At 60.3% G+C, this 40,454-nt stretch carries 34 protein-coding genes and 1 pseudogene (1 of these 35 only partly in view); 22 read left to right on the forward strand and 13 right to left on the reverse strand.

Translation table 11 applies throughout. From position 1 onward, the window contains the following. From U5798_RS31335 to U5798_RS31350, 4 genes are all read left to right on the forward strand, one after another. Positions 1–122, forward strand: the end of a protein-coding gene (locus U5798_RS31335) for an acyl-CoA dehydrogenase family protein (protein ID WP_322084247.1). It extends 1,126 nt beyond the left edge of the window; 122 of the gene's 1,248 nt are visible here — the last part of the coding sequence; its start codon lies off the left edge, out of view; its stop codon occupies positions 120–122. A gap of 222 nt (positions 123–344) precedes the next feature. Beyond that, on the forward strand, positions 345–1,331 hold the full coding sequence (locus U5798_RS31340; RefSeq protein ID WP_321819856.1) for a nitronate monooxygenase family protein: 987 nt from the start codon (positions 345–347) through the stop codon (positions 1,329–1,331). After that, a complete protein-coding gene (locus U5798_RS31345; protein ID WP_322084248.1) occupies positions 1,325–2,326 on the forward strand; it encodes an NADPH:quinone oxidoreductase family protein in 1,002 nt (333 codons plus the stop codon). The genes U5798_RS31340 and U5798_RS31345 overlap by 7 nt, the downstream gene beginning before the upstream one ends. Positions 2,327–2,388: 62 nt before the next feature. Then, positions 2,389–3,537 carry an acyl-CoA dehydrogenase family protein gene (locus U5798_RS31350; RefSeq protein ID WP_321958271.1) on the forward strand — a complete coding sequence of 383 codons (1,149 nt, stop codon included), beginning with the start codon at positions 2,389–2,391 and terminating at the stop codon, positions 3,535–3,537. 143 nt (positions 3,538–3,680) lie between these two features. On the opposite strand, the gene U5798_RS31355 is transcribed toward U5798_RS31350, so the two are convergent. From U5798_RS31355 to U5798_RS31365, 3 genes are all read right to left on the reverse strand, one after another. Beyond that, entirely contained in the window at positions 3,681–4,394 is a 714-nt protein-coding gene (locus U5798_RS31355) for a helix-turn-helix domain-containing protein (RefSeq protein WP_193093140.1), read from the reverse strand. Positions 4,395–4,578: 184 nt separating this feature from the next. Beyond that, complete coding sequence (locus tag U5798_RS31360) at positions 4,579–5,715, reverse strand: acyl-CoA dehydrogenase family protein (protein ID WP_322084249.1); 1,137 nt, start codon at positions 5,713–5,715, stop codon at positions 4,579–4,581. Between the two features lie 491 nt (positions 5,716–6,206). Continuing rightward, positions 6,207–7,748 (reverse strand): acyl-CoA synthetase, encoded by a 1,542-nt coding sequence (locus U5798_RS31365; RefSeq protein WP_415859521.1) that lies wholly within the window; start codon positions 7,746–7,748, stop codon positions 6,207–6,209. Between the two features lie 678 nt (positions 7,749–8,426). Between U5798_RS31365 and U5798_RS31370 the strand changes: the two genes are divergently transcribed. The 4 genes from U5798_RS31370 (at position 8,427) to U5798_RS31385 (ending at position 13,499) form a co-directional block, all read left to right on the forward strand. Further along, positions 8,427–10,103, forward strand: coding sequence for a tannase/feruloyl esterase family alpha/beta hydrolase (locus tag U5798_RS31370; RefSeq protein ID WP_322084251.1), 1,677 nt, complete (start codon positions 8,427–8,429; stop codon positions 10,101–10,103). A 269-nt stretch (positions 10,104–10,372) separates the two neighbouring features. Further along, entirely contained in the window at positions 10,373–11,551 is a 1,179-nt protein-coding gene (locus U5798_RS31375; RefSeq protein ID WP_193093143.1) for a porin, read from the forward strand. A gap of 261 nt (positions 11,552–11,812) precedes the next feature. Beyond that, positions 11,813–12,574 carry an SDR family NAD(P)-dependent oxidoreductase gene (locus U5798_RS31380; RefSeq protein WP_322084252.1) on the forward strand — a complete coding sequence of 254 codons (762 nt, stop codon included), beginning with the start codon at positions 11,813–11,815 and terminating at the stop codon, positions 12,572–12,574. A 148-nt stretch (positions 12,575–12,722) separates the two neighbouring features. After that, positions 12,723–13,499 (forward strand): enoyl-CoA hydratase/isomerase family protein, encoded by a 777-nt coding sequence (locus tag U5798_RS31385; protein ID WP_226816410.1) that lies wholly within the window; start codon positions 12,723–12,725, stop codon positions 13,497–13,499. 614 nt (positions 13,500–14,113) lie between these two features. Here U5798_RS31385 and U5798_RS31390 read toward each other — a convergent pair. The 6 genes from U5798_RS31390 to U5798_RS31415 form a co-directional block, all read right to left on the reverse strand. After that, complete coding sequence (locus tag U5798_RS31390; protein WP_322084253.1) at positions 14,114–14,539, reverse strand: ATP-binding protein; 426 nt, start codon at positions 14,537–14,539, stop codon at positions 14,114–14,116. A 445-nt stretch (positions 14,540–14,984) separates the two neighbouring features. Continuing rightward, positions 14,985–15,602 carry a TetR/AcrR family transcriptional regulator gene (locus tag U5798_RS31395; RefSeq protein WP_059731761.1) on the reverse strand — a complete coding sequence of 206 codons (618 nt, stop codon included), beginning with the start codon at positions 15,600–15,602 and terminating at the stop codon, positions 14,985–14,987. A 260-nt stretch (positions 15,603–15,862) separates the two neighbouring features. Continuing rightward, positions 15,863–16,546 carry a nitroreductase gene (locus U5798_RS31400; RefSeq protein WP_322084254.1) on the reverse strand — a complete coding sequence of 228 codons (684 nt, stop codon included), beginning with the start codon at positions 16,544–16,546 and terminating at the stop codon, positions 15,863–15,865. A gap of 43 nt (positions 16,547–16,589) precedes the next feature. Continuing rightward, positions 16,590–17,363: an enoyl-CoA hydratase-related protein gene (locus U5798_RS31405; RefSeq protein ID WP_322084255.1), complete on the reverse strand. Its 774-nt coding sequence runs from the start codon at positions 17,361–17,363 to the stop codon at positions 16,590–16,592. 56 nt (positions 17,364–17,419) lie between these two features. After that, positions 17,420–18,643: an ABC transporter substrate-binding protein gene (locus U5798_RS31410; RefSeq protein WP_322084256.1), complete on the reverse strand. Its 1,224-nt coding sequence runs from the start codon at positions 18,641–18,643 to the stop codon at positions 17,420–17,422. A gap of 131 nt (positions 18,644–18,774) precedes the next feature. Next, the gene (locus U5798_RS31415; RefSeq protein WP_322084257.1) at positions 18,775–21,402 is read right to left on the reverse strand and encodes a LuxR C-terminal-related transcriptional regulator; all 2,628 of its coding nucleotides are present in this window, start codon (positions 21,400–21,402) and stop codon (positions 18,775–18,777) included. Positions 21,403–21,595: 193 nt separating this feature from the next. On the opposite strand from U5798_RS31415, the gene U5798_RS31420 reads away from it, so the two are divergent. The 9 genes from U5798_RS31420 (at position 21,596) to U5798_RS31460 (ending at position 30,380) form a co-directional block, all read left to right on the forward strand. Next, positions 21,596–22,378, forward strand: a complete 783-nt coding sequence (locus U5798_RS31420; RefSeq protein WP_321819869.1) for an SDR family NAD(P)-dependent oxidoreductase — start codon at positions 21,596–21,598, stop codon at positions 22,376–22,378. 32 nt (positions 22,379–22,410) lie between these two features. Next, positions 22,411–23,589: an acetyl-CoA C-acetyltransferase gene (locus tag U5798_RS31425; protein WP_175980679.1), complete on the forward strand. Its 1,179-nt coding sequence runs from the start codon at positions 22,411–22,413 to the stop codon at positions 23,587–23,589. 42 nt (positions 23,590–23,631) lie between these two features. Beyond that, positions 23,632–24,435, forward strand: a complete 804-nt coding sequence (locus tag U5798_RS31430) for an ABC transporter ATP-binding protein (protein WP_321819871.1) — start codon at positions 23,632–23,634, stop codon at positions 24,433–24,435. Further along, entirely contained in the window at positions 24,432–25,148 is a 717-nt protein-coding gene (locus U5798_RS31435; protein ID WP_322084258.1) for an ABC transporter ATP-binding protein, read from the forward strand. The genes U5798_RS31430 and U5798_RS31435 overlap by 4 nt, the downstream gene beginning before the upstream one ends. Before the next feature lie 2 nt (positions 25,149–25,150). Further along, on the forward strand, positions 25,151–26,023 hold the full coding sequence (locus U5798_RS31440; protein WP_321819873.1) for a branched-chain amino acid ABC transporter permease: 873 nt from the start codon (positions 25,151–25,153) through the stop codon (positions 26,021–26,023). A gap of 3 nt (positions 26,024–26,026) precedes the next feature. After that, the gene (locus U5798_RS31445) at positions 26,027–27,043 is read left to right on the forward strand and encodes a branched-chain amino acid ABC transporter permease (protein WP_322084259.1); all 1,017 of its coding nucleotides are present in this window, start codon (positions 26,027–26,029) and stop codon (positions 27,041–27,043) included. After that, positions 27,040–28,071 (forward strand): phosphotransferase family protein, encoded by a 1,032-nt coding sequence (locus U5798_RS31450; protein ID WP_322084260.1) that lies wholly within the window; start codon positions 27,040–27,042, stop codon positions 28,069–28,071. The genes U5798_RS31445 and U5798_RS31450 overlap by 4 nt, the downstream gene beginning before the upstream one ends. Continuing rightward, complete coding sequence (locus tag U5798_RS31455; RefSeq protein ID WP_322084261.1) at positions 28,071–29,168, forward strand: CaiB/BaiF CoA-transferase family protein; 1,098 nt, start codon at positions 28,071–28,073, stop codon at positions 29,166–29,168. Before U5798_RS31450 ends, U5798_RS31455 begins: the two co-directional genes overlap by 1 nt. Before the next feature lie 264 nt (positions 29,169–29,432). Further along, positions 29,433–30,380 carry a proline dehydrogenase family protein gene (locus tag U5798_RS31460; RefSeq protein WP_322084262.1) on the forward strand — a complete coding sequence of 316 codons (948 nt, stop codon included), beginning with the start codon at positions 29,433–29,435 and terminating at the stop codon, positions 30,378–30,380. Positions 30,381–31,132: 752 nt separating this feature from the next. On the opposite strand, the gene U5798_RS31465 is transcribed toward U5798_RS31460, so the two are convergent. Both U5798_RS31465 and U5798_RS31470 read right to left on the reverse strand, forming a co-directional pair. Continuing rightward, a complete protein-coding gene (locus U5798_RS31465; RefSeq protein ID WP_322084263.1) occupies positions 31,133–32,356 on the reverse strand; it encodes a pyridoxal phosphate-dependent aminotransferase in 1,224 nt (407 codons plus the stop codon). Then, positions 32,349–33,143, reverse strand: coding sequence for an HpcH/HpaI aldolase family protein (locus U5798_RS31470; RefSeq protein ID WP_193093160.1), 795 nt, complete (start codon positions 33,141–33,143; stop codon positions 32,349–32,351). Before U5798_RS31470 ends, U5798_RS31465 begins: the two co-directional genes overlap by 8 nt. A 174-nt stretch (positions 33,144–33,317) precedes the next feature. On the opposite strand from U5798_RS31470, the gene U5798_RS31475 reads away from it, so the two are divergent. Further along, entirely contained in the window at positions 33,318–33,764 is a 447-nt protein-coding gene (locus U5798_RS31475; protein ID WP_319017703.1) for an Lrp/AsnC family transcriptional regulator, read from the forward strand. Positions 33,765–33,903: 139 nt separating this feature from the next. Here the strand turns inward: U5798_RS31475 and U5798_RS31480 are convergent, their stop codons facing one another. Beyond that, on the reverse strand, positions 33,904–35,346 hold the full coding sequence (locus U5798_RS31480) for an aldehyde dehydrogenase family protein (protein ID WP_322084264.1): 1,443 nt from the start codon (positions 35,344–35,346) through the stop codon (positions 33,904–33,906). Positions 35,347–35,381: 35 nt separating this feature from the next. Beyond that, entirely contained in the window at positions 35,382–36,566 is a 1,185-nt protein-coding gene (locus U5798_RS31485) for a fumarylacetoacetate hydrolase family protein (RefSeq protein WP_322084265.1), read from the reverse strand. 128 nt (positions 36,567–36,694) lie between these two features. On the opposite strand from U5798_RS31485, the gene U5798_RS31490 reads away from it, so the two are divergent. From U5798_RS31490 to U5798_RS31505, 4 genes and pseudogenes are all read left to right on the forward strand, one after another. Further along, on the forward strand, positions 36,695–37,444 hold the full coding sequence (locus U5798_RS31490; RefSeq protein ID WP_321819889.1) for an IclR family transcriptional regulator: 750 nt from the start codon (positions 36,695–36,697) through the stop codon (positions 37,442–37,444). Between the two features lie 460 nt (positions 37,445–37,904). After that, positions 37,905–39,050 (forward strand): branched-chain amino acid ABC transporter substrate-binding protein, encoded by a 1,146-nt coding sequence (locus U5798_RS31495; RefSeq protein WP_322084266.1) that lies wholly within the window; start codon positions 37,905–37,907, stop codon positions 39,048–39,050. 319 nt (positions 39,051–39,369) lie between these two features. Next, on the forward strand, positions 39,370–40,320 hold the full coding sequence (locus U5798_RS31500) for a branched-chain amino acid ABC transporter permease (protein WP_193093164.1): 951 nt from the start codon (positions 39,370–39,372) through the stop codon (positions 40,318–40,320). 10 nt (positions 40,321–40,330) lie between these two features. Then, positions 40,331–40,454 (forward strand): annotated as a pseudogene (locus U5798_RS31505) (ABC transporter ATP-binding protein); the annotation flags it as partial.

Below are 40,454 nucleotides of genomic sequence, written 5' to 3' on the forward strand. Positions count from 1 at the left end.
GGCGGGCAATGCGCTTCTTCGATGGTCCCGACGAAGTTCACCTGCGCGCCATCGCTCGCGCCGAGTTGGCAAAGGCCAAGGAACAGCTCGGGTCGACGGCGCCGTACTACCGTCACCATTGAAGGCTCGCTGTATGTCACGTCCATGCCATCGCGGGCAACGGTCTGGCAGTGACGGGGCGAGGGAGCATCGTTCCTCGGGACTAGCCCGGGCCGACCGTACTCGATGTGTCCGTCGGTATGGCCAACACTGTCGCTTAGGTACGCGGTATTGCCGCTGATTCTGAGGGTGGCCCGAATGCCTTCCTCATCAAACGTAACACCAGCTTTCAAGGAAGTTGAACGATGAAGACTCGTATCACTGAGATGTTCGACATCCGCTACCCGATCATTCAGGGCGGAATGCAATGGGTTGGCACCGCCGAAATGGCTTCCGCGGTGTCGAACGCAGGCGGGTTGGGCATCCTCACGGCACTCACCCAGCCGACGCCGGACGCGTTGGGCGCCGAGATCGACCGATGCAGGAAGATGACCGATCGCCCGTTCGGCGTCAACCTGACCATTCTGCCTACAGTCAAGCCGCCTCCGTATGACGAGTATCTCGAAGTTGTGATTGCGAAAGGTATTCCGGTGGTCGAAACCGCTGGCAGCAGCCCCAAGGAGTTTACCGCGCGCTTGAAGGCAGCTGGCGTTCGGGTGATCCACAAGTGCACGAGTATTCGCCACGCACTCTCGGCTGAACGCAATGGTGTCGACGTTGTCAGCATCGACGGCTTTGAATGTGCCGGTCACCCGGGAGAAGATGATGTCGGGGGATTGGTGCTCATTCCGCTTGCGGCACGTGCACTGAGCATCCCGGTGATTGCGTCCGGCGGCATCGCTGATGGCCGGGGGCTGGCTGCAGCATTGGCCTTGGGGGCAGAGGGCGTAAACATGGGGACGCGCTTCTGCGCGACCGTCGAAGCACCGATCCACAAAGAGATCAAAGAGGCACTAGTCTACGCCAGTGAGCGGGAGACGAACCTGATCTTCCGGACCTTGCACAACACTGGTCGGGTTCTGCGAAATCAAGTGTCGGACGAAGTCGTCTCGATCGAACGCCGGCCGGGCGGGTGTGAGTTCAAAGACATCCAGCCGCTGGTGTCTGGTCAGCGGGGGCGTGCCGCGTTGCAAAGTGGCCAGGTGAACGCCGGCCTCGTATGGGCAGGACAAACTGTCGGCTTGGTTAAGGATATTCCGACCTGTGGTGAACTGCTGGAGCGGATGGTGGCCGATTGCCGGGCCGCACTCGCGAGCGCGTCTAGACGGGCGACTGGAGCTGAATCATGCTAGCGCTGCGCGTACACGGATTTGACGGTCTTCATCAATGGATGCTGGAGCAGGCACCGGAAGTCTCGCCCGGTTTCGGTGAGGTCCAGGTCAGCGTTCTGGCAAATGCGATTTCGTATGTGGATTTACTCTTTGCGCGAGGAGGTTATCAGGTAAAGCCGCCGCTACCCCTCGTGCCCGGCACTGAGTTCACCGGTATCGTTGCGGCCCTTGGTCCCGGCGTCGAGGGGGGCTTGCAAGTGGGACAGCATGTTGTGGGCATGACTGTGGGTGGAGCATGGGCCGAGCGCACCAATGTCCCTGCCAGTGCGCTGGAGGTCTTGCCCCCGCATGTGGACATGCACGCGGCATCGGCACTGCCCGTTACGTACGCGACGGCACTGTATGCGTTGAAGCGCCGTGGAGCCCTTCAGCTAGGGGAGACCGTTTTAGTGCTGGGGGCGGCAGGAGGTGTCGGCCTTGCTTGCGTACAAGTCGCGAAGGCACTTGGTGCAACCGTCGTTGCCGGTGTGACCGGGGACGAAAAGATGAAAGTCGCTCAGCAAGAAGGGGCAGATCACGTCGTTGACGTTGGAAGCGCTGAGTGGCGTACCGCTGTGCAGGCAGCCGTGCCCGAAGGAATCGATGTCGTGATAGACATGCTTGGCGATTCGTTCACGGAGACGGCATTCCGCACCCTTCGATGGGGCGGCCGTCATTTGGTTATCGGTTTTGCCGGCGGCAATATTCCCGCAATCCGCTCCAACTTGCCGCTACTCAAGGGTGCCTCGCTCGTCGGCGTGGACATTCGCCAGTTCCGAGAGCGCGAGCCTGACCGTGCACGAGCCAATCTGGCCGAAGCGGTTGCAATGCTGGCGGCCGGTCAGCTTCGACCGCGCGTGGCCCAGGTTTATGCCGCTCCCGATTGGGCAAAGGCGATCAGGCAAGCTCAGGACGTTTCGACAGTGGGCCGAGTCGTTCTGGACTGGGGAACGAATTCACCGAAGGCGCTGGGTTGACCGCGTCGAGGACCACGGCGAATTAGCAGGGCAGCCGGCGTTCTACTAGGAAAATCACATCTATGACGATCCAATTCAACCGCTCGTGGAGTGATCCCGATCTCGAGCAGTATCGCGACACCGTCGTACGGTTCATCGAAGAGGAAATGCTTCCGCACGACGAGGCTGCTCGCCATCGCGGCCACGTTGGGCATGATTTGTGGCGGAAAGCTGGAGAACTTGGGATCCTGTGTGCCGATCTCCCGGAGGAATGGGGCGGTGCGGGGGGCGACTTCCGTCACGAAGCCGTATTCCATGAAGAGATGGCTCGACGAGCGCTCTCGGGCATGAATGCATCTGTGCACGCGATCGTGGCTCACTATCTCCTGAACCACGGTACGGAGGCGCAGAAACGTCGCTACCTGCCGCGCCTGATAGCGGGCGAACTGGTCGGCGCGATTGCGATGACTGAACCAGGCACCGGATCGGATCTGAAGGGCATTCGTACCCGGGCCCAGCGCACGCAGGACGGATGGTGTATCAATGGCGCCAAGACGTTCATTTCGAACGGGTTTTTGGCCGGCCTTGTCCTAGTGGTGGCGAAGACGGAGTCGGGTGAGGGTGCGCGCGGCATGTCGATCTTCCTGCTGGAGACGGCCGATTGCGCCGGATTCCGGGTTGGACGGTTGCTGGACAAGATCGGCATGAAGGCGCAGGACACCGCCGAGCTGTTTTTCGACGACGTGCTCGTCGGTGAGGATCAGATCCTGGGCGGACTGCCAGGACAGGGGTTCTACCAGCTGATGGCGGATCTTCCCTACGAACGGTTGCTCATCGGCGTGATGGCCCTGGCTGCAATGGAGGGCGCCTATGCGGAAACACTGGCGTATGTGCGTGATCGACAGGCATTCGGACAGGCAATTTCCGCGTTCCAGAACACCCGCTTCAAGCTTGCGGAGGTCGCCACGGAAATACAGGTCGGGCGGGCCTTCATCGATCGCTGCGTGCAGGACTTGCTGGTCGGTCGTCTGGATACCGCAACCGCTTCGATGGCGAAACTCTGGGGTTCGGAGGCCCAGGGCAGAGTGGTCGATGCCTGCCTGCAGTTGTTCGGCGGCTACGGCTACATGAACGAGTACACGATAGCGAGGATGTACACGGATGCCCGGGTTCAGCGCATCTACGGCGGCACGAGCGAAATCATGAAGGAAGTGATCGCACGCGCATTGTGACCGTGCGGGTTGTGCCGAGCATCATGCATGGCAGTACGAACTGCACGTAAGGCCCTGCGAACCGGGAAGTTCGCAGGGCCTTTTGTGTTTCCGACTCGAGCTCGTGACGACGGTTCGAATGCGTACGGCCCTCCGCGTACGCGTCAGCCCAGCGAGTCGCGCGAACACGGACGGCCCGCAAACGACCATGTCAGTGCCGGATACCATGCGAGCGTGGCGATGCGCGTCGCGGTGCTGCCGAAATGCTCGTCGAATGTGTCGTTCAGGCGTGCCGCCGACGCGAAGCCGAGCTGGACCGCAAGGGCGCGCAAGTCGTCGCGTGTCTGCGGGTACGCGAGCAATGCTAGCAGTGCTCGCATCAAGCGCTGTTCGCGGACGATCGCGGTGAGTGCGTTATTTTCGCGGAACAGCTGTCCGGTGAGCGTTCGCGGGCTCATCTGCAGCCGTTCCGCCGTGAACGGAACCGACCACGCCGAGGCCGGATCGCTGAATACCGCGCGGGCGACCCGGACTGCAAGGACGGGCGTCGCGGTCGTATCCCACGCGTCTGTCGCAACGTGCTCGACGTGCCGGTCGATGGTGAGATGCAACTCGTAACCGGTTCGCGGATCAATGGCGACCGCGCCTTCGTAATGCACGGTGCGATACGGCGCGAGGACGGCCGACCGCCCCTGCGTCAGCACACCACGGCGTCGCTCTCCGGCGAGCAGATGATGTCCGCGCCGAGCGCTCAAATGGATCGGAAACGGCAGGCGCAGGTTGTAGAGCCGCAGCAGGCGGCCGCCGCGCGTGGTGGGCTCCCTGGCGGAGACGGTGTTCGCATCGACCACGGTCGGCGAATGAACGGTATGAATCATGTTGGACGATCGTCGCGCGTTGCGTCGTGGGTGGCTTTCCTAGCCCCCGGCGCAGTCCGTTGCCGACCTCTCGCACGAATACCGCGTGTCTGACTGGCAGTATGATCGAGATCGCATCGTACAGATAACCATTCTCTGCTGGCCCGGCGTGGCTAGCAGAATTTTCCGGGGGAACCGACCGACGTTACTCTTCCGCGAGTGCCCGGCCGATCACCAGGCGCTGGATGTCGTTGGCTCCTTCGTAAATCTGGCAAACCCTGACGTCGCGATAGATGCGTTCGACCGGGAAATCCGCCACGTAGCCGTAGCCGCCATGGATCTGAATCGCGTCCGAGCAAATGTGCTCGGCCACCTCGGAGGCGAACATCTTTGCCATCGATGCTTCTTTCAGGCACGGCAAACCGCGATCCTTCAGCTGCGCCGCGCGCCACACCATCAAGCGGGCCGCGTCGAGTGACGTTGCCATGTCGGCAAGCCGGAAGGAAACGGCCTGTTGTTCGACGATGCGCTTGCCGAAAGCTTCTCGCTCTTTTGCGTAGCTCAACGCTGCCTCGAATGCAGCGCGCGCCATACCAACGGCCTGCGCGGCGATGCCGATCCGACCAGCCTCGAGGTTGGACAATGCGATGCGGTAGCCGTCACCCGCATTCCCCATCAGGGCGGATCCGGGAACCCGGCAATCTTCAAACAGGATTTGCGCGGTATCGGACGCGTGTTGGCCCATCTTTTCCTCGAGGCGGCCGACGATGTAGCCGTTCGTGCGCGTCGGCACAAGAAAGCAGGAGATGCCGTGCCTGCCGGCACCTTTGTCGGTTACGGCGAACACGATCGCGACGTCGGCGTTCTTTCCCGTCGTAATGAACTGCTTCACGCCGTTGATGACCCACTCGTCGCCGTCGCGTACCGCGGTCGTCCGGATGGCTGCCGCGTCCGATCCTGCATGCGGCTCTGTCAGGCAGAAGCACCCCAAAGACTTTCCTTGGGCAAGCGAGGGCAGCCATTCCTGCTTCTGCTGCATCGAGCCATACTTGAGCGTGATGCCGCAGACGAGCGAGTTTTGAACGCTTACGATCGTCGAAGTAGCGCCGTCACCCGCGGCGATTTCCTCCAGTGCCACGGCCAGGGAAAGATAGTCGAGGCCGGCGCCACCCCATTCTTCGGGCACCACGACCCCCAGTGCACCGAGTTCGCCAAGCTCTTTCAGTGCTTCGGACGGAAACGTGTGGTTGCGACTCCACTCTGCCGCATTAGGCGCAAGTCTCTCCTGCGCATACGCATGCATCGAGTCGCGAATCATCTCCTGCTCATCGTTCAGCATCATTCCGGGTTCCGTATTTCGTTCAGGTTAGAAGTTCGGCGGACGTTTTAAGAACTGCGTCTGCACGTGAGATGTCACGCCCATCAAGATGAATCGGACAACGAATTTAATGATCGATATCGGGGGAACGGATATCACTCGAACGTGTCCGAGTGCGAGCCTGCAGACGCCCACGCGCGCCTCATCAAACCCGCATGGCGGGGCGTTCGTGCGAAGGCGGGAATACCCGCCACACCCGGTCGGGGTGGCGGAAGAAGTACATGCTCACGAGCTCGCCAGGACCGGCGAGCTCGACATACACGCATCGTCGAGCGCCGCGTCCTGCCAAGCGAACCACTCTGGTTTGCCTGGTCGAGGGCCGACCCAGCCAATACTCGACCAGCGTATGCAGGAATTTCGCGCCTGTGCTCATGGGATCATCCGTCTCATCCGGGAAGCGCGCGCTGTTACCGCGCGAAGGAATGCGAGAAGAGGTTGCGGGCGCGTCATGCACATCAGGCGCTTTCGCGAGCGAGATACTGTTTTCGCAATTCGCCCTTCTGCAGCTTTCCGGTAGGCGTTCGCGGCAATGCGTCGACAAAGTCGACGCTCTTCGGTGCCTTGTACGAGGCAATCCGCGACTTCGCGAAATCGATAATCTCCTTCTCGAGTTCGGCCGTTCCCGCATAGCCTTCCGCGAGGGTGACGACGGCCTTTACGCGTTCCCCCATTTCCGGGTCGGGGATGCCGATGACCGCCACGTCCAGAATGGCCGGGTGGAGTGCGAGCGCGTTTTCGACTTCCTGCGGATAGATGTTCACCCCGCCGGAAATGATCATGAAGCCCTTTCTGTCGGTCAAGTAAAGGAATCCATCGTCGTCGACATGGCCGATGTCGCCCACCATCGTCCACGTCGAATGAACGGGGTGTTGGGACGCACGTGTCTTGTCGGGATCCTCGTGATACGCGAATGGCACCGTTTCACGCTCGAAATAGACGAGCCCGTCCGAGCCGGCCGGCAGTTCATCGCCGCTTTCGTCGCAGATGTGAATTGTGCCGAGTATCGAACGTCCGACCGACCCCGGCTTGTTCAGCCATTCCGACGGACTGATGGTCGTAATCCCGTTCAGCTCAGTGCTTGCATAGAACTCGTAGAGTACCGGCCCCCACCAGTCCATCATCTTGCGTTTCACGTCGACAGGGCAGGGGGCCGCCGCGTGTATTGCAACTTTCATGCTGCTGACGTCATACGCGCTTCTGATGTCGTCCGGCAGTTTCAACATCCGGACGAACATTGTCGGCACCCATTGGCTGACGTTCACGCGATATTTCTCGATTGCCACGAGTGCGGCTTCGGCATCGAATTTGTCCATCACGACGACGGTGCCACCCATGGCCTGAATTGCGGCGCACGTCCGCAGCGGTGCGGCGTGATAGAGCGGCGCCGGGGAGAGATAGACCGTATCGCTGCCGCACCCAAAATGGCCGCCGAACATGGCGACCATGCTGTCGCCGTCGTCCGACACCTGACGGTCGGGCAGCGGAAGTCGCACCCCCTTCGGACGTCCGGTCGTTCCCGACGAATAGAGCATGTCGGCGCCCCGCGGTTCGTCCCTTGGACGTTCCGACGACACCGTTTCCAGCACGGAGCCCAACGAGATGGAGCCGGGCAAGGCCGCGTCGAAATGCACGACATGCGAAAGAGACGGGAGGTCGGCCCATGCACGAGCGAGGTCCTGACCCACGCCTCCGACGAAGAGACATTTCGCTCCGGAGTTCCGCAGGATGTACTCGATCTCGTCGCTCTTGAGATGAAAGTTTATCGCCGCGACGTAGAGCCCCGAGCGCTGCGCCGCCCAGTAGACGTCGAATATGCGGTGGTCGTTCTCCGAAAGGATCGCGACGACGTCGCCTCGGTTCATCCCTTGCGCGCGAAGCCAGTTCGCGATCCTGAGAGACCGTTCTTCGAGTTCGGAAAAGGTGACATGCCGCCCCGACGCCGCCATGATCACGGCAGGCTTCGAGGGATGGGTTTGGGCGTGCGTTCCGGGGTACATTGCTTTCAGGAAATTTGGGTTGCGCTGGAGACAAGAGTCGGCCTGGATGGCATGTCGGATCCACATGAAGGCGGCGTCGCGTGAGACTTCCGGATCACGAAGGAGCGCTCGGCGTTTGCGAAGACGCGAACGACTCCATGAGCATGTTGAATGGGCACATCGTCTCCTTTCCATCTTGCATCGTTCTGCGAACCAGGGCTTCGCGTGACCGTACTATTGTGGCGCTGACGTCACGCTTCTTTGAGTCAAATCCTACTTTCAAGTATATACAATACTTCGACGTAAAAACAATATCGACTGTGTGTTTGTGTGTCATCGGTGGAGTCGGCCGGCGACGCGCGCGCGATCAATATATCGCGCGGTTCATTGGTCGATTCGTTGCATGTCGGTCACGTGTTCAAGTACGCCCTAATTGCTCGTATCAATCCGTGGATAAGCGCTGTGCAAGGCGTGCGGTAGTTCTTTGTAATGCTGTTCATATGAACTAGTTCACCTTGGAACCGGTCCTGCGCCACATCCTGACTCCCGGGGATTGGGGTATCTGCTGAGTCGTTAGTTCTGCGCATTGCGATCTCGTCTATTTCGACGATGGTCTCACCTGCGCGAGTGCGCGCCTAATCCGTGTGCCGGCCGTGACACGGATCGCGGGTCGGCACACTCAGACAAGGTGGAGACAACATGACCGACGAATATCAGACAACCTCGCGCTTCCGCAGTGGGTTGGCCGCGACTGGCATCGTGGGCGCGGTGGTGGCTTTGGGCCTCGCTGCTTGTGGGGGGGAGGTAGACAATGCCGCAGCGCCGACACCGGCGGCACCGACGACGATGCAAGTGCAGAATGCTGCGAGTGCATGTGCGGCTCTTGTCGGCGCCGGCGTCCCCGCCAGCGCCATTGCACTGCCGACGCAAGGCGCAACCATCACGTCCGCTTCACTCGTCGCAGCTGACAGCAAGACAGGCCTTCCGGAATACTGCCAAGTGCTTGGCAAGGTGCTGGCTGCCAATACCGCTGATCCCGCGATCAACTTCGAAGTCAATCTCCCGACTACCTGGAACTTCAAGGCATTGCAGTTGGGGGGCGGGGGCTTCAATGGCATCCTGGTGACCGGTCTTGGTGGACAGATCGGTGGTGTGCCCAACTGGCCGTCCGGCGAAAAGCAACCGCTGTCGATGAACTTTGTGACTTTCGGCAGCGACGGCGGTACAACCTTTGATGGATCATTCGGCCTCAACGCTCAAGCACTCGCCAATTATGGTGGGGAGAGCGTTAAGCGCACGCATGACACGGCACTATTCCTTATCGATGCGTTCTACAAGACCGCGCCACATCGCATGTATCACATCGGTGGGTCCAAGGGGGGGCATGAGAGCCTGGTGGCGGCGCAACGGTATGCGAGCGACTATGACGGAATCGTCGCGTACTATCCCGCGAACCAGAATCAGGCCATGGTGATGTCGTGGTTCCGGATGTGGAATGCTGCATATTCAACGAGTGGTGGGGCGCTCGATCCGGCCAAACAGGCTCTGGTTCGAGCCAAAGTTGTGGCTGCATGCGACGGACTGGATGGTGTCGTGGATGGTATCGTGAGCAACATTCCGGCTTGCCAGGCCACATTCTCGATCAACAGCTTGCGCTGCTCCGGCGGAGCGGACACAGGTGATACCTGTCTGTCCGATGCCCAGATCAACACGTTGATCACTGCGGCGACGCCGATGGAGTTTGCTTTCCCGCTTGCGAACGGAGTCACGAGCAATGGGCCTTACCCTGTGTTTCAGGGGGGGGACATGGAGGGAACGCTATTCGACCCCTTGGGCACCGACGGTACTCATACCGGGTACTTCGGCCTTGCCAATGCCGTCATCACGTATTTCGACCTTCAAAATCCGAATGCTACGAGCGTTGGTTTTGACTATCGTGCGTGGCAGTCTCGTGTCACCCAGTTATCCACCGAACTGGACGCGACGAATCCGAATCTCGACGCGTTTCAGAAGAGGGGCGGAAAGCTGATTCTGGTGCAAGGCACTACCGACATGCTCGTGACACCGAATCAAACAACCGCTTACTTCAACAAGGTCGCGGCCCGATATGGCGACTCTACAACCAGCTTTGTCCGGTATTACGTTGCACCGGGGTTTGGCCACGGCAACGGCGCGTTTGCGTTGCAGTGGGACTCTCTGGCAGCGCTGGACGGCTGGGTAGCATCCGGACAGGCGCCCATTGGTCCAGTCGTGACGGATGGCAATTCTTCCACGGCGGGGCGTACTCGGCCATTGTGCGAATACCCGCAGTTCCCGAAGTACAAGGGAACCGGCGACGCGAATATTTCTTCCAGCTTCGTTTGTGCTGACAGCTAAAGGGCAGGACTCGGTTCCACCTGATGGCCCGAGTCCAAGCATATGCGAGGGGACCATCCGGATGCAAGGATCGGCATGAGCAGGCGGCTGTCTGGCAGAATGCGCCGCTTATGATCCTGGATTGCTTAATCGGAGCACCCGCCCTAGCAAGCCTTGCTCGCGTTCCCGGAGATCGAGCGGAGGCGTTGGAGCAAGCGAGTTTGCTTGACGGCAAACAACTATCCGGAAACAAAAAAAATATTCTTACATTTTGGTTAGGAGATCTATGTATGAACAAGCCGTTCTATCGAAACCTTCTCTGTACGGCATTGCTGGGTGTGTTTTCGGCCGCAACCCATGCGCAAAGCACCGTTACGTTGTATGGCGTCATTGACGAAGGCGTGGTGTTCCAAAGCAATAGCGGAGCCGGCAAGCGGGTCTCGCTCGACTCGCTGGGCGGCATTTTCGGCAGTCGGTGGGGGATGACAGGCAGCGAGGATCTGGGCGCGGGCCTCAAGGCGATCTTCACGCTCGAGTCGGGCATCAACTTGAACAATGGTGCATTCGGCCAGGGTGGAACCGCATTCGGGCGTCAGGCATTCGTGGGTCTCAGCAGCGATCGCCTCGGCAGCCTTACCCTTGGGCGGCAATATGACATGATTTTCTACTTCCCGGAGCCCCTGACCGCCGAAGGGCTGCTCGGCGGTCCGGCCTCGTCGCATCCGGGCGATCTCGATAATGCCGCCAATACCATTCGCGTGAATAACGCGATTCGCTACATGAGCCCGACATTCAACGGGTTCAAATTCGGTGGCGAATACAGCGTCGGCGGTGTTGCCGGCAACCTGACGGCCAATAGCGGCTACTCGGTCGGCGCGTCTTATGAATACGGGCCGTTTAAGGTCGCGGGTGCGTACGAGTACTTCAAGAATCCGACTTCGGCGACGGCCGGATCCGGCTTCTTCACGGACAACGCCAGCGGGGCATCCCCACTGGCATTTTCACTCAACTCCGGATACAAGAGCGCGCAGTCCTTTCAGAATGCGATCGTAGCGGCCAACTACAAGATCGGCGCACTGACGCTGGCGGCGTCGTACTCGAACATTCAGTATGGCCACCTCAACGGCGAGTTACTGGGCGGAACGGCACGCTTCAACAACTTCGACATCGGTGCGCAGTATCAGTTTTCGCCGTTCTTCTTCGCCGGCATCATGTACAACTACCTGAACGGCCGGGGCGTCGGTACAGCCAGTGGCGCGACGATTGGCGGTCAACACTACAACCAGATCGGATTGATGGCTGACTACTTCCTTTCCAAACGGACGGACGTTTACTGGACCATGGGTTGGCAACGCGCGTCTGGCATCTCGTCGACCGGAAAGGCTGCCGTTGCGGATATCGGCAACTATGGCGATTCGTCGAACAATCATCAGATTCTGATTCGCGCGGCATTGCGCCATCGCTTCTAAATCTGGGCGAGGCTGCATGCGGACGCGTCCACGAGACCGTGCCGCGTGCAACTCTCCACGAGCGTAGCTCGGACCCAGTGGCCCCTCTTCATCGACGGTGAAGCTCGAAACGCGGACAACGCCTCGATGCTTGACAGTGGGAGAGCGCCGCCCCAATATCTACTCGCGAGTAGAAAACATACTTTTAAGTATTTTCGGGTTCGTGACGTTTCCCGAGACGGCTGAGAGACGCGTTGTACTTTTATCCGAATGGAGATTGGCATGCATATCGAGGGATTGGCTGCAATTGTAACGGGGGGCGCGTCCGGACTCGGCGGTGCGGTCGCGCGCCTGCTGGCGGAGAAAGGTGCCAAGGTCACGATTCTCGATCTCAACGAGGAATTGGGCCGCGCCTGTGCCCGGCAAGTCGGCGGCCATTTCGTCAAGGTCGACGTGTGCGACGAGGTTGCGGTCGATGCGGCGCTCGCGACGGCGGAAGGGCTCCATGGAAAGGCGCGCTTGCTGGTGAACTGCGCCGGCATCGGGCCGCCGGGAAAGGTCATCAATCGCGATGGATCTCCGCTCGCGCTTGACAACTTCGCGCGGATCGTCAACATCAACCTGATGGGGACCTTCAACGTCTTGTCGAAATTCGCGGCTCGATTGCACACGGAAGCACCGATCGGCGAGGAGCGCGGCGTCATCGTCAATACCGCGAGCGTGGCGGCATTCGATGGACAGATCGGTCAGCCCGCTTATGCCGCATCGAAGGCGGGCATTGTCGGCATGACGCTTCCCATAGCACGCGAGTTTGCGCGGTACGGGATCCGGGTCATGACGATCGCTCCCGGCATTTTCCTTACCCCGTTGCTGGCTAGCTTGCCACAGGACGCTCAGGACTCCCTTGGCAAGCAGGTCCCGTTTCCGAGCCGTCTCGGGCAACCCGACGAATTCGCCAAGCTCGTGCAGTCCATCGTCGAGAACTCGATGCTCAACGGGGAGGTGATTCGGCTCGACGGTGCAATCCGGATGGCGCCGCGATGATGTAACGCGGGTGCCGGCCGAGCATTCGAATCGTGCGCTACGAGCCGTCGTGCTTAAAGCAGACTTGTGACGCCGTGCGGTAGACGATTGGAAACGACATTGGCGTTTCCGATCCTAAAACATGGGAACGTGTATGAATGGAGAAAGCTTGCTGGTCGACGTCGAGGATGGCATTGCAACCCTTGCACTCAATCGGCCGGAATCGGGAAATGCAATCGATTTGCCCCTGGCTCAGGCGCTCATGCGGGCTGCTATCCGGTGCGATCAGGATCCTTCCATTCGCTGTGTCGTACTCACGGGCATGGGACGGCTCTTCTGCGCGGGGGGCGATCTGGGCTCGTTCGGGGCGGTCGGCGATGACCTGCCCGGCTTTCTGAGCGAACTGGCGGGTACGCTTCATCTTGCGCTTTCGCGGTTCATGCGAATGCCCAAACCGCTTCTCGTCCTGGTCAACGGGCCCGCCGCCGGGGCGGGCTTCAGCTTGGCAATCGCTGGAGATATTGTCATTGCCGCGCGCTCTGCGCATTTCACGCCAGCTTATGGCGCGGTTGGGCTCAGTCCGGATGGCGGGATGTCATGGCAACTTCCCCGCCTGGTGGGATTCAGGCGCGCCCAGGAAATGCTCCTTTTGAACCAGCGTGTCCGGGCCGACGATGCACTCGCAATGGGGCTGATCAACCGAGTCGTCGATGATGACGATCTCGTGAGTGAGGGGCGAGCAACTGCGCGTACGCTCGTGGACTCCGCGACGAAAGCCATTGCGGCTAGTCGTGAGCTGCTGCTCGAATCGTTTCACGGGGAGTTCGAGGCGCACCTCGAGCGGGAAGCGCGCTCGATCGCCGCGCTCGGCGCTGGAGACGAGGCTGGCGAAGGCATTCGGGCTTTCACCGAACGGCGAAAACCCCAGTTTCGTCGAGGTATCTGAGTTAGCTGGTGTGCCGCCGCGGTGATCGCCGTGCGGGAAACCGTGTGATGCAGGGCCGCGGGAAAGGAGCCCGACGACTTCCGGACATCTGCGTAGCGACGTGTCTTGATCGTCTGGCATGCTCGCAACCACATCGAGGCCCATTTGCCGGTATCGTTTTCATGCACCCGCACGCCCGCCGGAAATCTCTTGCCTCGCGCGGGCGCCCGCCGACTAATCGGTACGCCGGCGGGGTGGGATCCGGATGTAGGAGCGGGCATCCGGTCGCTCCGATGACCATGCCACTGGATGTGCTTCATCTCCGGCCGTGCTCCACCCGATGCTCGGGTCGCTGGCGCACATACAACATGCAACACGAACGCGTCGGTTGCGAAACACCGCCTCGGAACCGACACGAGCAAGGCGCTGCTTCCGATTCAACACGCGTGGCTACTACCGGCCATCGGTGACTGCTGAAACGCAAGCGCCACGCGCGTTTCGGCGTCTGCCAGGCGAGATCCCCGGCTAGGGCGGCATCGCCTTCGAAACCGCCCGCGTGCCTCAGCCGCCTGGGCGAGCGTGTGAACGAGCGCCCAGCAAGGATCAGTATGGAGCTGCGGCGTGTGCCGACGGCGTTACGGCTTTGCGGTATGCCAGATGTTCATGAAGCCGTCGCCGGTGGTCTGGCCTGGCGCCTTGTCCTGCGACCAGCGATATAGCGGCTTGCCGCGATAGGCCCACTGCTTCGTGCCGTCGTCGCGGACGATAACGGTGTAGTCTCCCACCTCCTTGTCGGTACCATCGGCGGTCAGCGGCGGCCACTTGATTGCGCAATTGCCGCTGCATGCGCTCTTGCCGGCGACGCTATCGCGATCAAAGGTGTATAGCGTCATTCCGCGTGCATCGGTCAGGACACCATTGGCCGTTTTGACCGACATCGGGACCGACGACATGCCGATGCTTTGGCTTGCGCACCCGGTGAGATTCAGCGCGACTGCTGTTGAGGCTAGGACAAGCGACTGCCGCGCGATGGAGTGGGGAAAGGACTTGAGCTGGTTCATTTGTTTTCCTTGGGAGTGGGGTGTATCGGTTACGCTGAATCACGCAGTAGACGCGCGGCAGAGCGCTTTATTCCAGCCGATCCGATATTTTTTTGTGGCCCGCCGGAATGCGCGCGGCAAGTCAAGCGAGCACGGATTTAGAGCGATACGACCGATGTCGTTTGCCTCGCATGAAACGGGGCAGGCCTGATCCGGGTCATGGCATCGCAGCGCGGGAAGCGGGGAGGTGCCCTGTGCCCCGAATGCATTTGGATAGACGCGCGGCGCTGTTGCTGCCTGCGGTGCGGGAGTTCTGGTGCTGAACGTCCTGGCTTTCCGGAATGACGCGGAGGAACGGGAAGTGGGTAGGACTCGATTGTGACGCAACGCGTGACGACGGTCACAGGATGCAGGCAGATGCGGAGGAGCTTCGCCCAGTAACCGCGGTTGCGCATCTGCTGCGCGCTTATCGCGCTCGCAGGCCGTTCAGCAAGATGGAAGTGGCCTGGCGAGCGATTTCCTCTGCGGTCATTTGTCCGTCCTCGCGATACCACCGGCCAATCCAACTCAGCGCGCCCGCGACGACGAAGGCACCGAGCTTGGGCTCGATCGGGGCGAAGGCTTTCTCCTCGATGGCCTTTTCGAGCAGGATCCGAAACTCGTGATCGATGTCCGCCTTGAGCCTGCGAAGCTTGACCCGGTTCTCCGGAATCAGGGATTCTTCACCGATGCGAATGACGCACATGCCGAAATCCATCGTGACGATCTTCGCGTATTCGAGCATGGCCGCTTCAAACTTCTCGACTGCGCTGCCACCCGTCACCGTGATATCGCGGATCGCCTGTTGCATCATGTCCAGGCCCATGCGTACGCATTCGAACAGGATTTCGTCCTTGTTCTTTGCGTAGTAATAGACCGTCGGCTTCGTGATGTGGAGGCGCTCGGCAACCTCGTCCAGCGACGATGCGTGAAACCCCTTTTCATTGAAAAGGCGTGCGGCGGTTCGAAGCACGGCCAGCCGCTTTCGTTCTCTCTCGCTTTCGCGAGCTTCAGCCTTCTTCCACGGTGAAGCGGTAGCGCCCATGAAGACTCCCTCGGATTCGTCGTGTCCGCCTCCCGTGAATGTCTGCCTTGCACGAGGCAAAGTAACGGATCGACAAGCGGTGGCGGCAACCGCAGTATGCGAATGGCGGATACTACCATGACGTCGAATCTATACTTCCGGGTAGTGCTGCGCGTCGGTGAGTCTCACGGCCCGCATCGCGACGCGGGGGCGTCGGCGCGATGCCGTTTCGAGAGCGCGCTCGTGATCCGGGGCGCCGGGATCGCGAGCCAGTCGGAGTCCTACTCCGTGACGAACCTGGCAACCTGGTCCAGCGGCGCCCGTTCGGTTCGAAACGCATTCGCGGGATGCGAAGGATCCGCATATCCGAAGGAAATGCCGCAGACGACGCGCCGCTCCGGCGGGATCGACAGGATCTCGCGCAGGACGTGCGCTTTGGACGCAAGGGCGGCTTGCGCGATCGCCGACACACCAAGGCTCGCTGCAGCGAGCATGAAGTTGTTCACGTATGCGCCGCAATCGAGAACGCCATAGGTGCCGAGCAGTGCGTCGGTCGTGATGACGGCCACATGCGGCGCGCCGAACAGCCTGAAATTTTCTTCGGCTTGGCGAGCGGATGCCTCGCGGTCTCCGGCGGCGATGCCGACACTTTCATACAGCTGCAAGCCGCAGGTGCGTCTGCGATCGCGGTACACGCCGCGATATTCCGCGGGCGGAGCGATTTCCCACCGCTCGTTGGGTAACGCGGACGCGGCCTGCAATGCGGAACGAAGCCGATCCGTGGCGGCGGGCCTCGTGACGATGATTTGCCACGGTTGCGAATTGCACCAGGACGGCGTGCGTTGTGCGATCGAGAGAATCGCGTCGATCGTTTCGCCAGGCACCTCGCGGGAGAGATAGCCGCGGCAACTGAAACGGGCGTCGAGAACGGAACGCAGAGCGTCGAAAAGGGGCGTGTCTGTCATGGGTCCTGTCGCGCATGCGCGCGTGGGTTCGTGTTGGGGAATCTCATTGGCCTTTGAAGACCGGCCTGCGTTTCTCCAGGAACGCAGCAATACCTTCCTTCGCGTCGTCGGTTTCGAGCACCCGCCGCATCAGTGCGGCTTCCCTGTCCATCCCGGCCTGGTCGGCAGGGCCGTCGGTCGCGGGAAGGCTGTCGAGGATGCTTCGATACGCTATGGCGCCGAACCCGGCCACCTCGTTACCTAACGCGATCGCGTGGGCCAGCAGGGCAGCGTGGTCTTCTTTCACGAAGCTCACGAGTCCCCACATCAGGGCTTCCTGAGCGTTCAGCACGCGTCCGGTCAGCATCAATTCCGCCGCGCGCGAACGACCGACGATGGCCGGCAGGAATTGGGTTCCGCCGTATGTCGGCATCACGCCCAACCGGATTTCCGGCATCGCGAACGTGGCGTCGTTCACTGCGGCCCGCACGGTGCACGCGAGCGCGAGCTCCAGTCCTCCGCCGAACGCGGCGCCGCTGATCGCCGCGATCGTGAACACTGGCGATTGCGAAAGTCTTAGCAGCAGATTTCGAATGCGGTCGTTCTTCTCGGCTTGCTGGTCCCAGGTCTCAATCGCGTTGTCCTTCAGATCGCTACCGGCGCTGAACGCACGGGTGCCTTCTGCCGTGATCAGCAGAAATCGCGTGCCGTCCCGTTCCACCGCGTCCAGACAAGACGCTAGTCCGTCCCAGACTGCGCGATTCAGTGCATTCAACCGATCGGGACGGGTGATCGTGAAGACGGCACCAGACTCGATGCGCTCAAATCGGAAATCCAAAGTTGCTCTCCGCGAAGCGGGCGCCGCCGGACGGCGCCCGCGCAACACCGGTTACGTCACTTGCCGCTGCCGAACACGCCGGCCATCAGCTCGTAGCGTGTGCCGTTGAATTGCATCAGCTGCAGCTTCTTGATCGGATAGGCGTCCGTTGGCGACGTTTGCACGGTGATCCCGGGTTGAAGCATCGGCAGGGTCACATTCAGGCTAAGCGCCTGCTTCATCACATTCTCTCGCGTGAGGTTGTCGCCCGCCTGCTTCAAGGTTTGCACCAGCGTCTGCGCAATCGAGTAACCGAGCACGTTCAGCGTGTCCGACACGTCACCCGCCGGGTAGTACTGGTTCATGAACGCTGCGTAATCCTGATATTCCTTCGTGGCCTTCGTGGCCGGATCCGTCGGATCCCTCAGATAGGTCGCGCTTATCACACCCTTCGACGCGCCAAAGCCGGCCGGCTTGAGCACCGTGCCCACGGAGCTGGCGGAACTGACGACGTACCGAGTCGGTTGCCAGCCGATTTCGGCGGCCTTCTTGATCGCCATCGCCGAGAACTTCGGCGTGGTCAGCAGGATCAGCGTATCGGCGCCCGAACCCTTCATCGAAACGATCTGGCTGTCGACCGTGGGGTCGGTCGTCTCGTACGTTTGGAACGACACCACCGTCGACTTGGCCTTGCTGCCCAGACCGTCGACGATGCCCTGGTAATAGTCCTTGCCGAAGTCGTCGTTCTGCATCAGGATCGCGACCTTCGCATTCGGCTGGGTTTGCAGGATGTGCTGTGCGTATGCGACGGCCTCGGCATGATTGGTGGGTTGCCAGCCGATGGTCCACGGGTTCTGCTTGACTTCGCCGAAGCGGGTGGCACCCGAGCCGACGAAGAGCTGTGGCACCTTCTTGATCGTCAGGTATTTCTGGATCGCGAGGTTGTTGGCCGTACCGAGCGGCAGGAAGATTGCCAGTACCTGATCCTGTTCGACCAGCTTGCGCGCCTGCTCGACAGTCTTGGACGGCGTATAGGCATCGTCAACCGAGATGAAATTGATCTTGCGGCCATTGACGCCGCCTTCGGCGTTGATCTTCGCGAAATAGGCGGCAGCCGATTTGCCGATCGTGCCATAGGCCGATACCGGGCCCGAGTAGGGCAGGATGTTGCCGATCCTGATCTCGGTATCGCTGGCGCCGGGATCGTATTTCTTTTGCGCGTAGGCCCCGGTCGTGGCCAGCATCAGTGAAGCGGCGGCCACGCCTGCGATAAACGCTCTGCGGTCGATTCGGACGGTCATGGTGTCTCCTGGGATGCAGGGTGCGGATGCCCCTGGGTTTTTTCTGCTGGTGGTCCCTTGGCATCCTAGGCGCGGTGTGGCCGGCACCCCATCGTCGGAAGCGACGAATTGCACATCCGCAGGCAAGCTGGTCAGCGTACGACGCCCAACCGGCGCGCAATTGCCACAGCCTGGGTGCGGCTGCGGCTGTCGAGCTTCGTGTTGATGTTGCGAAGATGCGTGCGTACGGTGCTGTCGGAAATGAACAGTTTCTCGGCCATCGCGGTATTGGAGTAACCCTCCGCGAGCAGCTGGAGAACGCGAATCTCTTTGCGCGTAAGCGGTTCGCTAGGCCCGGATACAGCGTGGCCGGTGTCGGCTTCATCGTCGGCGCTGATCGGGCCCAGTCGGTCGGCCAGGCGCTGGACGTACTCCTGCAGGATCGGGTCCTGGGCGGAATCCGCCGAACCCGATTGCACGCGATGCAGGAGCGGCGCCACAATGGGGCCTTCATCCAGCAGCAAGCGGACGAAACCCTCGCGACAGGTTTCCTGTAGAAGCGGATTCGCCCAGTTCATCGCGCGCCCCACGTCACCATGGCGGAAGAAGGCAAGCGCCAGAAACAGGCGCAGCTTGAGCGCGCGATGCTGGCGGCCGGACTGTTGGGCAACGCGCAACTGAACTTCGAGCGGTTGCATCAGCGCGCCGGGATCGCCGGCATGGAGATCGAGCCGCATCTGTGTGATGAATGCATCGTCGACGTCCTGGGCGGGCTTCGTATCGGAGTTGAGGGCGTCCAGCGCCAGGGCTCGCGCCAATTCCTCGCGTGCTGCAACGGCATGCCCTTGCAACGTCAGCAGTCTCGAACGCTCCAGCTTCGCGCTCGCGGTGACGCGCGGCAACTGGCGCTGATGGCCCAGGTATTCGAGCTCCGTCAACGTGAGCAACGCGGTGTCCACTTCTCCGCGCAGGAACGCAAGACGCGCACGCAGGCGGTGACTGGAGATCATGTGGTCGGGCAGCCCGACATCCCGCGCCAGTGGCAGGTAGACGTTCAACAGTCGTTCGGCCGCCACGAGATCGTCGGCTTCGTAAAGCGCGCCTGCATAGGGCACCCCGGCCCATGCATTGCCGTGCGCGTAGTTGTAGGCCGACGTGCTCGACGTTGCAGTGACCGCCATGCGAAAGCGGGCGGTCGCCTGTCGCAGATGACCTTCGCGCAGGTCCAGCATCCCGCCGACGGTCTCGGTGTACATGCGGTTGAAGGCGCCGTCCGCCTGGGCGTGGCGGGCGTCCTCGAGGAAGCGGTGCGCTTCCTTGCGCTCGCCGATGACCGACAGGATATGCGCCATCGCGTTGAGCAGCACGCTGTCGACGAACGCGTTGCCGGTCGGTAGTCGAGCCAGGCCGGAATGGCCGGCGTCATTGGCCTCTTCGTAGCGATCCATCATCGCCAGCAGCACCGGCAGGAGTGCCCGGACATGGGCCTGAACCTGCGGATCGTCGCTCTCCCGGCAGCCCGACTCTTCCAGCCATTTCATCGCGGTCCACGGGCCCTGGCTGAAGCAGCGTGCCCATACCGCGATCACCTGCAGTCGCGGTCGCGCGCGCAGCAATTCGGGTGTGATCGTGGTAAACCAGCGGTCGAGCAGCCGCATGCGGCCTTGTTCGAGGAGTCCGTGCGCGTGGTGCTCGAGCAGTTCCAGCGCATGCGGATAGTCGCCGCCGGCAATGGCGTGGTCGATCGCGGGCACGGGCCGCTGCTGCGACTCGAACCAGCCGGAGGCGGCCAGGTGCAGACGCGCGGCGTCGTCGGGACGTTCCCGCTCGAGCTGCCGGCGCAGGAAGTCCGCGAACAGGCTGTGGTACCTGAACAGATCAGGTGCGTCTTCGACCGGGATCAGAAAAACATTGCCGCGGTGCAGCGACTGCAGCATGGCATCGCAATCCACCTGTGGGAGCAACGCCTGGCAGACGGGCGCGCTGAGGTGATGCAGCACGCTCGTGCGCAGCAGAAATTCCCGGACGACGTGATCTTGCTGCGAGAACACTTCTTCGGTGAGATAGTCGGCCACGTCGCGGTCCGATGCGGATAGTCGCGCGACGACATCTGCGGATTGGTCCGAACGTTGCAGCGCCAGCGACAGCAGCCAAAGGGCCGCTACCCAGCCTTCGGTCTTCCCGAGGACGCGGTCCAGCGTTTCCAGCGACAGTTCGGCCCCGCGCAGCCGGAAGAATTCGGCAGCCTCGGCGGGCGAGAAACGCAGCGAATCCGTTTCGAGTTCCAGGAGCAGGCCGCGCGCGCGCAGACGACCGACGCCGAGGTCGGGCAGGTTGCGCGAGCCGATGATCACTTGCCCGTTGCGCGGCAACTGCTCCAGCAGCTCTCGCACCAGGCCGAGCACGCCTCCTTCCCGGATAACCTCGAAATCGTCCAGGAACAACGCGTAGGGGGTTTGTTCCGAAACCAGTTGCGCCAGCGGATCCTGCGCGGCGGCCCCGCGCTCGAGGCCCATCTGGCCCAGCGCCGCTGACAAGCCGGCCAGAAAACGCGGCACGTCGTTGTCGGCGGCATCCAGCGTCAGCCATGCAGTCGCCACGCCGCGATCTTCGAGCGCTTCGCGGATCTGGACCATTGCCATCGTTTTGCCGAACCCGGCGGGGGCGCGCACGAGGATCAACTTGACCGCGCCGGCGTTGGCGAGTCGGCCGGCAACGCCGGCGCGCTTCACCTCGGCCGCGCGCTGCACCAACGGTGCCAACTTGGCCAGTGAAATCATCGGCGTGGTGTGATGGGGAGGATAGGCGGACACTGGGGGCGCAGAAGTGGATCGCATACGGGGGTGTGTCGAATTGTTGCGTTTGAAGGTCCGGCGTGCACTCGTCTCTTCCGACGATGGTATCGCACCAGGTGCGTCCCTAGACTACGAATCGCAGTGGACGGATGGCCGTCCAGCAGACTTTGCTCTCACTATGCAACTTGATTCTTCCATTGCTGCCGTCGTGACCGGCGGCGCTTCCGGCCTCGGGGCTGCCACGGCGCGTCGTCTGGCGGCCCGCGGTGTCAAAGTCGCCGTGTTCGATCTCAACGCCGAGCTTGGTGAAGCCCTGGCCAGCGAAATCGGCGGCATCTACTGCTCCGTGGACGTCACGTCCGACGAGCAGGTGGACGCTGCTTTCGTCAAAGCGCGTGCTGCACACGGCCAGGAACGCATCATGATCAACTGCGCCGGTATCGGCCACCCCGCGAAGACGGCGAGCCGCGACAAGACCACCGGTGCCGGTCGGCACTTTCCAATGAAGGATTTCGAGCGGGTCATCCAGATCAACCTGCTCGGGACCTTTCGCTGTGCAGCAAAGTCCGCAGCAGGAATGCTCGACCTGCCGCCGGGCCCGGATGGAGAGCGCGGCGTCATCGTCAACACGGCGTCGGTCGCCGCGCAGGATGGCCAGATGGGGCAGGTGGCCTACGCTGCGTCGAAGGCTGCGATCGCAGGCATGACGCTGCCGATCGCCCGCGACCTGATGGACGACGGCATCCGTGTCAACACTATCCTCCCCGGCATCTTCGACACGCCGCTGATGCAGGCCGCGCCCGACAAGGTGAAGGACGCGCTGGCCGCATCGGTTCCGTTCCCCAAACGCTTCGGTTCGCCAACCGAGTTCGCCCAGATGGTCGAAATCACGATCACAAATGGATACCTCAACGGCGAGTGCGTCCGTCTCGATGGCGCGATTCGCATGGCGCCCCGCTGATCAATCCCTTCTTTACTGCAGGAGAAGCATTCATGGCTGAAGCATATATCGTCGCCGCCCGCCGCACCGCGGGCGGCCGCCGCAATGGCCGCCTGTCGGGCTGGCATCCTGCCGACCTGGCGTCCGTCGTCCTGGACACCCTGGTGGAAGACACCGGGATCGATCCGGCTGCAGTCGAGGACGTGATCATGGGCTGCGTCGGTCAGGCCGGCGAGCAGTCGATGAACATCGCCCGCAATGCGGTGCTGGCATCCACGCTGCCGGATTCGGTGCCCGCGACGTCGGTCGACCGGCAGTGCGGGTCATCGCAGCAGGCGCTGCATTTCGCGGCGCAGGCCGTGATGTCGGGCACCATGGACTGTGTGATTGCAGCCGGGGTCGAGAGCATGACGCGCGTGCCGATGTTCACACCCAGCGAACTTCCGAGGAAGGCAGGATTGGGCGTCTACAACAGCCCGCGCATGGACGAGCGATTCCCCGGCGTCCAGTTCAGCCAGTTCTCCGGCGCCGAGATGATCGCCCGCAAGTACGAACTGACCAAGCTGCAACTCGACGCGTATTCGCTCGAGAGCCATCGGCGTGCTGCCGTGGCGACGCGAGAGGGTCGTTTCGCGCGCGAGATCATCGCGCTGGAAGCCCGTACCAAGGAAAGCGGAGCCACGGGAGAAATGCATGCCGCGGACGAGGGCATCCGCTTCGATGCCACCCTCGAAGGCATCGCCGGCGTGAAACTCCTGCAGGAAGGCGGCGTCATCACCGCGGCCAATGCCAGCCAGATCTGCGATGGCGCAGCGGGTGTCCTGGTTGTCAGCGAGCGCGCGCTCAAGACCTTCGGACTCGAACCCATCGCGCGCGTGCATCACATGTCGGTGATGGGCCACGATCCAGTCATCATGCTCGAGGCGCCCATTCCCGCGACCGAGCGTGCGTTGCGCAAGGCCGGTCTGAACATTCAGGACATCGATGCGTACGAGGTCAACGAAGCGTTTGCACCGGTGCCGTTGGCCTGGCTGCAAGCGATCGGTGCGGATCCCGAGCGGCTGAACGTCAATGGCGGCGCGATCGCGCTGGGCCACCCGCTGGGTGCGTCGGGAACCAAATTGATGACCACGCTGATCAACGTCCTTCAACAGCGCGGCGGTCGCTACGGCCTGCAAACCATGTGCGAAGGCGGTGGCATGGCGAACGTGACGATCGTCGAACGCCTCTGATACGGCGCCGCGGGCCGGGCAGGCCCACCCATGGAGACTGGGATGCAACAAAGACAAGAACGTGTGGAGGCGCCTTTGCTGACGGTGGACAGCGTGTCCGTGCGCTTCGGCGGGATCGTGGCACTGGACCGCGTCAGTTTCGATGTGCGTCGGGGTGAAGTTCGCGGCCTGATCGGTCCGAACGGCGCAGGCAAGAGCACCTTGTTCAACTGCCTGTCCCGACTCTATCGCTGCGACAGCGGCACGATCCACTTCGATGGCCATGTGTTGTCCCGAATGCCGCGACATCGCATCGCGAAGCTGGGCGTGGGTAGAACCTTTCAGAATCTGGCGTTGTTCCGGACCATGACGGTGCGCGACAACGTACTGGTCGGCGTCCATTCGCATCACCACAACGGCTTCCTTGCGGACGCGCTTCGACTGCCGGGGGCTGTCGGCACCGAGCGCGCGGCCCAGGCACGCGTGGATGAGGCATTGGAGCTCGTCGGGCTGTCGGCGTTTTCTCACCGGATCGTCGCCGACCTGCCGTTCGGAACGCAAAAGCGAGTCGAATTGGCGCGTGCGCTCGCAAGCGAGCCGTCGTTGCTGTTGCTGGATGAGCCCGCGTGCGGCCTGAACCACGAGGAGCTCAGCGGTCTCGGCGAACTAATCCTGGACATTCGCAAGCGCCTGAACCTGACGGTATTGCTAGTGGAGCACCACATGGGGCTGATCATGGGTGTGTGCGATCGAATCGTCGCATTGAACTTCGGTCGCAAAATCGCCGACGGGCGCCCTGAGGACGTGCGCAACCATCCCGATGTGATTCGGGCCTATCTCGGCGCGGAAGAAGGGGAGACAGCATGACCCGGCTCTTGGAAATCCGCGATCTGCGGGCAAGCTATAACGCGTCGGAAGTCTTGCATGGCATCGACATGAACGTGGAAGCCGGTCAAGTGACGGCTCTGCTCGGCGCGAACGGAGCGGGCAAGACCACCACGTTGCGCGCGATCTGCCGATTCATGGCGCGTACAAGCGGGAAGGTCACGTTTCGTGGGCAGCAGATCGAAGACCGTTCGACCGAACAGATCGCTGTGCTCGGCGTCGGACATGTACCTGATGGCCGCGGGACGTTCCTGGGGCTGACGACCAGGGAGAACCTGTATCTCGGGTGTCATGCGCGCAAGGACCGGCGGGCGATCGAGGAAGACGTGGCGCGCATGTACGACTACTTTCCCCGTTTGAAAGAGCGTCGCGCGCAGCAGGCCGGCACGCTTTCCGGTGGGGAGCAGCAAATGCTGGCGATCGCGCGGGCACTGATGGCTCGTCCCGCGTTGCTACTGCTGGACGAGCCTTCGTTCGGCCTGGCACCGATGATGGTGCGCGACATTTTCGCCATCATGCGCCGCATCCGCGACGAGCAGCAGGTTGCCATCCTGCTGGTGGAACAGAACGCGCGGATCGCGCTGGAGCTGGCGGACACGGCCTATCTGCTCGAGTCGGGCCGCATCGTCAAGCACGGCACCAGCGAGTCGATGCGCGGCGACGACGCCGTGCGCCGCGCCTACCTCGGAGAGTGAGCATGGAGTCTTTCGTTCAGCAACTGGTAACCGGCCTGTCGACCGGCGGCATCTATGCGTGCCTCGCGCTCGCGCTCGTCATGATCTATCAGGCGACGCATCAGGTGAACTTTGCGCAAGGCGAGATGGCGATGTTCTCGACCTTCATCGCATGGGCGTTGATTCAGGCAGGCGTGCCGTACTGGGGCGCGTTCTTCGTCACGATCGTGTTGTCCTTCGCGATGGGGGCGGCATTAGAGTTCATCGTGATACGGCCGTTGCACAAGGCGCCCGAACTGAGCGTCGTGGTGGTCTTCATCGGTCTCATGGTGATCTTCCATAGTATGGCAGGCTGGTTGTTCGGCAGCCAGATCAAGGCGTTCCCGAGTCCATTTCCGAAAGATGCGTGGTTCGGAAGTGCGCTGATGTCGGCGCATCAGGTCGGGACGATCTTCGTCGCGTTGTGCATCGTCGCCGCACTGTTCACCTTCTTCCGCTTTACCACGCTGGGTCTCGCCATGCGCGCCGCTGCGCAGAACCCGGGGTCGTCGCGCCTGCTGGGCATTCGTGTGGGCCGGATGCTCATGCTCGGATGGGGGCTGGCCGGCGCCATCGGCGCGGTTGCCGGAATGATGGTCGCGCCGGTGGTCTTCCTCGACCCCGGCATGATGAGCGGCGTCCTCATCTACGCGTTCGCGGGGGCGCTCATCGGAGGCATCGACAACCCGGTCGGCGCCGTGATCGGCGGATTTCTGGTGGGCGTGCTCGAAAACCTGATCGGCACCTACGTCGTCGGCACCGAGCTCAAGCTTTCGGTGGCGCTGGTTCTCATCGTCGTCGTCCTCATCGTAAGGCCCGCGGGCCTGCTGGGTCGTCGCATCGTACAACGTGTCTAAGCCATGAATTCGAAGTCCATGACCTCTCATCCCGCTCCCTTTTCTGGACCTGCGCGCAGCCAGCGCGCCCGCTTGCCGCGAAGTCTGGTTCTGCTGGCGCTCGCGATCGTCCCGATGTTCGCCGCTCATGGGTATGTCCTGTTCCAGATCACCATGGTGCTTTCGTATGCCGTCGCACTGGTCGGACTGAACATGCTGACCGGTTACAACGGCCAGATCTCGCTGGGACACGGCGCCTTCTATGCGATCGGTGCGTACACCGTTGCCATTCTGATGGACAAGGCATCGATTCCTTACTGGCTGTGCATTCCTGCCGCCGGCCTGGTGTGCCTGCTGGTCGGGTACCTGTTCGGTCGACCGGCGCTGAAGCTGCAGGGCCTTTATCTGGCGCTCGCGACCTTCGCGCTCGGTGTGGTGACGCCGCAGCTGCTGAAGTACAAGTATCTGGAACCGTGGACCGGCGGCGTCGGCGGGATCGTGTTGACCAAGCCGGATGCGCCGTTCGGTCTGCCGCTCGATTCCGATCAGTATCTGTACCTTTTCGCGCTGGTCGTGGCGGTGGTGGTCTTCGTCCTGGCCCGGAACATGATCGACAGCGGCACGGGCCGTGCACTGCGTGCCATCCGCGATCACGAGCTCGCCGCCGAGTCCATGGGCATCGACAACCGGCACTACAAATCCATGACGTTCGGCGTATCCGCTGCATTTACCGGCATCGGCGGGGGGCTGTCTGCGCTGGCCGTTCAATTCGTTTCACCGGATTCGTTCACGATGTTCCTGTCGATCTCGCTGCTGGTCGGCGTGGTCGTCGGCGGCATCGGCACGCTTTGGGGCGCGCTGTTCGGTGCCGCCTTCATCATGTTCGTGCCAAGCGTTGCCGAGACGATTTCCAAGGATGCGGCCTGGGGAATTTACGGGCTGGTATTGATCCTCTTCGTTTTCGTTCTACCGGGCGGGGTGATGGGCCTGATCACACGCGTACGTTCGCGACTGCAGCGACAAGACGGAGGCCAAGCATGAGCCACGAACCCGAGTTCGATCCGGTTGTCCTCGCCGACTATCTGCGGACCCGCATGCCGGAGCTGCGTGGTCGGATGGCGCTGCAACGCATCGGCGGCGGTCAGTCCAATCCGACGTTCTTCGTCACGTTCGAAAAGGGCCCGCGCCTGGTTCTGCGCAAGCAGCCGCCGGGGGAACTGCTGAAGTCGGCGCACGCGGTCGACCGGGAGTTTCGTATCCTGCGCGCGTTGCACAAGACAGACGTACCGGTACCTCATGCACTCTTGTATTGCGACGATCGGGAAATCATCGGGACGCCGTTTTATGTGATGGAGCGTCTTGAAGGTCGAGTCATGAGCAACTACGCGATGCCCGAGATTGACCCGGAACAGCGGCGCAGCTATCTGTTCGCGCTGGCCGAGACGCTGGCTCAACTGCACGCAGTCGATTGGGCCGGCGTCGGTTTGGCTGACTACGGAAAGCCGGGCAACTTCTTCGCGCGTCAAATCGATCGGTGGACTCGCCAGTGGCAGGCGTCCAGGACCCAGGACAATCCGGATATCGAACGCCTGATCGAATGGCTGCCGAGCCATATTCCGCCGGGCGACGAAACGACGATTGCGCATGGCGACTTCCGCCTCGGCAACGTGATGTTTCACCCGACCGAGCCGCGCGTGATCGCGGTGCTGGACTGGGAACTCTCGACACTGGGCCATCCGTTGGCGGACGCCGCGTACAGCAGCTTGCCGTGGCTGACGGAGCCCGACGTGTTCGAAGGCGTCAAGGGCCTCGATCTGCACGCTTTGCAACTGCCCGCTCAGCAGGAATACCTCGCAGCATACTTGGCCGCCAGCGGCCGAGGGGACGCGGTTCGCCCCTTCCATCACGCGTTTTCGCTTTTCCGCTTTGCCGTAATCCTCGAGGGAATCACGGCACGAGCGAAGGCTGGAAATGCCGTCGGCGACGACGCCGTGGCGGTCGGTCGCCTGTCGTCTCGCTTTGCGCGTTACGCGGTGGAATTGATTGCGATCGATAAGGGAGAACAATGATGGCCGGACCGCTGGCAGGATTGAAGGTCGTGGAATTCGCGGGAATCGGCCCGGGCCCTTTCTGCGCGATGGTATTGGGCGACCTGGGTGCCGACGTGGTGCGCATCGCACGGCCAGGCCAGTCACCTGACGCGCGTGACGTGACGACCCGCAACCGACGCACGGTGCAACTGGACCTGCGTGCCGATGGCGCGCGAGAACAGGTCATGTCGTTGATCGGTGCGGCCGATTGCCTGATCGAGGGATTCCGGCCCGGCGTGATGGAGCGGTTGGGCCTGGGGCCGCAAGACTGCCTCGAGGCCAACCCGCGGCTGGTCTACGGCCGAATGACGGGATGGGGGCAACACGGGCCGCTGTCGCAGGCCGCGGGGCATGACATCAATTACATCGCCATCTCCGGTGCGTTGAACGCGATTGGCCGGCCCGACGAGGCGCCGCCGCCGCCGTTGAATTACGTCGGAGATTTCGGTGGCGGGGGCATGCTGTTGGCCGTCGGCCTGCTGGCGGCATTGCTGGAGGCGAAGAACTCGGGTCACGGTCAGGTCGTCGACGCGGCGATGACGGATGGTACGGCTCTGTTGTCAGCTTTCCTGTATGGACTCAGGGCCATGGGGCAATGGGGTAACCAGCGCGGTGAAAACCTGCTCGACGGGGGCGCTCATTTCTATGACACGTATGCATGTGCCGACGGCAAGTTCATCGCGATCGGTGCGATCGAGCCGCAGTTCTACGCAGAATTGCGCGAACTATGCGGACTCGATGATCCGTTGTTCGACGAGCAACTCGATGTCGCACGATGGCCGCTGTTGAAGCTGCGGCTGGCAAACGTGTTCCGGACGCGTACTCGACAAGAATGGTGTGACCTTCTCGAGGGCACCGATGCCTGCTTTGCGCCGGTGCTGGATTGGGATGAAGCGTTGCAGCATCCTCACAACGTTGCCCGGGAGACCTATCTGACCGTGGAAGGTGTGGCACAGCCGGCACCGGCGCCGCGCTTCTCGAGGTCCGCCAACGCGGTACCTCAGCCGACACGCTCCATGTCGATACAGGAGGCATTAGCAACCTGGAGCGTCGACGCGTCTCCGGGTGCGACGTGACCGATGCAGTGCATGAAGCGGCCAGACGGCGATGGTGAGATAGGGATCTCTTGATTTCCGTTCCTTGCGGTGCCTTTCGCCTCTCGTCTTTTTGAGAGGCGGTTTTTTATAAACGGTTCTGGAGTGCGACTGTTTAACGTGGTCGACCGGTCTGATGTGTTGGCCGAGTGGAATCAGCCGTGCGATGCATATGATATCGCTGCAGCCGTTCTACCAGATCGGTGGTCCGGCGCCGATTTATGCCGTAGTCATTGGATGAGCGCGATGCATTTCCTCAGCACGATTGCTGCGTGTATGCGCCAACTCCTGCCCGATCTAGTCGTGGCTGGAATGTCGCGTTGCCTCTTTGCGGGTGAGACCCTTGAGGATGCGGTCAGGTGTGTTCGTTTGCTTAATGCCGAAGGTTTTTCCGCGACGCTGGACTACCTTGGTGATGCCCCGCTGCGGGGGGATGAGGCTCGCACGATGGCCGAACCCTACATGGATTTGATCGACGCTATCGAGCGAAATAATCTGGACGCGGAAGCCGCGATCAAGGTGTCAGGTCTCGGTGCAACGGAAAAAGAATGCAGATCGATAGAGCGGGTTGAATCCATCATCGCATGGGCAGGCCGCGGTAACGTCGTCGTACGGATCGACATGGAAGACGTACGGCTTGCTCACGGGGGACTCGATGCCACGGAGCAATGGCCGGGTAAGTACCGAAATGTAAGCTTCGCATTGCGTGCAGGCGTTCCTCACACGTATTCCGTCCTCGCTTCCTTTGCGAGGCAACGGTCCGCCGCAGGAATAAACAACGTAATGCACCAGGAAACTCCCGTCCGCCTTGTTGCGGGTACGGTTGGCAGTCGGGACGAGCTTTCATCATATTTTTTGCATCATGTTGAGCGTTGCTTCGAAGCGGATCTGTTCGTCACGATTGCGACCCACGACGAAAATTTGATCGATCAAGTTGTCGCGCGTAGTTTGCGACGCGGCGTCGAGCGAGGTCGCTTCGAGTTCCAGGTGGCGCTTGGCATGCGTGAAGAGGTGCGGGGCAGGCTAAGGCAAATGGGATTTCGTGTGCGAGTCTACGTGCCATTTGGCAAGAATCGGAATGGCTACAGCAATCGAATTCTCAACGAGCACCCTGACGCCATCTGGCGTGGGATTGGATCCCTGTTTCTCAACCCGGCGCGTGTCGAACACAACCGACGATCGGTGCGTCAATGATTCGTGCGGTGAACGTCGCTTCTCAAACTGAACGGTCAATCGCGTTCCACACTGGTCGAGCAGAAGACGGTCGTGCAGGTGGGCAAGGATTGTCACGGCCTGCAGCGCGCCGATCTGGCCAATCAGCTCAATATCGCCCCCCGTTACTATCTTCACGCCCCGATTATCGGGGCGTGAAGATAGTAACGGGGGGCAGCTTGCCCATGTCACAGTAGGCGACAGCCCCGAAGCACGCCTTAATCGTCACGATGACGTTAAGCGAAGGGACGAGTCGATATCGAGCATGTTTAACAATGTCCGCACGCTCCGCTCCATTCAAGCTCAGGGACACAAGGACCTCGGAGCCAAGTCATGAAGTTGGTTCCGTCCGCTCTGAGTGCTTCTGCCGTGTAAGCCATAGATGCGACACTAGTACGACGCCGGCGTATGCGAATAGTGTCAACAACGCTACAACGATTCGCCAGCGCGGCAGACATACTATCCCGAAAAGAAGGGAACATGAGCCTAACGTCGAGACTGTCAGAGAAAGCGACGTCACGAATACGAGAAAAGGCGATTTTAGTGCCAAACTCTTAGGGGCCTTTAGGCGAATTTCACGGATAATCCATTCCCCCACTGTGCAATAGCTCGATCGATTTTTTCAATGCATCGTCAGCGGTAACATCGCGCAGGCTATGATGCCGACATGGGCTAACGAGCATATTCGTAAAGCCCTCTGTCGGTTTAATCACAATTGATAACTGGTGGGGAGATTACGCCGCGGTGGTGATCGAGGCCGTACCAGCCACCCCGTATCGTGCGAGGTAGTCCTTTAGGCGAGCGATGCCCTCGTCCAACCGCTCGTCGCTACTTGCGAAGCACCAGCGGAGGAATCCTTCCCCTTCGGGACCAAACGCGATACCGGGCGCGAGTCCGAGTTTGCCCCTCGACACGAGTTCTTTGGCGAAGGTGAGGCTGTCCTGCAGCCCCTCGACTTTGAAGAACGTGTACATAGCACCGCTCGCTGGGGGCGCCGACAACACGCCGGGAATCGCTGCGAGTCCGGCAGCAAGCCGATCGCGGGCTCGCTTCAGGCGTTCGACATCACTCTTGATTTCGTCTTCGCCGTGCACGAGCGCATGAATTGCGCCTCGTTGCACAAATGCGGGGGCGCAGGTGCTGTTGTATTCGATCAGCTTCCCGATATCCGCAAGCATCTGGTGGGGCATAACAATCCAGCCCGCACGCCACCCGGTCATTCTCCATGTCTTTGAGAATGAGTTGCAGCTGATAACTCGATCTTCCTGGTGTGCGAAATCGAGGAACGTGGGCGCGACTTTCCCTTCGAAGTAATAGCGCTCATAGACGTCGTCGGAGATAATCCAGATACCATGCTTCCGACAATGGTTGAGCACCAGCTCACGTTCCTGGCGCGACATCACCCATCCGGTCGGATTGTTCGGCGAATTGATCAGCAGTGCCTTTGTGCCTGGACGCAGCGCGTCGATCAGTTTGTTCATATCGAGCTGCCACCCTTGCTCGCTGAACTCGAGGCTCACGTTCGTAACAGATGCGCCTAGAACCTTCGGCATCTCGACGAGATTAGGCCAAATCGGCGTCACCGCCACGACAGTGTCGCCATAGCCGACAATCGATTGCACGGCAATCATCAACGACGTTACGCCACCGCTCGTCACAGCGATGTTCTCAACAGATCTTGTCGAGTGAAGATCACTAACATACTGTGCCAATTGCTCCCGCAATGCAGGTAACCCCAGCGTCTGGACGTAGAGTGTCTCTGCATCGTTGATGCTTTTGATCGCTGCGGCGCGAATTCCTGCCGAAGTGGGCACATCAGGTTCACCGAACCAGAATGGCAGAACCTCGGGCTTGCCCATTGCTGCGTTGGCGACTTCCCGAATCTTCGACGAACGAAGTTCAGTCACTGCGCTACGTGCTACAGGCGCAAACGTTGTATTGCTTTCAACTTCATGCATTGCGAAATTCCTCAAATGATTTAATGGCGCTCGTAGCTCCACGGGTGAGCCACGCCACGTCCGAGTGGAGTGCGATGACCGAAATTCCTCGCCCACGATAGAATGCGGCTTCCTCCACGTCTGCCGCAAAGATTCCGGCTGGTTTGCCGGCGTGCTCGCAGGCACGCAATACCCGGTCGATTGCTTGAAGGAGCACGGGTGATCTGCCTTTTCCGATTTGCCCAAGGCTTGCACTGAGGTCAGCTGGCCCGATGAACAGACAATCGACGCCTTCGACTTGGGATATCTCTTCAACGTTTTCGACTGCAGTAACGGACTCGATCTGAACCACTGCACAAGCTTTCGCATTTGCGGCAGGCACGTATGCCGGATCCATGCCGAACTTTCCACCACGAACTAGTCCTGCTACGCCGCGGGTCCCACCGTTTGCGCCGTCGGGAAACCGCGTCGACGCCACTGCGCGCCTTGCTTGCTCGACTGTATCGATTGTTGGAAAAAAGATCGTTTGCGCGCCGCAATCCATCACCCGCTTCACGAGAACGGGATCGTTCCAGGCGACTCGGACGGCGACGTCCGGCGATGCACCGTGAGCGCGTGCCGCGTCGATCGCTCTGAGTTGTTCCGCAACGTCTTTTGTGTCGTTGGGCGCATGCTCCGTGTCGATGAGCAACCAATCGAATCCGACATGTGCAAGCGCCTCGGCCGCAGCGGCACTAGCCAGTGTTAGCCAGCAGCCAAGCAACGTAGGATGAGTCCGAGCGCTTGGGTCGTTCCAATTGTCTTTCACGAGATGTCTCCTTCGATTAGCGGCTCCACAACGGATGAAGGAAATATTAGTTCTAACAAAGTGCGAAGTTTTTCCAAATTTACGCAGGCGGTGGACTATAATTGAAATGAATGTTCCAACATTTTTGGGGGTACGATGAGGGCAAGAGAACCGTCTTCGGGGGTCAAGCTTGATGTGCTTGATCTGAAGATCATTCGTGCACTGCAGAACGATGCACGACTGTCGAGTGCAGAATTGGCGGATAAGGTCGCACTTACTGCGTCACCGTGCTGGCGACGCGTGAAGCAGCTTGAGGAGGCAGGAGTTATCGCGGGATATCACGCGAAAATTAGCGCGGAACGCATGGGTTACGCGGTAAAGGCCTTTGTGTTTGTATCGCTTGAGCGGGTCGACAGCACGCGATTGGACGAATTTCAAAACGTCGTGCGATCGCTCCCCGAAATTTTGTCGTGCCATCGGGTCTCGGGGCGCTTTGACTACCAAATGTTGGTCGTGGCAGAGGATCTCGGAAGCTTCGGTGCCTACGCTAAGGACTACATCAATAGCTTGCCACATGTTAAGGATGTCTACACGTCGTTTGTTCTCGAAGAAATTAAGTCGGAGGTGGCGCCGCCGGCGTGACGATCTTGTGAGGAGCGGTCCACTCATTGCGCCTTGCCGCCGATGTATTTCAGCTCGAAGGGAAGACGTAACAACGGGCCGGCTGCCTGTGCAGCCGGCCCGTTGGGCTTTGTGCTCAAAGTATCGGTGCTTTGAATTCTTACAGTGCACCCGAGCTGATATATGCCGTCTTCACGGAAGTATAGAACTCGCGCGCGTAGCTTCCTTGTTCTCGCGGCCCGTAGCTCGAGCCTTTTCGCCCGCCAAAGGGAACGTGGTAGTCAACACCTGCCGTAGCCGCGTTGACCATCACCATACCGGCCTGAGAATGGCGTTTGAAATGACTGGCATACCGTAGTGAGGTAGTACAAATACCAGCAGATAGGCCAAAACGCGAGTCGTTCGCGACCTCAAGTGCTTCTTCGTAGTCCTTGACCTTGATCACCGATGCGACCGGACCAAAAACCTCTTCGCGGTTGATTGTCATCTCACGTGTGGTATTGGTTACGAGCGCGGGTGCGAGGAAGAAGCCACGAGTCGACGAGTCGACACGGTTTCCTCCATGCACAAAACCACCTTCCTCGCGTGCAATCGCGATATAGCGTTCGTCTTGTGCCAGCTGCGAGGCGTCGACCACTGGACCGATCTGCGTTGCTGACTGCAGCGCATCGCCGACCTTGAGGGCGTTCATGCGTTGCAGCATCGCTTGAACGAAACGATCGTGGATGCCCTCCGTAACGATCAACCGGCTTGACGCGGTGCAACGTTGCCCGGTCGAGTAAAAAGACCCGTTGATACACGCTTCAACTGCCACATCAAGATCAGCGTCATCAAGGACCACCATCGGATTCTTTCCGCCCATCTCAAGCTGGACCTTCTTTCCCGTAGCAACGCATTTCGCAGCAATCGCTTGTCCGGTGGAGACGGACCCGGTGAAGCTTATAGCATCGACGTCAGGTGAGCCAACGAGCGCCTCGCCAACCACGGAACCGCGACCCATCACGAGATTGATAACGCCAGCTGGAGCACCTGCTTCTGCGATGATCTTGACCAGTTCCCATACGCTCGCTGGAACCAGTTCAGCGGGTTTGATGACGACGCAGTTGCCGTAAGCGAGCGCCGGTGCGATCTTCCATGCAGGTATTGCAATCGGGAAATTCCACGGGGTGATCAGTCCGATTACACCAAGTGGTTCCCGCGTCACTTCTACGGTCAGGCCCGGGCGCACGGAGGGGACAATTTCCCCGCCGATTCGGAGCGCTTCGCCGGCAAAGAATTTGAAGATTTGGCCGGCGCGGGCAACTTCACCAATTGCCTCCTGCAGCGTTTTACCCTCTTCGCGCGCGAGCAACTTGCCGAGTTCATCCTTGCGCGAAAGGATGGTTGTGCCAACTTGGTCGAGGAGATCGAATCGTCGCTGAGGCGTGCTGAGTGACCACGTCCGAAACGCAGATCGCGCAGCGGCTACAGCTGCCACAGTTTGCTCCTCGCTGGCGCGGGCAAATTCACCGATTATGTCGTCAAGATTGGACGGATTCACGTTTTGAGCGAAGTCGTGTCCGTCCAGCCATTCACCGCCAATGAAATTGTTGAACTGAGTCATGTAAAGTCCGTTCGGTCTTTGATCCATACACCTGTTTACGCGGCCGTTACGAGGCCCCGCTGGGCCAGATTGGCGTACAACGCACGCACGCCAAAGCTCCAAGGTGCGATCTCGGTTGAAAGCTGAACCGTATTGACGATAGCGCCAAGAGGCGGGGCACTAATAGTGACCTGATCGCCGAGATGATGTGTAAAGCCGCCGCCTACTGAGTCCCGATCCTTGATTGGCGAGAACATCGTGCCGAGGAAAAGCATGAATCCATCCGGATACTGGTGATGGCGACCCCATACTTGAGACACGAGGTCGAGCGGGTCGCGGCTGATCTCACACATATGGCTGATGCCCTCGAGCGAGAAATCATCGTCGACGCCATCGACACGAAGGGAGACACTGGTCCCCCGGATGGTATTCATGGTGAACTCGTCGTCGAACAGTCGGATAAAGGGCCCGATAGCGCACGATCCGTTGTTGTCTTTGCACTTGCCGAGAAGGAGCGCCGATCGACCTTCGATGTCGCGAAGGTTTACATCGTTCCCGAGGGTCGCTCCGACGACTTTCCCTTTGCTATTCACTGCCAAGACAATCTCCGGTTCCGGATTGTTCCACTTCGAGGCCGGGTGGAGACCGATTTGCGAACCGAAGCCGACTGCAGACATCGGCTGTGATTTAGAAAATACTTCCGCGTCCGGGCCGATACCGACCTCCATGTATTGCGACCAGGCGCCACGACGTTGCAGCTCTTCCTTCAGTTTGACCGATGCTTCCGACCCCGGTTGTATCTTCGAGAGGTCCGTGCCGATGAATTTCGTAATGGCATTCCTAACCTCCACTGCCTTTGATGGATCGCCCCCCGCCTGTTCTTCAATAACCCGCTCAAGCAGACTCACAGCGAACGTGACGCCACATGCTTTGATCGCCTGCAGATCGCAAGGAGCAAGCAGCCGCGGCTGGCTCGAATCGTCCTCGCTGGTGAGGCTGTGCTCGATAAGCTCGTTTACGTGACCCAGGGATTCACCGTCGACCTGGCGTGCGAATTCGACCAGATCGTCCCGCTCGAGAAGGTCGGACACCGTCGGAGTCACGCGGGTAATGTCGAATACACGCCCCTCCCTCACAAGGACCACGCTCGGGCCCGAGGCTTCTGGGGATTCAATCCAGACGCGTCCGATGAGGAGTGAACGGTCAAGATCGCTCGGGAGATAGGTAGCTGCAACAGACATGGTCGACGTCCCATAAAAAAATGATGGGGAAATCGTAGAGTAGGAAGTCAAAGGCGTCCAACATAGCAACCTGGATTCCAACAGGCTGGAATAAAATGGAACGTCGACTGCTTCCTTCTTATCTCCATATGAAAGACGAATATGACGTCCCTGCATTGAAGCGGGCGCACGATGTGTTGAGTATTCTGTCGACGTCCATGCGACCGGTTAAAGCCCCAGTGCTTGCCGAGATGACGGGGATGTCGCGAAGTACGCTGTACCTGTTGTTGGATGCGCTTGAGCGTCGAAAGTGGATTGAGAGGCGCGTGGACGGCTACATCATCGGGCTGACCCTGTTCGAATTTGGGAACGCATATGTCCGTCACGATAGCCTACTTGCTGCGTTTCGACGCGAGTCCGCCGCGTTTGTACTGCGGCACAATGAAGTCGTGCAATTGGCCGTGCTCGACGGCGCACACGTCGTCTATATCGCACGTGAGGACGCTCCACGCCCGGTCCGCCTTGTCTCTGACCTAGGATCGCGATTGCCTGTGCATTGCTGCGCGTTGGGGAAGGCGCTGCTTGCGGGACTCGACGACGAGACCGTCACTAGCTTGCTGCCAGCAAGGCTCGAAGGTTTAACGGAACACACGCAAACGCATCGATCGAAATTGCTTATCGAGTTGGATGCGATCCGACGCACGGGGATTGCAACCGAGCGAGAAGAAGCCGTTCTCGGACTTATGTGTTTCGCCGCCTTCGTCGGCATCACCCCGTTGGGCAAGCGCGTTGCGGTGAGTTGTAGTGCTCCACTTGGTCGGCTATCAGCTAAGTTGGAGAAGCAGATACGGGTCGGTGTGGTAACCATGGCGCAGCGCATTGGTCGTGTTCTTACATGAACTCGGATTTAGTTGGTTTGCCAACTCTTGGGCGGGATGCCAGAAAAATTGACACGCCCAAAGCGGTGAACATTCTGTCGCTTCGATTCCAGTGGTCCCAGAACCTGCAACTCGAAGATGCTTCAACGACATCTGCCTAGTGGAAACCCGAGCTTGCGAAAACGTATAAAGCCAGACTCGACCTTGGACGGGATAGCGGTTACATCGATACCAGAGTAGCCGACGCAATGATCATTGCGCTCATGTCGTGTTCGTCACCCAAGTGTTCTACAAAATCCTGATCACGGCCGTGAGATCGGAACGAAACGGATTAATTGGCTGGCTATAGTTCCCCGCCGCGCTCGATGGTTTTCGGGTGCTCAGCTCGTCCGGATACGACTTCTGCGACGTGTGGTTTCTATTGCTAACAATGTCGGTGCGCACCATACCGATCAACTTACATGTTTGGGATGCAATCATGATGATGTCCAAGAAGAGAACATTCGTGCCGGTGATGGTTATGGCATCGATCGGCGCCTCGTCACTTGCTTCGGCTGCAAGTACTGAGACAGTCAAGATCGGCGCTGCACTTGCGCTGACGGGCGGACTCGCGCATCTCGGAAAGGATTCTGAGAGCGGTGCGCGACTCGCGGTGGAGGAGACGAATGCCAAAGGATTGACCATTAACGGCAAAAACGTCGTGTTGGTGCTCGATTCCCAAGACGACGGCGGTGACCCTAGAACCGCAACCCAAGTGGCTCAGAAGCTCGCCGACGACAAAGTTATTGCAGTCGTGGGGCATCAAACTTCCGGGACGTCTATCCCTGCGTCCAAAATCTACTCCGACGCAGGTATCGTACAGATCTCGCCGGCGGCAACCAATCCGCTCTATACCCAGCAGGGTTTCAAGACAACCTATCGCCTGATGGCGACGGACGCTCAACAAGGGCCGGCGCTCGCTACATTCGCTGCAAAGCAACTCGGTGCAAAGACGGTCGCTGTCGTCGACGATGCGACTGCATACGGTCAGGGCTTAGCGGATCAATTCGCAAAAGGCGCGTCCCAACTGGGAATGAAGGTCATTTCTCGTGATTCGAGTACAGATAAAACCATTGACTTCAAAGGTATTCTCACGAAGATCAAGGGCGAGAATCCTGACGTCATTATGTACGGGGGTACTGACGCGGCGGGGTCGCAGTTGGTGAAGCAAGCGTTCCAGCTGGGGTTGCGGGCTAAGATTCTTGGCGGAGACGGGATGTGCACCGAGAAATCCGCGGCGTTGACAGGCGTTGCGTCCAAGAATTTGATTTGTTCGGAAGCGAGCGTGCCGCTCGAGAAGATGCCAGGCGGACCCGGATTCGCAAAGCGCTTTGCAGCGCGATTCAATCAACCGATCCAGGGGTATGCACCATTCGGCTACGATGCGGTCAACGTGATCGTCGATGCGATGAAGCGCGCCAACTCCACGGATCCGGCTAAGGTTCTCGCTGCGCTTCCTGCCACGCAAGTCAAAGGTGTGATCGGCCCCATTTCGTTCCTGCCCAACGGGGATCTCAACAATACGGGCATCTCGGTGTATCAGTTCGTCGACGGGAAGAAGGGTTTGTTGAGCACTGTTAAGCAGTAAACATCACAAGGATCTATACGCGCTATCGGACGCAGTCGGCATCACTCGATGCTGACTGCAAGCAGTCTCATTCGAATTGGATTGAAACGCGTACGACGTGCTGATGCACGATGCGTATGGATTTGTCATAGGCGATGGCACAGAGTTGCATCGTGGTGTCAGTCCTTAAGTGGAGCAGTGTTGGAGCATTTCATCGCGGCTTCGCATATTCCGAGTGGCGAAGGTCAGCCACGATTTTTCGTCACTATGTTTCGCCAAAGCTCGTCGGTGTATGAAGGCCCGTCGTGCGGGGCGGATTGCGAAAGCTAAGGAGTTTTATATGGACATCTTCGTCCAGCAGATTCTCAACGGGCTGGTGCTCGGTAGTGTGTACGCCATCATCGCGTTGGGTTACACGATGGTGTACGGCATTCTCGGCATCATCAACTTCGCCCATGCGGACGTATTAATGATCGGCGCGATGGTAGCGTTGTCGGCGATCACCGTGCTTCAGAATCATTTCCCCGGACTCGGCAACGTCGCGACACTGACGATCGGCCTGGGCATCGCGGCGGTCGTCTGCGCGTGCGTGGGCTACACGATCGAGCGGGTCGCGTACCGGCCGCTGCGCCGCGCGCCGCGTCTCGCGCCGCTGATCACCGCGATCGGCGTGTCGATCCTGCTGCAGACGGCTGCGATGATCATCTGGTCGCGCAACCCGCTGCCGTTCCCCCAATTGCTGCCGACCGATCCGATCAACGTGATCAAGGCGACCGACACGACGCCCGGCGCCGTGATCTCGGTCACCGAAATCGTGATCATCGCGGTGGCGTTCATCGTGATGGGCGGCCTCTTGCTGCTCGTGCACAAGACCAAGCTCGGCCGCGCGATGCGCGCGATTGCGGAGAACCCCAATAACGCGAGCCTAATGGGTGTGAACCCGAACTTCGTGATCTCGGCGACCTTCATGATCGGCTCCGCGCTTGCGGCACTTGCGGGTGTCATGGTGGCGTCGGAATACGGCAACGTGCACTTCTACATGGGCTTCATCCCGGGTCTCAAGGCATTCACGGCGGCAGTGCTTGGTGGGATCGGCAACCTCGGCGGCGCGATGGTAGGGGGCATGGTGCTCGGCCTGATCGAGCAGCTCGGCGCGGGCTATATCGGCAACCTCACGGGCGGCCTCTTCGGCAGCAACTACCAGGACGTGTTCGCATTCGTCGTGCTGATCATCGTGCTGGTGTTCCGTCCGTCGGGTCTGCTCGGCGAGCGTGTGGCCGATCGCGCATAAGGAGAATTAGATGAATTCCACCCAACAGATTGAATCTTCGCTGACCCTCGTCGAAGAGCGCAATACCGCGAAGACCGTCGTCATCGGCATCCTGACCGCTGCGTTCGTGATCGCGGCGCCGATCATCATCGGCG

The organism is Burkholderia sp. BCC1972 (assembly GCF_905339605.1).
Lineage (GTDB): Bacteria > Pseudomonadota > Gammaproteobacteria > Burkholderiales > Burkholderiaceae > Burkholderia.

Bases quoted from the DNA above. Each gene is read 5' to 3' on its own strand.
- U5798_RS31355 (WP_193093140.1), bottom strand. From the start codon at position 4,394: ATGATTCATACCGTTCATTCGCCGACCGTGGTCGATGCGAACACCGTC.
- U5798_RS31485 (WP_322084265.1), bottom strand. From the start codon at position 36,566: ATGTCTGTTGCAGCTACCTATCTCCCGAGCGATCTTGACCGTTCACTC.
- U5798_RS31450 (WP_322084260.1), top strand. From the start codon at position 27,040: ATGAGCCACGAACCCGAGTTCGATCCGGTTGTCCTCGCCGACTATCTG.
- U5798_RS31500 (WP_193093164.1), top strand. From the start codon at position 39,370: ATGGACATCTTCGTCCAGCAGATTCTCAACGGGCTGGTGCTCGGTAGT.
- U5798_RS31395 (WP_059731761.1), bottom strand. From the start codon at position 15,602: ATGGGCGCTACCGCTTCACCGTGGAAGAAGGCTGAAGCTCGCGAAAGC.
- U5798_RS31370 (WP_322084251.1), top strand. From the start codon at position 8,427: ATGACCGACGAATATCAGACAACCTCGCGCTTCCGCAGTGGGTTGGCC.
- U5798_RS31340 (WP_321819856.1), top strand. From the start codon at position 345: ATGAAGACTCGTATCACTGAGATGTTCGACATCCGCTACCCGATCATT.
- U5798_RS31390 (WP_322084253.1), bottom strand. From the start codon at position 14,539: ATGAACCAGCTCAAGTCCTTTCCCCACTCCATCGCGCGGCAGTCGCTT.
- U5798_RS31445 (WP_322084259.1), top strand. From the start codon at position 26,027: ATGAATTCGAAGTCCATGACCTCTCATCCCGCTCCCTTTTCTGGACCT.
- U5798_RS31400 (WP_322084254.1), bottom strand. From the start codon at position 16,546: ATGACAGACACGCCCCTTTTCGACGCTCTGCGTTCCGTTCTCGACGCC.
- U5798_RS31430 (WP_321819871.1), top strand. From the start codon at position 23,632: ATGCAACAAAGACAAGAACGTGTGGAGGCGCCTTTGCTGACGGTGGAC.
- U5798_RS31420 (WP_321819869.1), top strand. From the start codon at position 21,596: ATGCAACTTGATTCTTCCATTGCTGCCGTCGTGACCGGCGGCGCTTCC.
- U5798_RS31490 (WP_321819889.1), top strand. From the start codon at position 36,695: ATGAAAGACGAATATGACGTCCCTGCATTGAAGCGGGCGCACGATGTG.
- U5798_RS31440 (WP_321819873.1), top strand. From the start codon at position 25,151: ATGGAGTCTTTCGTTCAGCAACTGGTAACCGGCCTGTCGACCGGCGGC.
- U5798_RS31480 (WP_322084264.1), bottom strand. From the start codon at position 35,346: ATGACTCAGTTCAACAATTTCATTGGCGGTGAATGGCTGGACGGACAC.
- U5798_RS31360 (WP_322084249.1), bottom strand. From the start codon at position 5,715: ATGATGCTGAACGATGAGCAGGAGATGATTCGCGACTCGATGCATGCG.
- U5798_RS31345 (WP_322084248.1), top strand. From the start codon at position 1,325: ATGCTAGCGCTGCGCGTACACGGATTTGACGGTCTTCATCAATGGATG.
- U5798_RS31425 (WP_175980679.1), top strand. From the start codon at position 22,411: ATGGCTGAAGCATATATCGTCGCCGCCCGCCGCACCGCGGGCGGCCGC.
- U5798_RS31460 (WP_322084262.1), top strand. From the start codon at position 29,433: ATGCATTTCCTCAGCACGATTGCTGCGTGTATGCGCCAACTCCTGCCC.
- U5798_RS31365 (WP_415859521.1), bottom strand. From the start codon at position 7,748: ATGTACCCCGGAACGCACGCCCAAACCCATCCCTCGAAGCCTGCCGTG.
- U5798_RS31375 (WP_193093143.1), top strand. From the start codon at position 10,373: ATGAACAAGCCGTTCTATCGAAACCTTCTCTGTACGGCATTGCTGGGT.
- U5798_RS31465 (WP_322084263.1), bottom strand. From the start codon at position 32,356: ATGCATGAAGTTGAAAGCAATACAACGTTTGCGCCTGTAGCACGTAGC.
- U5798_RS31435 (WP_322084258.1), top strand. From the start codon at position 24,432: ATGACCCGGCTCTTGGAAATCCGCGATCTGCGGGCAAGCTATAACGCG.
- U5798_RS31495 (WP_322084266.1), top strand. From the start codon at position 37,905: ATGATGTCCAAGAAGAGAACATTCGTGCCGGTGATGGTTATGGCATCG.
- U5798_RS31380 (WP_322084252.1), top strand. From the start codon at position 11,813: ATGCATATCGAGGGATTGGCTGCAATTGTAACGGGGGGCGCGTCCGGA.
- U5798_RS31350 (WP_321958271.1), top strand. From the start codon at position 2,389: ATGACGATCCAATTCAACCGCTCGTGGAGTGATCCCGATCTCGAGCAG.
- U5798_RS31455 (WP_322084261.1), top strand. From the start codon at position 28,071: ATGGCCGGACCGCTGGCAGGATTGAAGGTCGTGGAATTCGCGGGAATC.
- U5798_RS31415 (WP_322084257.1), bottom strand. From the start codon at position 21,402: ATGATTTCACTGGCCAAGTTGGCACCGTTGGTGCAGCGCGCGGCCGAG.
- U5798_RS31410 (WP_322084256.1), bottom strand. From the start codon at position 18,643: ATGACCGTCCGAATCGACCGCAGAGCGTTTATCGCAGGCGTGGCCGCC.